Raw genomic sequence first — 41,669 nt, 5'->3', positions numbered from 1 at the left:
TGGTGGTACTGATTTGTATTCTAATCATGTACTTTCTGTTAGGGTTATTCATGGATGCCCTAGCGATGCTAGTGATTACGATTCCGGTCGTATTCCCAATCATTGTCGCTTTAGGCTACGATCCAGTCTGGTTCGGTATCATTGCAGTATTAACGGTAGAGCTTGGTTTAATCACGCCACCGATGGGGATGAATATCTTTGTCATTAAGGCGATGGCACCGCATATTAAGCTGTCCGATATGTTCAAGGGAGTGATGCCCTTTATTGTCTCTGACTTGGTTCGTTTGGTCCTTTTAGTAGCCTTTCCGGCGATATCTTTGGTGCTGTTAGGGTAGTGTCTGTCAGACAGTTAATAACGCGCTTTATTACAAGTCACATCGTTAAAATGTACCGTATTGTTCATGATGTTGCGTATTGTTATATGCAACATCAAGTAAAAGAAGTTTTATAAGAAAATAGCAGTACCCCTCAGGTAAATATTTTTTGACAAGGAATTGATATGTCTAATTACACAAATTTACATCATCACTACATAGCAGGCGAATGGCGTGATGGTAAATCGAGTCACAACATCGTAACAAGTAATCCCTTCACTGGTAAAGAGATTGCTACTTTCAAAGCTGCCAGCCTAGATGATATTAATGAGTCTTATGAGGCACTAGAGCTAGCACAACAAGACTGGTGTCAGACCAACCCTTATGCTGTGAGCCAGATTGTTGAGCAAGCGGCAAAAGTAATGAGTAATCGCCGAAACGAGTTGGTTGACTTACTGGTGCGTGAGTCTGGTTCTACCGTGATGAAAGCCAATATCGAGATTGATGCCTGTATTGGGGTTATTAAAGTGGCCGCCGAGTACCCGTTTTTATTAGAAACTACGGTTGCACGCTCAGCCATTCCTAATAAATTTAACCACATCATTCGTAAGCCAGTAGGTGTGGTAACGGTTATTGGCCCCTTTAATTTCCCAATGTTTTTAGCTATGCGATCGGTAGTTACGGCCTTGGCAAGTGGCAACACCGTGTTATTAAAGCCTGCCTCTACCACACCCATTACTGGCGGTATCTTGCTAGCCAAAATCTTCGAAGAGGCAGGCTTGCCCGCAGGTATATTGACAGTGGTTGTGCCCAAAACCTCTGAGATTGGCGATGCGCTATATACACACCCGATTCCTCGTGTGATTTCGTTCACTGGTTCTACTGAAGTTGGTCAGCGCATAGGAGAGATGACTGGTCGTGAGATCAAGCGTTCGATTTTAGAGCTTGGTGGCAATAATGCCTTTGTAGTGCTTGACGATGCCGATATTGATTATGCGGCACGTTCTGCAGTCTTTGGTCGGTTCTTACACAGTGGTCAGATTTGTATGTCAGTGAACCGTGTCATTGTTCATGAGTCTATCTTTGATGCGTTTGCCGCAAAGTTTGTAGAATATACAAAAGGCCTAAACGTTGGAGACCCATCAAGACCTGATGTTTTAGTGGGGCCTTTGATTGATGAGCGTGAAGCTGTGAGGGTAGAGCAGGCCGTACACCAAGCAGTGCAAGAAGGTGCTGAGATACTTCTTGAAGGCAAGCGTGACGGTGCGGTCGTTTATCCATACGTCCTAAAAGGCAGTAATGACGTTTATTCTGCACGTACAGAAATGTTTGGTCCTGTGGTTACATTGATTTCACACAAAGGTGATGCTGATGCCTTACGCTTAGCAAACGACACTGATGCTGGATTGAGCGGTGCTGTGCATTCTGCAGATATCTCCCGAGCACAAAGGTTTGCGGCAGGATGGCGGACAGGTATGGTTCATATTAATGACCAAAGTGTCAACGATGAGCCGCGCGTTGCCTTTGGTGGTGAAAAAGCATCAGGGGTAGGCCGCTTCGGTCGTCACATTACCTTCGATGAGTTCACGACTTATCAATGGGTATCGGTACAAATTGAACAGCGTCCATATCCTGTCTAGTGTGTTTAAATAAGTGATTATCAATATAAGAATGTAGGCATTAAGGTTCTTATTACCATTCATTCAGGCATATGAGAGTGGCATAGATTGGAAGCTATGCCCATTTATCTATCATAATAATTATCTATCATTAAAAAAGGAATTCAGGATGAGTAAAACCTTTTCAATCAGCTTAATGTTGGCCGCTCTAGTGGGTATGACAGCTTGTTCACAATCAGATGACAGCGCCATTCAAAGTACTCAAGAAGTCACGACTCTACGTTTTTCACATTTTTGGCCAGCCACCTCGACCACAAATACAGAAATATTTGAATACTGGGCAAAAAAAGTAGAGGAGGACTCTAAAGGCAGAATTAAAATTGAGATATTCCCTTCTGCAACACTCAGCAAACCAAATGCAACTTATGATGCGGTGGCTAATGGTATGGTCGATATTGGGTCTACGCTTCAAGGTTATACCAATGGCCGCTTCCCATTAACACAGATTTCTGAATTACCAGGGCTGTCAAACTCAGCAACTCAACTTAACTGTATGCTGCATACCTTATACGACGATGGGGTGATTTCGAGTGAATACGAGGATACCCATGTTTTATTTATGATGGGGACTGGTCCTGGTGGTTTCCACACGGTTAATAAGCCGATTCGTACACCGGACGATCTAAGAGGCATGCGTATTCGAGGTCCCTCAGCTATCACAGGAAATATTATTGAAGCTGCCGGTGGCACACCTGTTGGATTACCCGTGACTGACCTTTATACATCTCTTCAACGCGGTGTGTTGGACGGTACAAGCTTACCTTGGGATGCGATGGGTTCGTTTAAGCTGACAGAAATAACAAATACCCATACAAACATACCTTTCTATAGCTCGCCGATCATAGTAACTATGAATAAGGATAAATATGAAAGTCTGCCTGATGATTTGAAAAAAGTAATCGATGATAATTCAGGTAAAGCTATGGCTGAGGTTGCTGGCAAGGTATTTGATGAAGATGATGCAAGGTATATGGCAGAAGCAAAAGCCAAAGGCGATACAATCATAGATATCTCAAATCCATTAAAGAATCCTGATTGGAAAAAGCCTTTAGAAGAGGGTACACAAAAATACCTGCAAGATATCGCAAAGCTTGGATTGGACTCTCAAACCGCTTATCAAAAAACTAAAGAAGCCAGCGCAGCATGTCAATCCTAATAGCTATTTAACTTTTCTCATAGGTAGTGCGCTTAGTGAGATAGTAGCTTCAATAAAAAGCTCATTCTTTATATTTTTGATATGGAGAGTGAGTTATGTCATGCCAATTATTCAAATGTACTATGCAAACAAATAAAAAAGTCAGCTCGTTTCCAGTTCTTACTTTTAACATAAGCCGTTTTGTTGCTTTAACTTCTGCAAGAAATATTTACTGATAAGGATGTCGTCTATGTCTCATATTAATCGTACCAATACCGTACAACAAGTGACGTTTCGCCTGATGCGTGAACTTAATATGACTAAGGTATTTGGTAATCCCGGTTCTACTGAGCTTAATTTTTTAAATAATTTCCCTGAAGATTTTGAATATGTGTTAGCTCTACAAGAATCATCCGCTGTGGCTATGGCAGATGGCTATGCTCAAGCGTCTGGTAATGCTGCTTTCGTTAATTTGCATTCAGCAGTAGGTGTCGGTCATGCTTTAGGAAACATATTCACCGCATATCGAAATCATACCCCTTTAGTAATAACTGCAGGCCAACAATCTCGTAGTATATTACCATTCGCACCTTATCTTGGAGCAGATCAAGCAGCAGACTTTCCAAAACCTTATGTTAAATGGAGTATTGAGCCTGCGCGTCCTGAAGATGTGCCATTGGCAATAGCTCAAGCCTATCACATTGCCATGCAGCATCCACGTGGTCCAACTTTTGTGTCTATACCGTGTGATGATTGGGATAAGACAACAGAGATGCCTAACTATTCAAAGATAATTGAAGGTACTACGCCAACTGTAGAGGCTATTAATCAACTATTGGAAACATTACAAAGCAGCCAAAAATTAGCTGTAGTGTTAGGTGCAGATGTGGATAGGCAGGGCGCATTTGACACAGCAGTCAAATTGGCTGAGCGTCTGCAAGCACATGTTTGGGCAGCCCCATATTCTAGTCGAGCTAGCTTTCCGGAAACCCATCCTCAGTTTGCAGGGTTTTTGCCAGCTTTGCCCGAGCAACTTTCAAAAAAACTGTCTGATTATGACGTAATCCTTGTTGTTGGTGCACCTGTATTTACACTGCATATTGCAGGTGAAGTGGCTTTATTTAGTTCTGAAGTTAAAATATATCAAATTACTGATGATCCAAAATATGCGGCATTTTCTTCTGCCACCACAACTTTGTTTGGTTCAATAAATCATAGTCTCAATGCTATGCTTGATAAACTCGCTCCTTTATCCAACTATCAGAATGATGATTTTGCTATACCGCTGCGTTCTGCTGCTCCAAAAATAACCGGAATGACACCTATTCCAGTAGAATATGCTATTGACCTGCTAGCGCATGCAAGACCATTTGATTCAGTAATAGTAGAAGAGGCACCTTCTCATCGATCTGCCATCCAACGTTTTTTACCTATCACGAGACCTAATAGCTTTTTTACTATGTCAAGTGGGGGTCTTGGGTATGCTTTACCTGCATCAGTCGGAGTGGCTTTAGCTACTGATAAACGCGCTATATGTCTGATTGGTGATGGTTCGTCTATGTATTCAATCCAAGCAATTTGGACAGCAGCTCAGTTAAATTTGCCCGTGACTTTCATAATTTTAAATAATTTTGGGTATGGAGCAATGCATTCCTTTGGTAAGATTATGAAAAGTCAGTCTGTACCAGGTCTCGACTTGCCCAATATCGATTTTGTACAGTTAGCTGATAGTATGGGATGTAAAGGTGCTCGTATAAAGGAACATGAAAAATTACCTGAAGCGATCAACAAAGCGGTTAATACGACTGGCTGTTATCTATTAGAAATAATAGTTGACCCAAATACAGGAGGTGTTTAGCGACTATTTGTAATATTGTAAGTTCCATTTAAGAAGAAAATATAATTTTAGGTTTCATACATATATAGGTATGCATGTGAAGGTTTTTTCTGGAATATTTAAATCAGGTAAATAGATTTAAAATTATTAAGAAATAATAATTCATTAATAAGGGAATAGAAATGAAGAATACGATTCCAGTATTGGGTATCATGGCCTTAAGTTTGAGCGGTCTTGTACAAGCTAATACATATATAGTCAAACCCTGATATTAACAACATCACCTAAGAAAATTAAACTTCATGCCTCAGCACTACATGCTATGTAAATAATACCATGTAGTGCTTTTTGCACCTATCAAGGTAAAGTTAATTTATTAGATGTATAGATATTGTTGATACTTCGAACACCAGAATGTTGAGGTGTTTATTACCTAATAAGTTATATTTTAAATTGATATTTATGTGGTGTTCTAAAAAGTAGGTTGGCTATAAGAGTCAATAAGAAATTCATGCTAAGTTCTCTGATTCTACAAGGCTTTAATATTTATTCAAGTTTTTAATCAGCATGCTTTTTGATGCACCACCCTTTTTCGATGCCATGGTCGCGAGCAATGGGCAAAAACCCTTAGCCACTGATGACTTGGACGGCTGTCCATGTAGAGGGTAGTTGTTTGCTGCTTCAATCAGCATACGAATGGCTCGCTCTTTAATTTCAAGTTTGTAGTTTCGTGCTTTCATCGTCGTGTTCTCTGAGAAAGTTAAGTCTCCGATAATTCAGGGGGCGGTTCACTTTTTTAAGCTTTTTAGCGCACATAAGGTTGTCTAACCTTTATTTTTTCATTGAAGTGTCATATCTGCTAGATACACTGCTGACCTACGCAAGGATAAGCAAGTAAATGGATGATTATAAGCGATTAGGTGAGTGGATATGTTAGAGCTAAGACAGGTTACAAAGAGATATGATGACAAGGTGATTTTCGAGGATCTTTCACTCAAAATTAACAAGGGTGAAATAGTTTCAATCTTAGGGCCATCCGGCTGTGGTAAGACCACTTTATTGCACATGATTTTGGGGTTAACCGACATCAGCGGCGGCCGAATTGCCTATAGTGGCGAAGATATTACCCGCGTCTCTATGAGACAAAGAGACTTTAATATCGTTTTTCAGGATCATGCCTTATTCCCCAATCTTAATGTCAAACAAAACATCGAATACGGTCTGCGCAATAACCCCACTGTCAGTACACAACATGAAGTCGATGAACTGATCGATTTACTCGATATTAAGGAGCACCTAAATAAGCGTATTCATCAGCTATCAGGCGGTCAAAAGCAACGTGTCGCCTTGGCACGTACGCTAGTCATGAAACCCAAAATATTATTGTTAGATGAGCCTTTATCTGCATTAGATGGAGTAATTAAGTAAACCGTCAAAGAGCGCATCCGTGAGATTGCCGTGCGCTATCAGCTGACTACTCTAATTGTCACCCATGACCCAGAAGAGGCGATGACGCTATCTGATTGCACCTTACTGCTATCGGATGGCAAAGTGGCGCAATTCGCTGAACCCGCTGAAATCATACACAATCCTGCCAATGATTTCGTCACCAACTTCATTCTTAATCAGCTCAATATTAAACGTCGCAATATCTTAAGCTTATTTGCCAACGGTATATCTGAAGCTGATCCGCTAAGTAAATACACTCAAACCCTAAACTATGGACAGTATGAGGCTGATATTAGTCCTCGTCATACTGATTCTAAAGCTATCACTGTCCATGATAAGCAAAAGTCAAAAAATACTATGGTTGTATATTATTTAACAACATTGTAGAGGTGCTAGTAGGTAATGACAAGTATTTAATAAAGACTGATAACTAGGCATGATAGGTATTTAAAGGGGTTTAGGTAATGCGAGGTTATGTCTAAATACAATGATTGGTGCGCTTACAGGGACTCGAACCCCGATCGATCGCTTAGGAGGCAACTGCTCTATCCTGTTGAGCTATAAGCGCATAATGGATTGCTATTGTAGAAAAAAGGACTTATAAAAGCAATGAATAATAGTTAGGTAACAGGTTTATATTTACTTACCATTGCTAAGTGCGTCGCCCACATCTACTGAGTGTTCACCTGTTGCTTGTTTAGCGCGTGAAGTTGGTTTGAATAAATCAGCCATATCGTTCTTATAGCCGTCGATATTGTCATAATTATGCTGACTTAATATGTCTTGTCCTGTACTTGAGAGCAAAAAGTTTCTAAAGTTAATAGCGGCAGGGTTTTGCGTCAATACGACACCATCCACTGTTTGAGTATCCTGCAAAGCATAGCTAAATGAGATAAGGCTACGGGTACCAGTATTGTCGCTTTTAGCGTGGGCAGCAACTTCAGCATCAGTCTCATTATTTTCACTAAGACTGCCTTCTACCGTGCCATCTTGAGCGCTAATACTATTCACTTTGCTTTGGTTGCGCTTATCTTGAGCAGCCTTTAGTTGTTCTTGTAATGGTGATAGGCGCTCTTTTGACAGCTTGCTATTAGCAATAATCAAATCGGTATTAATGACATAAGACGCACGCTCATTGTCAGTGCGATGACTGTCTGAAAAATTGCTGTCAGATAGGCTTAGAAGAGCGGTAGAAGAGGTATAGTTTGTCTCTATATGTACATGTGGATAGCGTGATTGAAAGCTATTAATGACGTCACTCAAAGGCGCTTGTAGCTTTTCTTCTGCTTGTATATGCAAAGTGCTTTTGGCGATGGCGTTCTCGTCATCATCCGATGCTGCTGTCGACGAGGATGAGTCATTGTCGATTGCCATGATAGGCAGAGGGTCCATGTTTTTGCGGTTGCTGGTCCATAACCAAGTAAAGATGGCGATAAAAATAATCAACAGCAGTAAAATAAGCCCCGCTAATAGCAGCTTGTAATCTTTCATAGGTTATCGTTCTTTTCTTGGTTAATGTCATCAATGATTTATATAGAGGATGAATGGTAGCAGATTTACTCGTGTTGGTTTAACACTTCGTCCGCCAAATCTGCGAGCATATCAGCAAAAATATCGGTGTCTTTTGCTGTAGCGGCTGTCACGTTTTGCTCGCTACTTTTTTGCTTAATGACGCTATCGTTATTTCCTGGAGCAGCTTGATAGTTTGAAGCGGAAGCGTTCTGATTGTCAATTGCTTTTGACGCTGTCACTTTAGGCCCTGCTGTTTCATGCGCGGCTAATGGTGATTCACCTGTCGTAAGCTTATCTTTTAGCCATTTAAAACCATTTGTCTCCCACCATGCCTCAAAGCGCGGTAACTTGCTACCACGAACCGCCGTCGGTAAATTCAAGGTACGTAGTTTTTGTGCGAGTATAGGGTCACTAATGGCTTGATGGATGCTTAGATAAAGCGAACTGCTGTCATCGGTGTAGGGCTGTCTATTTTGCCATGACCTATCATCGATTTTCATGCGCGGCAATGCCCACAGCTCACCGCGATAGTATACAACATACAAACGTCGTTTAGGATGGACGAAGATGGCATCAATGGGACGCAAAGGCATAGTATTATAGTATCTCGTCAATATAGAAAATGATTAAATAGTTCAGTGTCAACAACGCCAAATAACCAAGTAAAATAACAATACCTGATGTTATAGGTAAATAATATTCTAACCAATACTAACGGTATAACAGCACGACACTGGCTGTCGTAAGGTAATTATGCCACGATGAATAGACTGGCAAATAGCCATTATCAATGGCACACTAATATCCCCTTATTTTATCAATGCTCGAGCTTATGATTGATAAGTCGCCCGCGGTTAGGGGTTGCTGTTATTTCTATAAAGGCTATTTGTTGAGTTACTGCCAGTATGCTAGCAGAAATACAATGCAGTAACGACCTAGAAATATGGATTGGTGAGTACTGTGTGCTGCATTCCTTAATAGCCACCAATATGCACTGTGTATGGAAAAGTTAATGCAAAGACGACGCTATGCTCGTCAGTCATAACTCTCAACGTCACTTTATCATTCACTTTATCATTCACTCTATCAACCCAATCAGACTACTTCTTATGTTTACTATTATTCAATCGCACCGTACCGAACACTTAGTTGAGCAGCTATTGACTGCTTATCAGTCTAAAAATCTGCCTATCTTTGAAGAATTTATTGTTATTGTGCCATCGATGGTATTGGGCGATTGGCTGGACAAATCGATTGCCAGTCAAGCGGGTATTAGCACCTTGGTGACCACCAAGTTTTGGGGGCAATATCAGTGGACCTTGATGCAAAAGGTCTTGGCTGAGCACAATGTCTGGCTTGAGGCCAATCAGCGCGCGCAAGAGATTGTAACGGTGCCTGAGGTTGCGGTATTGACAGGGGCTGTGATGCAATGGCGGCTGTTTGGTTACTTTACCTACTATCAAGCGCAGATTATGGCCGATGATAAGCATCCTTTGTATCCGCTGCTATCGGCGTTACTCGATGAAGAGGCCGATCGTAGTCAGCAAGATGTGCGATTGTGGTCATTAGCGACAGATTTTTCGCGGGTATTTAGCCGTTATTTGACCCATCGTGAGGATTGGCTGACCTTATGGTCTGACAATAAAGCGGTTGATGTCGAGCTGTTGGTTGCTGAAAAAGACAAACTAACCATGGAGTTTGACAAGTATGCTGGTAGCACGCCTGACTGGTTGGTTGCGCATTATACCGAGCTTGAAGTCGCTCAGCGGCACTTATGGCGGTTATTGTTTGCTTCGGTGTATGAGCACCGCGCCTCTATTGAGACGCGCTTTTGGCAAATCATGGCGCAAGATAAGGCTGATAGTGGGGTAGATATACAAACGATACTGCCAACCCAGCTGCATATTTTTACCATTCAACAATTGCCACAGAACGAGCTTAATTTCTTACAGCGCTTATCCACTTACATGGATATCACTTTATTACATTACAATCCGTCGCAACTGTTTTGGGCAGATATCGTTGATAAGCAGTGGCTACAGCGTCAGCAAGTGATTAACCCTGAAAGCGTGTTTCTACGAGATTATGGGCACACGCTATTGTCGCGTTTGGGCAAGCAGTCGCGTGAGACTTTTGCCATGCTGGCAAGCTTATCGGGTAATGAAGACAAAAACGGTTTTAAGCTTGATTGGCAAGATAAGTTTGATGTCGGCTATCAGCCTACAACTGATGCACAAGCCGAGCGTCCGCTCAGTCTACTCGCACACCTGCAACAAGATGTCCTTATGCTAGATGAAAAAGCAACGCAGCAAACGACTGCTGGACGTCTAAGTGCTGCGCTGAGCACGCAAATGCAGAATGATTCAAATGCCGCTTCAAACAATGAAGGCACTATTAATAAGAATAGTCTAAGCAATAGTAATGATTCTAACTCATGGTATAGCGATGATAGCTTAAAAGGCAAGCGCTATGAGCAGCCGCGCCAATGGCAATTATCGCAATATGATAATAGCCTAAGCATTCATTCTTGCCATAATTTGCAGCGTCAGCTTGAAGTGTTACGCGGTATGATTGGACGTTGGTTAAATGAGACAAACGAAGATGGTAGCACGCGTCATCTGTCTGATGTCGTGGTATTACTCCCTGATGTCGATCGTCATCATGAATTGATTAATTCGGTATTTGTTAATGGCGAAGGGCAAGATGGTCTGACGCTACCGGCTAAAGTCACCGGTGTCGTCGATAAGTCGATTCGCCAGTTATGGGAGGCGATACGAGGTTTTTATGGCCTATTAGGGAGCGAGAGCGCTCGCTTTGAAGCGGCTGCAGTTTTTGATTGGTTGATGCTGCCGCCGCTATATGAAAGTCTTGGCTTAACGCATGAGCAGATGAGCCGCGCCTGTGATTTATTAGAGCAAGCAGGATTCGTACGCGGTTTTGATGAGGCGCATTTGCAGCAAACGCTTGACGTGGACGATTATGATTATCGGTTTAGCTTTGCTCATGCGTTAGATAAAGTGGCACTAGGTTTGGTCATGCCCGAGGCGCAGATTAGTGATTGCCTCTATCCTGATAACTGGCAAGACAATGCTTTAGCGGAAAAAACCGTACCTATGTCAGCGATTAGCTTGGCAGATGCCGCGATTATTGAAGCCTTATGCCGCGTCTATAATGGCTTACATCATTGCCGTTACGAGTTTGAAGCCCGTTATAATGCCGAAAAATGGCTCAATAATATTGAGAACCATATCATCCATCCGTATTTTGGCGCCCTTGATCAAACGCGTCCGATGCGCGCCATCTTTAATGCAATGAATGGCTTTAAGAGCAGTTTACGTGCCAATCGTCATTATCAGCGCTACCATAGCGAAAACAACAATCAGCCGCATACGACAGTCGACAACGAAACGCCAGAGAATCTATCAAGCTTATTACAACTTGAAGCCAGCCAAGTAGAATCAAAATTATCGCAAGTCAGCAATCTGCCATTAAAGCTTAGTTTTATGCTCGATAGTATCGAAGACGAGCTAGAGAGCCAACAGGTCAGTGCCGAGCCGACAGGGGTGATTACCTTTGGACGCTTTGGTGCATTGCGTAACGTACCGTTTGGCTTGGTTGTGATGCTCAATATGGATTTGGCTGAGTTCCCCAACCGTGACCGCGACAATCGTTATGATTTGATGAAGTCTGGGCTGGCACGTCGCGGCGATAGGTTTAGCGAAGATGATGATAATGGGGCGTTTTTGGATGCATTATTGTGTGCGCGCAATGCTTGTTGGATCTTTTATAATGGTCAGCGCTTGACCGATGCTCATGAGCACTTGCCTGCTAATCCGGTGAGTGAGTTATTGCAGTTTTTACAAGGTGAAGTGCAATGGCAGTGGGATCCGCTAAAAACTGAGCAGCTTAAGAGCAAATCTTTAACGACTGTTAATGGTGATGAGCAATCGGCGTTGGCAGCGCAAGTGCAGCGTTATCTGCCTAAGCTGATTGAACAGTGGTTAGTGACCCGTCATCCCGCGTTGCCTTTTGCCGAAGAGGTATTTGTGCAATCAGCGGCTGATGCCGTTGGCTCAGATAACCTAACAGCTAGCGAAGAGGATGGGCAAGCATTGATGGACTTGCTTGCCCGCGCTATGCAAAAGGAAAAGCTGTACCAACAAAGTACCAACGCCCCAGCCAAAGTATGGCATGAGGTGTTTGAGCGCTTGCATACTTACGATGACGCCAGCTTGCCAGCCATCAAGGTTAATCTACCTAGTAGCGAGGATTATAGAAATATTGCTCAACGTATTGTTTTAAATAGCGCTTCGTCCCATGCCGCGGTAGCGGGTATAGAAGAGCAGTTTGAGATTAACCAAGTCGATATGCAGTCGCTCTACTACCAAGTTCGTCATCCTGCCAAGCAGTTTTTACGCGAGCAGCAAGTGCATGTGGTTTTACCAGAAGATGAAATGGCACATCAAGAACCTTTGTCATTATCAGGTCTAAGCGCTTATGCCGTGAATACGCAGCTGCTTGATGAATTAAATAAAGAGAGTGATATCGTTACTGATGAGGTAAATGATAAAGCAAGTATCAGTAGCCAGACTAAGAAACCTCTCAGCAAACTACTATACGACCCAGTCATGCCAGCTGGCGTGGCGCGGCAATCAACGCTGCAGTATCAGCAGCTTAAACTGCAACAGCAATGCCAAGAGTTTGCCGACCAGCTATCGTCATTAGGGATAGATGCTCATGGTAGTGCTAGTAATAGTAGAGTCTTACTAACCCCTTGTGCTGAGACCATGACCACGGTTGTGACCCCAGATATAAATCCACAAGGCAAATTACAGATCAAAGGTATGGTGCCCGTTGCTAATCACAATCATAATCCTAGCCTTGATCCTAACCCTGATAAATCACAAAACCAGTCATCTTTAACTGAGCTGTGGTTAAATATTCGGCCCAATAGCGCGCGTACGCAATATTTACTGCATTTTTGGTTGGCGCATGTTTATTGGCAGGTTGCACGCCATACCACTGACGCGCAAGTTGCTGCTAGCGACGGTAGAAGTATTTGGCGCTTCAATAAAGGCAGCGATGAGTATAAAAAGTTTAAAGGTAAAACCACCTTTGAGCTTGCACCTATTGCTTATGATACAGCTTTGGCAGAATTGCTTAAATGGGTAAGGTTTGCACATATGGCTGGCAAGATACCGATGACGGTGCTGCCAGTTCATGCGCTTTCTTACCTTGATAAGCTCAATGAAGCCAAAGCAAAAGATACCGATTATCAGCCGAAGCGTAGTGACTTTGAAAGTTGGTTATGGCCGAGCTTTAACAGCGATGTTATCTATGACACTTGCTCACAGCATGAGCTATGGCAATATATTCTTTATAAACAAGATGTTTTTGCCAAGTTAAAAGACGCCCTGCCAACCTTATCAGCGCCTTTATTTTCGGCAATGGACGAAGCGCTAATAGCCTTATAAAGGCGTTTGGTGCTAAGCATTTCATGACTAATGAATAATAATGATGTTAATCGTACGACTTTGAACAAGTGATTTTTATGGATCAATATAACAACGCTATCAATACTGCTAATGGCTTAGATAATGTCGGTCATGACTATAGGTATAGCCATATTTCACCTGAAGATATCGTTAATAACGTAGCTGATAAGCCAGAAGAGCCACCTGCGATTCGTATCAAGTTAAACGGCAAGTATTTGATAGAAGCCTCAGCGGGTACGGGTAAGACGTGGACTTTGACGGGTATTGTTTTGCGGCTGCTTATCGAAGCAAAACGTGCGCCTGAGCATATTATTGCCACCACTTTTACTCGCGCCGCTGCTGCGGAGATGCGCCAACGTATCCATGACCGCTTGGTTGATTTTTATCAATTATTACAATGGCTTAATAACGTCCAAGCAAACCCAAGCACGCATTCTATTCTTTACCCGCAGCTTGTAGCTAACAACGACAGGACTAATAATAGAAATACTGATAAAGGCAGCCCTAACGATAAACAATCAAATAATAAATCGCTTACATCAGATAACAGGGTAAGTGCAGAGCAACGTCAGGCACGTAAAGAATGGTTAGAAGAAAAGGCTAAGCTATCTGGTAACGCCGACTTGATGGCAGATTCTATCAATAGCCACCTGCTGACATATTTATTAGATCATACCGAAGATTATCCATTAGCAGATGCTATGAGGCGCTGTGCATTGGTACTAACGACATTAGATAAACTGTTTGTTGGTACCTTGGATAGCTTGTCACAAAAATGGCTATCTGAATATAGTGCCGAAACTGGGTATCAACAAGGCGTACAGATAAGCGACCAAGAGCAAATAGTGATAGAAAGCATCATTCATGATGCCGTACGCGCACATCACAGCTATCTGTTTAACCAAAAGCACGAGATTTATCAGTTATTGCAGCATACCAATCGTTTGACTGCGCCTGCTGATCATATTGGCGTCGCGCAAAAATCCATGCAATTTATCTCAACGCCTATCGAGAATGTTGAGATGGGAGCAGAGATAGACTTTAGCGCTTATCAGCAAGCGTTAGATGCGTTTAAAAATTGTGATTTAAAGGATGTCGAGCCGTATTTCAGCAAAGGCTATCGCAAGGCACAAGGGTTTCATGGTACCGCGGGTCTTGGTGCTAAAATTGATAGAATTTATCATATTCAGTCTGTTATCGAAAAAAGCGGTACCTTGTTTTTTGCGCATTTAGATGAGGAAACACAGAAGTTTTATGATGCGTTGCCCCTCGCTTTTTTAACCAAAGAAGAAGGTGGTAAAGGCTTTAATGCTAATAAAGAACAAGAGCGGGCAACTTTTATCAGTTTACCTAGTATTCAAGCCTTAAAAACAGTCTGTGATTACGCCAATCAGATAGAGATGTATCTTGACGCGCTTGTCGAAAACCTTAACCGCGACATCGCCCTCAAAGTGCGCCAAAAGTTACCATCGATATTAGAAGCGCGTCGTGAGACTACTTTTGCTCTGCAAATGGTACGCTTAAACCAAGCATTGTCAGGTAAGCAAGGCGAGCGTCTGGCACGTTATATTCGGCATCATTATCCGGTGGCGCTGATTGATGAGTCACAAGATATCAATGGTGAGCAAGCGCGCATGATTGAGCGCATTTATCTTTCTAAGAGTAATGATAGTGTGAACCAGAGCAACAATCGCGGCTTCCTATTGCTCGTTGGTGACCCAAAACAAGCGATTTACGGGTTTCGCGGTGGTGATGTGGCCAACTATAATGCGATGAAGTCCATGTTTGCCAAAGACAGGATTATGACGCTTGATGTCAATCGCCGCTCTAATGAGCGCTTGATTAATGCCCTGAACCACTGGTTTGGCAGACCGACTTCAGAATTGCCAGATGCAAGCTTTGATAAAGCCAGTCAATTGGCGCAGTTGGGTAAGAGTATCTACTACCAGCATATAACCGCCGCTAACACGAACTCCCGACTTTCATGGCAAATGCCTATAGAAGGGCAGGTAAAGGCGCAAGCGGAAAATACTGATATCTTATCTAATAGCCCTGTTAGTGTGATTCATCTGTCTTATGACAAACAAGCCAAGCATAATGCATTTGAGCTTACCGCGCTGCATATCGCGGCGTTGCTGGCAAGTGAGCAAACGATAGAAGGACGACTTATTAAGCCAAGTGATATTGGTGTTTTGGGTCGCCGTAAACATGAGCTAAAACAGGTTGAAGATATGCTCAGCAAGCTTGGTGTCCCAACGCTAGAAACCGCTGAAAAAAATGTCTTTGATACGGCTATCGCTGCTGACTTAGCCGCTTTGTTAGAAGCCATGCTGCGACCACATCGCCGTGACATCATTAATCGCGTATTGACCAGTAGTTTTTATCAGATGAGTCTCAATGACGTACAAGCTTTGATGCTCGATGACGATGAAAGCGATGCTCATACTAATATTGACCAAACGGACAGAAAAACAGATACCGAGCAAGTAGAATTAAAACAACGCTATCAAGACTTCCAGTTATATTTAAAGACTGCGGCTTCGCATTGGCAGCACAATGGGATTTTATCGGCATTGCATTATTTATTTGCTCGTAACCCTATGGTTAGCGCAAAGAGCCTGTCATCCGATAGACAAACAAAGAGCCAAAACGTGTGGGTGGGGCTTGCTGACCTAGAAGATGGTGATCGCTACTTGATGGACTTGCGTCATTTGCTCGACATCTTAGCACAGCATGGTATGCATATCGGTGAGCATGAGCTGCTCGCTTGGTATAAGAAAAATATGAATAGTAGCCGTACGCCAGAATGGGCACAGCAGCAGCCACTACCGACAGAGTCAGGTGTGCAGCTTATGACCATTCATAAATCTAAAGGCCTTGAGTTCCCGATTGTCTATGTCGTCGGCATGGACGTTGCTAGTAAAAAAGCTGGTGAGCGTAGCAAAAATAATCTATTTTTATATGACCATGAAGCAGAAGAAAATAAGACAGAACGCCGTCTGTCTGCCAGTAAAGGCAAGCGCTATAGTAAATCTGCTAAAGGTGAAAAGCCAACCGATTATTACGCCCAGTTTGAAACCACAGAAAACTATGAAGAGCTCAGACGACTGGCTTACGTTGCTTTTACACGTGCCAGTGAGCAATTATATATGGTGTTTAGTGATTCTGGCAAAAATCAGGACGATCATCTAAAACCAATTGCCCAGTGGCTAAACGGTAAAGGTAAGAATCTTGAATTACCAGACTATCTAAAAGATTATGTGGACTGGCTAGAATATACAACGATTGAGCCCATCGCTGAAACTATGCTTAAGACCAGTAAAACGCCTCAACATACTAACCATATTAATGCCTCCTCTGAGTTACAGACGCTAAGGCGCATTAATTACCAAAGCGCTTATGCCCAGATACAACTAAACTCGTTTAAAGGCTGGGCTAAGACCAGCTTTACTGCATTATCGCGTCAGCTTGGTGAAAAAAGTCAAGCATTAGCGGTGTTTGATGATGCGATAGAAGATGATTTAGACCTAAGCTATATTATCAATCTGGCTTCTGATTCTCAGGTGCCTCAAATTGATGGTGAGCGTAAAACGGTCTCATTAAACGGTGATGAGGGCACTCTAATATCCAGTGACGACATTCGCTTCCGTTTTGTGAGGGGTGCAAATGCCGGTACATTTTTACATGAGATTTTTGAAAAGATAGATTTTACGGATAATAGCAAATGGTCCGCTATTATTGATCAAAGTATTCGTCAGTATCAGCTACCAATCAGTTATGCCAGCGCTAGCTCCCAGCAGCGATTACAACAAGGCAAGACATTACCTGTAGAGCCTGATACCGACAATATGGATTTGATTGAGACGAGTCAGCTAGGTGTTGCTCATGAAGAGCTAATGGCTTGGGTAGCTGATGTATTGGCCGCTCCATTATTGTCCTCCGGACAGCCTTTACAAGCAATAGCGCCTAAAAACCGTATCGCTGAGCTTGGTTTTAACATGGGATTATCAGAAAATTTTACTCCTGAGCGTATCAACCATATCTTTACGCAGTATTTACCTGATGAGCCAGAGAAGCATATTGAGCTCACTCCGCAGTATGCCAATCATATTTATCGATATTTGCGCGGTGAGATTGATCTCGTCTATGAGTGCGCTGGCAAGTACTATGTGGTGGACTATAAGAGTAACTATTTGGGAAATAGCCTAAGCAATTACAATAATGAGAACCTAAACGCCGCTATGAATAAAGCAGGCTACTGGTTACAAGCCGCCATCTACCAAGTGGCTTTGCATCGGTTTTTGCGCTTGCGCTTAAAGGGTTACGTCGGTAATGAAACACAGTATTTAGGCGCAGTAGAGTATGTGTTCTTGCGCGGTATTGACTCACAAGGTACACAGGATTATGGGCGGATCGAGTGGCAAATACCGTTTGAGTTGGTCAAAGCATTGGATGAGATGTTTGGTAGTCCTAGCACTTTGTAATTTTTAAACTAATAATCTTAAAATAATGATAAAAATGGATAAATATGAGCGATGTTAAAAGTATAAACAGCGTTAGCAAGCCAGCAAAAGCAACCAATAGGGCTCAAAATACTGTCGGTGATGACGCTGGCAATAGTTGGGCGACGGCGATTAGCCAGTATTTATTGCAGCGCCGCGCACAAACGCAGACTGCCTATCAAAGTCAGCTACTACCCAATAGCTCAGACAAGTCGGGTGACATGCAAGACTGGTTGTTTGAGACGCTATTTGAAGTGCTGGTGCAGCGTTTAGAGGAAGGGCATACCGTCCTAGTGCTTGATGCTTTTGATAACGTCGCAAGCGGTGAGGCTATGAATGCCGATAATGGGCTATTTGCTTGGCAGCAACAGCTATTACAACATTTAGTACAGCCACTGTGGTCGGCATTCGCCAACACAAATATGGCAGAAATATTGGCTGCAGAGTTGCTAGAAGACGAGTCATTATGGGAGACAGCGATGCGTCAATCCACACTGTCAGCCTATGAAAAACGCATATTAGAGCAGCGTCGAAAAGCCTGCGTGAGACTTTATCATTCGCTAAAAGGTATAGCTAATAGTACTGACTCGAAAGAAAATAGCCTAAGCAATTTCAGTGAGTTATTAAATAAACATGCACTCTTTAGTAACAACACAAAAGATAAAAACGATATTACAAGTCCCATTGTCTTTCAGATAAACGAAGAATTAGACAATCAATCTATAAAAATAACCTTATGGCTGCATCGTACTTGGCAAGCAGAATTCGCTCTGGCGCAACATGTGCTGCGTATTGAAAATCAAAGCCTTGTTGAGCTACCGATTAAACTAAGTTCGTCGCTAATTGATGAGCAGCAAGATGCTATCCATATGGCCAATCGCTCAGCATTTAGTATTATCACTGGTGGGCCAGGGACCGGCAAGACCTTTACCGTTGCCCAGTTAGTCATGGCACTACAGCAAGAACAAGCGGCAGATGAGAGGGGTGGTGAGTCAAAAGCCAATTTAGCACTAGCGGCTCCGACAGGGAAGGCGGCGCAACGTATGCAAGAGTCGTTACAAAATGCCATACAGCAAGCAGGTGTTTATATGCAGCTGCCAGAGGCGAAGACTATACATCGCTTGCTAGGTATCGGGCAGGGCGGTCGCCCACGCTACCATGAGGATAATCCACTCAGTGAAGACATCGTCATCGTTGATGAAGCCTCAATGCTTGGTGTAGAGCTCGCCAATCATCTAGTTAGCGCCATAAAGCCCAATGCGCGACTGATACTACTTGGTGACGCCAATCAGCTAGCAGCGGTCGATGCAGGGGCTGTATTGGCAGATTTGTGCCGTATAGAGGCACTACAAGACGTGCACCAACGTTTAATATCCAGTCGCCGGTTTAAAGAGGACTCAGGCATTGGTAAGCTAGCTAAACTGATTAATCAAACAGATAAGGGTCAGAGCCACACAAAAAATATGGACGCTGTTTGGCAGCTTCTTCAAAAGGATGAGGCATTAAGTTTTTATCATCTAACAGCGGGCAATAATGAAGGTACTAACAGCAGTATAATTAATAACAAGATAGAAAATAGCCTAAGCAATTATAATTTTCTAAAAATACTTTCCAATAACTACCTTAAATACTTCAACCAAACAAATAAAATACTAACCAAAATTAAGACAGCGAAATTCATACCAACTAAAGAATATCTTACTGAATTTGGTGAGCTTATAAAACTACTTAATCGTTTTCGGGTTTTAACGGCTGGACATCATGGCCGCTGCGGCGACCATTACATCAATAACTATCTAAGCGAGCAGCATAAAACTCAGTTAAAGCTGCCGCTTTCTAAATCACCTTGGTATCACGGTCGTCCAGTCATGGTATTACAAAATAATTATGAGCTAGGACTATTTAACGGTGATATCGGTATTTGCCTGCAAGTAGAAAAGGGGCGGCTACAAGTATTTTTTGAGAACAAAAAGCATGGCGTTAATATCAATATGCTAAGTGATGAGATGATTGCGACTGCGTATGCGATGACCATTCATAAATCACAAGGGTCGGAATTTGACCATGTAGCAATTAGCTTCGATGATAATAATGCACGCTTATTAAGCCAAGAGTTAATTTATACCGCTGTCACACGCGCTAAAAAACAAGTTTCTATTTTTAGCACTGCCTCGGCATTGACCTCTGCATTATCAACACCAACGATGCGCCAAACCGGACTGAGCTTACAGTTTGAAAAACTGCTAGAGTAGGTGGTTGATTATGCAGTTTAAGGTTAGAAAAAGGTAAAAAATAGCACAAAAAAAGCATCCGATATCGGATACTTTTTTAAACTTGGATTTTTAGGTTTATATTTTGTCTTCCTTGATCGCATAGATACCAGGCAAATGACGCAGATAACCATGGAAATCCATACCGCAGCCATAAACATAGCGGTCTGCGACATTAATGCCAACGAAATCTACGTCGAAGTCTGCAACCTTGCGATCGTGCTCTTTATTCAGCAACACACAAGACTCAATAGATAGTGGATTTTCTTTACCCAATTCTTCAACAATGGCTTTTAGGGTGATACCTTCGTCAAAAATATCATCAATCAATAAGACGTGTTCGCCTTCGATGCTAACATCAGGTTTGAATTTCCAATCAAGCTCATTAGTGCCTTCATTATCACGATAGCGTGACGCATGGATATAATGCATGCGATGGTAGAACGTCAAATGAGTCAATAGTTGACCGGCTGGAATAAGTCCGCCGTTCATAACGACCATGACGATTGGGTTTAAACCGGCATAATGCAAGTTGAGTTGGGCGGCAAGGCGCTCATAAGCAGCGGCTACTTCGATACTGCTGATTAGGCACTCTGAGTTGCGCAGGGTTTTTTCGATTTCTTGATTACTAATTTGGGTCATGAGTTGCGCCTTTGATAAAAGTGCCGCCTATTTTAGCAAATTTTAGCAAATTTGCCCAACACTACAGTCTTAATAAAAACATAATAGTCGTTATTCAGGCTTTTTTACGATAAAAGGACGATAATAATTCGCCAAACGGTTTAGTGATACATCAGGTAGGTCAGGTAGCAGTTTATTTAATGCCATGCTCATACCTTTATCGATAGCTGCCTTTGCCATTGGCACAGACTTACGCTTAATCATGCCAAGTTTCAACGTTTCAGAGTAACGACTGATAAAATGCGTTAATGTATCTTCATTTACGGTCTCAAGTGCTTTTTTAAATGCCACTCTGTCAACGTGTTCGGGTGTAATCGCTGCAAAACCGTCATCAATGATTTTAGCGTCTGCATCTGACAATTTAAAACCGATACGCTTCACACCTTCATTATCAATAAAGGTCGCTTGATCTCTCAAAAAATGAAAGCTTGGCATCACTTCTTCGTTGTTTTCTTTACCCAATAGAATATTGAGTAGGGTATCCGTCGCCCGTTCAATCGTAACAACGATTTTACGCATAGAGGCTTGGCGCTCAGGATTTGGAATAATATCTACCAGTCCAACCAATAATTTATCCGTAAGGTCGCGCGCCGTTTGATGGGTAAGTGCATCACGATATGGGTAATAATCTGTTTTTTCGTTTGATTCAACGACTTGCTCCGCCTCAATAATCAAAGCTTTTAATTTATCTGAAGGTACGAATCCAAAATAATGTGTCATGCATTTTCCTTGGTCTTGGTGGTGGTTTGCTGCATCCAGCAGTCGGGGTGGTATTGCTTATTACTAAAACATTTGATGACAAATATAAAAAAATTAGCTTTAAATTTTTTATGAGATTTAGCTTTTAGAGTTTACTTCTCACGTAATTGCAGTTTACCTGCCAGCGACCACGCCATGTCCGCCCTCAATAGTTGCGCCTGTTCAGATTTACCGCTACTAAGTGATGACCATTGCGGTTTGCCACGGGCTTTTTTTAGCTCACTTGGTAATTTATGTGTAGGCCATGGGGTTATTGTATGGCTCTCTTCTTTTTTATCATCCAATGAGTGTTCAAGACTGCTTTTTTCACCCTTATAAAGTAATTGCGTCGCATCAGTTGCAGCATGACCACGATGACGCAATGCTGTCAGCAAATCAATTGCTCGAGTAGCTAACAGCGTTAAGGTAGCTGGGTCAATATACAAACGTTTTACCCCAGTGATTCTATCGGCGATACTACTGGTATTCGATAATAGCCCACCTGCGATACCACCTATCGCAGCCCCCAGACCTAAAGTCGTACCTAATGCCGCAGCATCAATGCCTAAACCCAATAATGCGCCAGCTGCTGCACCAGAGGTGGTACGAATGCCGTAGCTCTTGAGTAGTTCAGGGTCAAAAGGGTCCTGCTGATATGCTTGTAACTCAAACGGTGTTGCTGCTACCGCATTATCATAAAATTTATATAAGTTGAGTAAGTTATGCTGCATCGCTCGCTCACTCTGTCTCACCGCTTCTTGCATTTGCTCGAGCACTGGCATTGGGTCATCATCTTCAGTAATTTCACGAACGAAAGCCGCAACATTTAATAAAAAATCAGCGATGATAATATTGGCCTCATCATATAGCTGTGCCCAGTTTTCAGTGCGGCGCACCATCAACTGCTCAAGCATCTCAGAGTGGGTAAGCATGGTGGCTAAATTTTGCCATAGACGCATTTCATCTTCGAACTCAAAAGCCACTGAGTCAAAACGTGTTGAAATATGCAAATTGCGTCTTGCTAGCATCGTTTGCCATTCGTCGATATTGGCATCCTGACTATCCGTGAAATTAAATACTGGCATCACAGGTATCGCTGCCCAAGAGAGTATCGTCAGTTCGTCTTTATACTTACCCAATACTGGCTCACGCGCATCAACAACATATATAGCCATATCACTTGCCAGCAGCTGACGGATTACCTTGGCTTCTTGGCTATAGTCATAATCGTTCGACACATTACTTTCACTACCTCGTGCGATATCTGCCGCCAAAAACTGCTGCAAACGCTCAATCCCATCACGGCGACTGGCAGTATTGTCTTCAAGCCAATCCATTAGCCCTGATGCATCTTCTAAACCAGGGGTGTCATACAATGCCACCAACACTTCGCCCGTCTGGCTGTCGGTCAATTTTGCTTGCTCTACATGGCGCGTGGTTGCTGCTTCGTTTTTGACTTCACCAAAATACACATCACGCAATAGCGTTCGTAGTAGCGACGTTTTGCCCGTATTAGTATGACCAACGACCGCTAGCTTCAGTGCTTCGCCACTGGCAATGGTTTTCTTGACCATGGTTTTTTGAGACGTCGTATTGGTAGATGTAAGCTGTGCGTCTAATAGTTGTTTATCCAATGTCTGTTTGCTTAAAGAGGGCGCTTCATTGGATTCAGGCATTGCTACATAAGCTTTATCCGCAAAGAGACCGACAGGTTTATCTTTGTCTCCGATGCTCTCATTATTATTGTCATTATTCATAATAGGCTCTTATATTAATTATTGAGATCCAAAGGCTGAGATCAGATGACATATGGGAAGTAGCCAGCCATTCTCATTTATATCTAGCTATTTATAATATTTATTTATTAGCTGTTAGTATAGTCATAATGATAAGTTTCATCTTAAGGTAATGAATCATAAAGTCCATTATCTTAAGAGTCAACATTAACTAAGCCAATTTTTCGAGCGGAGAGTGCGGTTTGCCACTGCTGATAGCGAATGGCTTGGTTCTCTGAGCGTTGTAATATCAGCGGGTTAGAATCCGTTTTATCATCAGCCAGATTGGTATCACTCAAAAGTTGTACGATAAGCCCATCTGCCGCATGCTCAGCGATACGATCAAGTTTACGCAGCGTACCACGGTCAGGCAATGCTTTGCTATGAATGCCTAGCAGTACTTGAACGGGATGGCTGTCTAAGTAAGTCGTTAGTCTATCCATGTCATCGCGGTCATCAAGAATGCCGAAATCTTCTACTGCACTATGACTATCATTAATACCCAATTGCCACCAGTTATCCTGCTCTGATGGATATTCCAGCAAAGCAACCAGTTTTTTGCCAGCACTTATCGTGGCTTTTGGAGCGATAGGAGCAGGCGCTTCATTAAAATCATCGGCATCAACCACATGACGCTGCCAAAAGTTCAAAATCTTTTGATAATAGGGCTGCTTAATATCAAAACGCATTTTCTTACGACGGAACATCAATGCGCAAAACGCCCAAGCGATCGCTCTTGGTACAATACCGTACATCAGTAAACTACCAACCAACAAGCCTGCCCATTGCCGCGCGACAGATAACGGCATGGCATCAGTCACCAAGCGGCTTTGCACAATCGCTGTACTGTCTGGCACACCAAATCCAACCATACTTGGCAGCCAGCCAAGTACCTGAGTCAAAGTAATCAGTGCCTGATCAGAGAGTAGGGTGGACTCCCAGCTAAAACTATACTGACGCACAATCAACAAAAATATAATCGCTAGCAGCATGCCAGTCAGGGTGGCAAGCCATAGTTGATGGCTAAAGCGACCCAAATACCAGCGCATTCCGCTATGCTGTAACTGCCGCTCGTACAAATCAACCGCTGCTTTGGTAACATCATCTTTACCACGGATGAGATAACTGGGACTGACAAAACTGGCGAACCAATTTGACGACTGCTTCCCTTGATTAATCAGGGTCATTACCAGCCAGCCCAACAGCATAATAGTATGAAAGCCCAGCAAACAGACCAGCACATAAAAGAAGTTAACTACATTGGTTTGGAGTAGGGTAAATAAGCCTAAAAAACCTGAAATGCACCATACCACGCTCATAACGATCATGATGCCTTTGATTCGACCATCAATTTTACCCAATACACGTGCCAGCGCGCCGTTACTATCAATACGTGAGGCGCGGCGATGCAGTTTTTGGATGGGTTTTCCATCCTCACCTTGCAGCTTTTCGGTGATAAGTAGCGGGTCAGTGGCAAAGACATGTTGCTGCGTCTCAAGCGTACGTACCAGCTCAGTCAGTTGATCTTGGGGTGATAGCATGATGCGATGATATCCATATAAGACTTAGGTTTAGAGGGTGTAGGTTAAATTTTATTTAAATATGTTGAGTATTTGAACAATCATTGATTATTGTAGCGTATATAGAATAGTGATGACTTTTACTATATTTAGGGTTTTATCATAGCAAATGTAAAGAAAGTCAGACAAAATGAATGCAGGTTAGCATCAGATAATATAATAAGGAAAACCTTGTGAACCAGAAAAACTATTTCATTATTGGCGGTACAGGTGGTATTGGCCAGGCTATCGTTAAACAGCTGGTACAGCTTACTAATCATAAACAACAAGGCGGTGCTCGCACTGTTATCTTTGCCACTTATCATACAAGCCAGCCTGACTTTACAGCGGATAATTTGCATTGGTTACCCATGGATGTCAGCGATGAAAGTAGCATCGAACAAGCTACTACTCATATTAAGCAGCAAACAGCTCATATCGACTGGGTGATTAATTGTGTGGGGTTATTACATACGCCAAATAACCAACCAGAAAAAGCGCTACGACAACTAGAGACTGATTTCTTTTTGCAGAATATGCAAATAAACGCCTTAGCAAGCTTACTCATTGCCAAGCATATCAAACCGCTATTGGCTACATCTGAGCGTAGTGCAGACAAGCCTGCGGTATTTGCAACCATATCCGCCCGTGTTGGCAGCATTAGTGACAACCAGCTGGGTGGCTGGTATAGCTATCGTATGAGTAAAGCGGCATTGAATATGGGTATGAAAAATTTGAGCATCGAATGGAGTCGATCGCTAAAAGACGTTTGCGTGGTGGTTATGCAACCTGGCACCGTTAATACCCGGTTATCATCACCTTTTCAAGGAAATGTGGCTGACGAAAATCTGTTCTCGCCAGCCTATAGCGCGGAACGCTTGTTACAGGTACTTCATAGTATGACAGTCGCCCAGTCCGGTAGTTTTGTCGATTGGGCAGGTGAGTCCATACCTTGGTAAAGGTGCTGGTTTTTCTATACCATTACCTCGCTAATTAGCCACGAATAAGTCCATAAACTCATTGACCGGTGTTTGCTCTAAGCGTGCTTGATCATCACAAAGGGCGAAGATATCTACACAGCGACTATCAATAAAGCGCGTTGCTAAACTCGCTCGGAACTTCGCCTCTAACACAGGGATACCTTCTTCACGGCGGCGTTTATGGCCAATAGGGTATTCCACAGCAACCTTATCGGTACTGCTACCGTCTTTAAAGAATACCTGTATAGCATTGGCAATCGAGCGCTTGCTTGGGTCATGATAATCTTTTGAATAATCCGCATCTTCTTCTACGATCATCTTACGACGTAGCCCATCAATCATAATATGATACTGCTCGTGGTAATCGTCTTCATAGTTTTCTGCCATTAAGTCACCAGTCAGTAAAGGCACAGCCACCATATACTGCAAACAATGATCACGATCGGCAGGATTATCAAGCGCACCTTCTTTCGAGATGATTCGAATGGCTGAATCATGGGTAGTCAGGACTATTTTTTCGATCTCATCAATTCTGTCATCGATACGCGGGTGTAAGATAACAGCAGCTTCGCAGGCGGTCTGGGCATGAAACTCGGCAGGGAAGCTTATCTTAAACAAGATATTTTCCATCACATAGCTGCCAAACTCACGCTGGAAGGTAAAGCGGCGCTGGTTTTCAGGTTTAAGGGCCAGATCCTTATTGGTATGGCTAAACAATACATCATAAAATCCCCATTGCGGTGCGGTTAATGCCCCAGGAATACCCATTTCACCGCGACGGGTGATATCGACCAAGCGTACCGCACGACTGGTGGCGTCGCCAGCGGCCCAAGATTTACGACTACCGGCATTAGGTGCATGGCGATAGGTACGTAGTGCTTGACCATCGACAATCGCTTGTGAGATAGCAGCCATGATACGTTCACGGGGCAATTCATATAATTTAGCAACCACAGCCGTTGAGGCCAATTTCACCAAAAACACGTGGTCAAGTCCCACACGGTTGAATGAATTGTCTAAGGCAAGCACCCCTTGAATCTCATGCGCCATAATCATGGCTTCTAGTACATCTCTCATCACCAGTGCTGGTCGACCTTGGCTGACATTTTGCTGACTGATATAGTCCGCCACTGCCAGAATTCCGCCTAAATTGTCTGAGGGATGACCCCATTCAGCCGCAAGCCACGTATCGTTATAGTCAAGCCAGCGCACCATACAGCCAATATCAAACGCGGCTTTGATAGGGTCAAGTCTGTGAGGCGTACCGGGGACGCGCGCGCCGTTAGGGGTTATCTGATCGGCGCAATCAGGTCCCAAGTGTTTGGTACATTCAGGAAAGCGTAATGCTAATAATCCACAGCCAATCGTATCCATCAGACAGTAGCGTGCAGTATTCCAAGCATCAGCACTATTGGGTGAGTCATTATCAATAGAGTAGTTGAGCACATAATCGGCAATTTTTTGAATCTCATTGTCATACTCTGGGCGAATATTACTCTCTACCGTGGCATTTTGAGTGTTAGACATAGTCGTTACCTCTTCCTTGAGTCAGATATTTGAACGATTAATAAAGTCGTCTTAGACATTTATTAATCAGCCATCCATCAAAAATAGCACACTCAATATCGAACAACAGTGAAGTCGTGTAAGACTGTCTTATGGTTTAATGATTTGCCTATGAGCGTATTCAAGGTAAAGATAAAAACGCGCGCCATCAAATCATGAGATAAACCAACCCAACAATGAATAACAATGCCAGTATTAAGAGTAAAAAACTGAGGATATTACTCATCGTCCCTGAACTTTCTGTTTTAACTTTCACTTTTTTGAGCACGGGCAAAACCATCGTGACATGCTCGATGCCATCTACAAGATACGGCTCACCCTCAGGAATAAATCCGAGTGACTCGTAGAAGTTTAGTAAGTAAGTTTGGGCAGAAATGATAATGGTTTTTTTACCATATTTTTTGCGGCAGTACTTGATGGCTTCGGTCATTATTTGACGGGCAACGCCATTGCCTCGGTGCTCGGCTAGCACCAACACTCTGCCAATTGCTGGTATGGGGCCTGAAGGGTTGACCGAGGATTTTTTATGATTAAATTGAGGCGGGATAATCCGGCAATAACCAATCAAGGCTTGGTTTTGATGAGCGACCAGATGTAAGCAATCAAAATCTACTTCGTCCATATCCTGATACGGACAGTTTTGCTCCACCACAAATACTTGCGAGCGGGCTTTTAAAATATGATAAAGATCAACTGTGGTCAGCTCATCAAAGGTTTTTATAGAAAATTCACAGGTCATAGTCAAATAGCTTCTAACGATTTAAAGGGCTTTCATAGGGTAATGGTATAAATATAGCAATAATGCATCAAAGACTGAGCATTATAACGATTTCGCCCTGCATTAACTATTTAAGGTTTGACTGATTTTATCCAAATTTAAACTATCCGACATCGCACTGAATATCTCAAAGTATTTACCACGCTGCTCATATAGCGCTTCGTGAGTCCCTGTTTCGACCACCCGGCCATTTTCTATCACCACTAAATCATCAGCATCGATAATTTGGGCAATATTGTGCGATACCATAATCACGGTACGATCTTTTTTAATCAAATCTAGGCTTTTCTTAACCTGTTGACTGGCAATCGCATCTAGGCTCGCCGTTGGTTCATCCAAAAACACAATCGGCGGATCCTTTAAAAACATTCTTGCCAATGCAATACGTTGCTGCTGTCCGCCTGATAGGGACTTTGCACTACTTTCATAGCCTTTTGTTAGTGACATGACTTGCTCATGAATCGAAGCTTTCTTAGCTGCAACCACAATATCATCCTCACTTGCATTCATATCGCCATAACGGATATTTTCGCTAATCGTCCCCGAGAAAATATGGTTGCTTTGTAATACCAAACCGATATTTTGCCTCAGCTCATGGGTATCGTAGTCGGCTAGATTCTGACCATCTAAGCATATCGTGCCGGCGTCAGGCTCATAAAACCTTACCAACAGATTGATAATCGTACTCTTGCCAGCACCACTTAAGCCCACCAGCGCCGTAATGCGATTGGGCTTGATGGTAAAACTGACATCCTTTAGCGCTTGGGTGCCATTAGGATAGGTAAAGTTGACATGTTTAAGCTCAATATGACCTTTTAAGTTTTTGCTACTCAAACCAGAGACTTTTTCAACTTGATCATCGTCCTCTAAAATTTCAAAAAAGCCTTCGGCATAGGTAAGCGCATTGTTAATTTGATCATATATGCGATGTAATTGACGGATAGGGGCCGCGACGTTTTGAAACAGCATGACGTGAAATAAAATCATCCCAATGGTCATCTGACCGTTTAGCACGAAATAAGAAGTCAGTAGTATGATAGCCACTACACCGATTTGTTCGATAAAGGTTTTTATCGCATCATAAATAAAACCAATACTACGGATACGTAGCTGATTATCAGTCATGTCTTTTTGAATGGTTAAATGCTTCTCCGCCTCGATAGACTCGCGCACAAAGGACTTTACGACACTGATTGAGTTAATCAGCGAGATAACAAGACCACTTTTGGCTTCTCTAAAGCCGCGCATCTGCCGGCGGAAACCTTGCAAACGCTTTGCTTGTTTTTGACTGATAAAAAAGTAAATCGGGATAATAATCAGACCAACCAAGCCGATCCAAAAGTTGGTCGAAAACATAATGATTAGCGATACAATGGCACTTGCAAACAGCGGTAGCATATCGATAAAGAAGTTCTGTACTAGGCTTGTAAGACTGCTAACGCCATAATCGATACGGGTTTGCAGCTTGCCACTATCGTTTTCACTACTGGTATAAAACGCCATACGGTAAGTTAAGATACGCTCAATGATTTTTTGCGATAAATCACGCGAGAGATTGATACGAATCTTTTCACCATAAAAGCGCTGTCCAAACGAGATGAATATCGACAATATCTCTTTAGTCAGCAATACCACACTGATAATAGTGAGCATGCGCACGCCAGCTTTCCAAGGCTCGGTAAGGGTGGCGATTTCGGTCAAGGTATCAACAGCATAGCGCAGCACAAAGGCATTAACCTGAGCCGTAAAGGAGCCTAGCACCGTCAATATCAAGGTAGCAATGATTATTAAGCGATAAGGCTGAGCAAAGACGGCAAGCTTTTTTAGGATATCCCACAGCAAAGCCCGTCGCTCCGTTTTTTTGAGCGGCGGCTTTTTGTCTAGTGGTGATTTATTAAGAGTAGGAGAAGTTGGCATTTTATTAGAGTAAAACAAACGCAAGCAAAAAGCTATTCAGAGTATAAGTATTAAAGAAATCGAACAAATAATAAACGTTTAAAACGCATCTGCTGGTACAAACACTTCTCCAACCATGATACGACGAGCAGAGCGGCTCATCGACACCTTTTTGGCTTGCCAGCGTCCATCAACTTGTTCTGTTTTACCGCCAACCAATAACGTCCCTGATGGATGCCCAAAACGCACCTCACTAAGCTCGCCTGCACCTGCTGCCTCATTAACTAACGTTCCCTGAGTAGTCGCTGCTGCTGCAATCGCTACTGCTGCTGTGCCCATCATTGCATGATGCAGTTGTCCCATACTCATCGCACGTACAACGAGATCAATATCATCAGCATTAACTGCTTTACCACTTGATGCGCTATAACTTTGTGCAGGAGCAACCCAAGCAATTTTTGGAATATGCTGACTGGTTTGTGCCTCGGAGACATCTTTAAACAAGCCCATCGCAACACCGCCTTTGGCACGGATTTTTTCAAGCTTAGCCAAGGTTTCGCTATCGCTGTTGATATCACCTTGCAGCTCAGTACCGGTAAAGCCCAAATCTTCTGCTTTCATAAAGATGGTTGGGATACCCGCACTGATAAAGGTCGCCTTTACGTTATCAGTATTTAGGCCACAACCAGACACATCAAAATCATCGACTAGATTGTTTGTCGGGAACATATCACTAGATGAATCTACTGGATCAATAAATTCAATCTTTACTTCGGCAGCAGGAAAGGTCACACCATCTAGCTCAAAATCGCCCGTTTCTTGGACTTGTACCTTGCCTTGTTCATCTAAGTAAACAGGCACATGGGCAATAATGGTTTTACTGATATTCTCTTGCCAGATGCGTACTTCACAAATGCCGTCGTCCGTACTGCTAGCAACTTTATCCGCATCAACCAAGCCCATATTAATCGCGCAAGCACCAACGGCAGCGGTTAAATTACCACAGTTACCCGCCCAATCAATCATCGGCTTGGCAATATTTACCTGTCCAAACAGATAGTTAACATCGTGGTCTTCTTTTTCAGACTTGGATAAGATTACTGTCTTTGAGGTGCTAGAGCTACCATTTCCTAAGCCGTCAATTTGCTTACCATAAGGGTCAGGGCTACCGATGACACGTAATAGGAAATTATCGCGCGACTCGCCAGCAACTTGGCAACGTTCTGGTAGGTCGGAGAGTTTAAAGAAAGTGCCTTTTGAAGTACCGCCACGCATATAGGTGGCTGGGACAGAGATTTGTGGGGCAAGTTTTGGTTTATTTTCTGAAGTTGATTGAGTCATTTTTTATTCCTTTTTATAATTTTATGCATAAACTGTTTAAGTTCGCGTCTTGGATAAGGGGTGGTAGCAGATATAAAAAAACCGATGCCGTATAATTTATACAACATCGGCTCTTGGATTATTCAAAACTCATGATGATTACGCGATATCTAACGTGCCATCGATAAACTCTTTGGCAAAGCGCTGGAGCATACCACCAGCGTTATACATTTTAACCTCATCAGCGGTATCTAAACGGCAGATAACGGGTGCTTTATCAACGGTGCCGTCTTTACGGTTAATGACCAATGTCATCTCACCGCCAGCAGACACTTCGCCTTCGATATGGAATATTTCAGTACCATCGATATTTAGGGTATTACGATTGACACCTTCTTTAAACTGCAAAGGTAGTGCGCCCATACCGACCAAGTTTTGACGATGGATACGCTCAAAATCTTCAGCGACAACCACTTCTACGCCAGCCAAACGCACACCTTTAGCCGCCCAGTCACGGCTTGAGCCTTGACCATAGCCATCACCTGCGATAATGATAAGCGGCTGTTCACGGTTCATATAGGTTTCAATGGCTTCCCACATACGCATGACTTGACCTTCAGGCTCTACTCTAGCAAGCGAACCTTGGATAACCTCACCTTTCTCGTCACGTACCATCTCATTCAATAGCTTAGGATTAGCAAAGGTCGCACGCTGCGCCGTTAAGTGGTCACCGCGATGGGTTGCATACGAGTTATAGTCTTCCGCGGGTAAACCCATAGTATCAAGATACTCGCCAGCCGCTGAGTCACCCAAGATAGCATTAGACGGTGATAAATGGTCAGTGGTGATGTTATCACCAAGCACCGCTAACGGACGCATACCTTTTAGCTTATTCATTGCTGCCATTTTACCTTCCCAATACGGCGGACGGCGGATATAAGTAGTCTGATCACGCCAGTTATAGAGTGGACTTAGTGCTTTTCCGGTGTCTTTTCTGGCTTCATCAAACATCGGGATATAAACAGCGTTAAATTGCTCAGGCTTCACCGCTTTGGCAACGATAGCATCAACTTCGTCATCATCAAACCAGATGTCTTTTAGATAAACGTCATTACCGTTTTGGTCTTTGCCTAACGAGTCTTTTTCGATATCAAAACGAATGTTACCAGCGATAGCATAGGCAATCACCAATGGCGGTGATGCTAAAAATGCTTGCTTGGCATACGGATGAATACGGCCATCAAAGTTACGGTTACCAGATAGCACGGCTGTGGTGAACAAATCATTGTCGATGATTTCTTTTTCGATATCTGGGTCTAATGCGCCACTCATACCATTACAGGTGGTACAAGCAAAGCCAACCACGTCAAAGCCGATTTCTTGGAGCTCAGGCATCAAGCCGGCTTCTTCTAGGTACATTTTTACCGTTTTTGAGCCTGGTGCTAAAGACGATTTTACCCAAGGCTTGCGTAACAAACCTTTCTTATTAGCATTACGCGCAACTAAGCCTGCTGCAACCATATTGCGTGGATTAGAAGTATTAGTACAGCTGGTAATCGCGGCAATAATCACCGCACCATCTGGCATCAGACCATCTTTTGGTTCTGGTAATTTATCTTCAGGAGCGTGGGCGATGCCCTTAGCGACTAAATCCGTGGTGGATACGCGAGCATGCGGACGTGAAGGGCCTGCCATATTACGGACGACTGCAGACAAGTCAAACTCAAGCACACGGTCATAAACCGCATTTTCCATGCCATCAGCCCATAGACCAGTTTGCTTGGCATACTGCTCAACCAATTTGATTTGAGCCTCAGAACGGCCAGTGAGACGTAAATAGTCGATGGTTTGTTCATCGATATAGAACATTGCCGCCGTCGCGCCATATTCAGGCGTCATATTGGAGATAGAAGCACGGTCACCAACGCTCAGTTGGCGCGCACCTTCACCGAAGAATTCAATATAGGTAGAGACTACGCCGGCATCACGTAAGAACTCAGTCATCGCGAGCACTAAATCGGTGCCAGTAATGCCTTTTTGCAGTTTACCCGTTAGCTTAACACCAACGTAATCCGGTAGGCGCATGTATGATGGGTTACCCAACATCACGCTTTCAGCTTCTAAGCCACCAACACCGATTGAGATAACACCCAAAGCATCAACCATAGGCGTATGGCTGTCTGTACCGACCAAGGTATCAGCAAAGGCAACTTCTTCACCGGCTTTGTTTTTAACCACTTGCACAACCGGCGACATTTTTTCTAAGTTAATTTGGTGCATGATGCCGTTACCAGGCGGTACGACGTTGACGTTATCAAAGGCATACTGACACCAGTTAATAAAGTGGAAGCGGTCATCGTTACGACGCTCTTCAATGGCGCGGTTTTTCTCAAAGGCATTTTCTTCAAAGCCGGCATGTTCAACGGCCAATGAATGGTCAACAATTAATTGCGTTGGCACGATTGGATTGACTTTTGATGGGTCACCGCCTTGCTCAGCGATGGCATCACGTAGACCTGCTAAATCAACAAACGCCGTCTGACCTAAAATATCATGACAAACGACACGGGCAGGGTACCAAGGAAAATCTAAATCTTGTTTACCATAGATATGCTGTTCTAACGCCGCCGTTAAGTCTTCTGGAGGGCAACGGCGTACCAAGTTTTCACACAATACTTTTGAGCAGAACGGTAGTTTGTCATAGGCACCCGCTTCAATGCTTTCAATCGCTTCGCGGGTATCAAAGTAATACAAATCTGTGCCAGGTAATGGCTTTTTGAATTGTTCATTCATCGGTTGTACGAGGGCGTTGTCCATAAGTCACCTTTGGCTATTGGCTGGTTGCAATGAGGGCTATTTATAAAAGGATTGTTGATAATTTTTTATAAAAGGGCGGTTCTTTTAGCAAAGCATTATCTATGCGCTACCTAGCACTTATTATTAAACGCGAAAAACTTAGCTTTACTAAAAAAACAGGGTTTTACTAGAGTAAAAGTCAGTCTAAACTCATAAGAAGGTTTAGCGGTTAAGCCAGTCAACATAGCTGACTTAACCGCTAAATTCTCTATACTAACGTACGGTTTATCTGGCATAAGGACTTATGCCAGATAGTTAATCTATATAGCCTATATAGATTAACGCGCACTTATCTCTGGTACTGGGCGCAATTCTTCACCGGTGTATTCCGCACTTGGGCGAATGATACGGTTGTTAGCGCGTTGCTCAAACACATGTGCTGCCCAACCAGTTAGACGCGAGCAAACAAAGATTGGCGTGAACAGTTTGGTTGGGATACCCATAAAGTGATAGGCTGAAGCATGGAAAAAATCAGCATTACAGAACAGTTTTTTCTCGCGCCACATCACTTCTTCACAGCGTACTGATACTGGGTATAACACCTCATCACCAACGTCAGCAGCGAGCTTTTCAGCCCAGCCTTTAATGACGACGTTGCGTGGGTCTGATTCACTATAGATAGCATGACCAAAGCCCATGATTTTGTCTTTACGCGCCAGCATCGCCATCATCTCTTTTTCGGCTTCGTCAGGTGAGCTAAAGCCTTCAATCATATCCATCGCCGCTTCATTTGCGCCGCCATGCAAGTGACCGCGCAATGAGCCAATCGCACCAGTAATACAAGAATGGATATCAGATAGGGTAGAGGCACAAACGCGCGCGGTAAAGGTTGAGGCGTTAAACTCATGCTCAGCGTAGAGGATAAGAGAAACGTTCATGACCTTGGTATGGAGCTCGTTTGGCTTTTCACCTTTAAGCAGATGCAAGAAGTGACCACCAATCGTGTCGTCATCCGTTTCTGTTTCAATACGCACATTGTCGTGGCTAAAGCGATACCAATAGTTAATGATTGATGGGAATGCCGCCAGCATACGATCTGCTTGGTCGTTTTCCTCATCAAAGCTCATTTCAGTTTCTAAGTTACCGAGCATTGAGCAACCGGTACGTAACACGTCCATTGGGTGCGCTGCAGCAGGTATACGTTCAAGCACTTCTTTTAATGGCTGTGGCAAACCACGTAAGCTTTTTAATTTGGTCTGATAAGCATCAAGCTCGCTTTGGGTTGGCAAGTTGCCATATAACAATAAGTAAGCCACTTCTTCAAAAATACATTTTTCAGCAAGTTCTGATACGTCATAACCGCGATAAGTCAGACCAGAGCCTGATTTGCCAACGGTAGATAAAGCCGTCTTGCCTGCGACTTGACCGCGTAGACCTGCACCTGAAAGTTCTTTTTGTGCTGCCATGATAAATTCCTTTTGTTGGTAGCTTTTGGGGTGAAATACTAGTAATGGTTAAACGATAATTAAACAGTCATCAGTAAAATTAAATATCGATGATTTTGCTGATGACTTACTTGCATGATTATTGATTGTCCGTCCTTACTTACTATCGGCAAATAGTTTATCTAGCGTTTGCTCAAACTCATGATAGTTTAAGAAGTCATAAAGCTCCATACGCGTTTGCATGGTATCGACGACTTTTTCTTGTGTGCCATCATCAAGCAGATGCTGATAAACGTTTAATGCCGCTTTGTTCATCGCACGGAAGGCGGATAATGGATAAAGTACCATATTAACCCCAACCGCATATAACTGCTCGGTGGTGTATAAATCAGTTTGACCAAACTCAGTCATATTTGCGAGGACTGGAATATCCAATACATCGGTAAACTTACGGTACATCTCGATATCGGTCAATGCTTCGGCAAAAATCATATCGGCGCCTGCTTCTTGAAAGGCAACGGCACGTTCAACAGCCGCATCAAGACCTTCTACAGATAGGGCGTCCGTACGCGCCATCACCACAAAGTCTTTATGCGTCTTGGCATCAAGCGCTGCTTTTAAGCGATCAACCATCTCTGAGATGCTAACGATTTCTTTATTTGGGCGATGGCCACAGCGTTTTTGCGCCACTTGGTCTTCGATATGCACAGCTGCAACGCCGGCTTTTTCCATTTTCTTAATCGTTTGAGCGATATTAAATGCACCACCAAAACCGGTGTCGATATCGACCAATAACGGCGTATCCACCGCATCGGTAATACGGCGCGCATCTTCTAAGACGTTATCAAGGCTTGTCATACCCAAATCAGGCAGACCAAATGAAGCGTTTGCTACGCCCGCACCAGAGAGGTACAAAGCTTGATGACCGACTTGGGTTGCCATCATAGCCGTATAAGCATTAATCGCACCGGCAATCTGTAGTGGTTGGTTATTATCGTTTTTTTGTTTCATTGCACTGCGAAAGCGAGCGCCAGCTGATGAGGTCATGTCGTAGTCCTTACGTGGAGGGATAATCTTATCGATATGATGAAGAAGGATGAGATTGTTGTGCTTGATTATACCCAATTATCCATGACTGCAAAGCGGTGTTTTACTGTTATTAATTAATAAAAATTAATAAATCTATTAATTTTTATTAATTAATTCATATTATGAATAGTGATATCCATTTTATAGAGATTTGCTGAGATTACTATTCATATAGTTCAAGTTATAAAATCTTCGCCATATTATTATTTACATTTAGTTACAAATCACTCTGTTTTAGTCTATTTTGGCTTTGTTAAGGCTGACCATAGCACTCAGCAATAAAAAGCCCTGATAGCTGAGCTAAAAGGGCTTTTATGATAAAAGGTTTTATAACGAGATTTTAATCAAAATTAACCCGCACTAACCAAGGATACCAGCAAGATTGGCTAGGAATAACAAGGTAAAACCACCTAAAAATACAAGACTTGCGATTGAATAGGCATTCATACCGGCTGATAGTTTTTTATGGTTTTTCACGAGCGAGTAGTTTAACCAACCAAAGATAGGTGCGGATATAAATGCTGATATCATGGCGAACTTCAGCATAGCGCCTAACTGTCCGGCAAAGAAACTAATAATCACCAGTCCGCCACCGATAGCATAAGTGGTCCAAAAGGCGATTTGTTTCTTATTAATCTCGTCTTCACCTTTAATCAAACGCCAGCATTCAGCATTGGCACGCCCGTAACCATCCGCACAGGTAATGGTGGTGCCAAACATGCACATAAAGGCGACGAAGGCGACGAGTAGTCTTGACCATTCACCGATAGTGGCGGTATACATATTGATAAGCTGATCGATATAAGCGACACCTGCAGTCTGAATCTCTTGACCAGAGCCGTATTGTACGAAAACACCTAACGCTAAGAAAAACAGCGCTAAAATAGCAGAGACTAAGAAACCAACATTAAAATCCAACAAACCCTGACGATGCGTTGTGTTGTCAGCCTTTCTCTTGGCTGATGTCCACATCGAGGTGATGGCAGCGAACTCAAGTGGTGCTGGCATCCAACCCATCAATGCCACAATGAAACCCAAAGTCGCTAAATTCCAAGGAGATGCTGGGACAAAATCAGCAACCATCACCGTCGGCTTGCCAGCAGCAATCATCACGGCTAACACGGTTGCGGATACGAGCGCAATCATAATCCACTTAGTCACACCATCAAGCAACTTATAATGGCCAGCAATCAGAAAAAACCAACATACAGCAACGATGATGATAGCTAAGGTAATGCTTGATAATCCTACAGAAGCTGGCAGCATAAAGCCCAATATTACGGCAGCAAGTAATGTCACGGCCCCAGTACTAATCACCGCCGATAAAATGGATAGAATAAAATAAACCCATAGATAGGCTTTTGAGCGTTTGGCATAGCCTGCAATTAGACTCTCGCCAGTATCATAGACGTAATCAGTACCAAAGCGGAAGAAAGGGTATTTGAAGACGTTGGCTAGAATAATCATAATCGCTAGCTGCCAGCCGTATAGTGCACCTGCCTGCGTAGACGAGATTAGATGTGAGCCGCCAATAGCAGCAGTCGCCATTAAAATACCGGGACCGAAAATTCGCCAGCTAAATCCTTCTTGCTGCGGAATAACGGCAACGGCGTCGTCATCGTCAGTGATACTCGGGTTATTGAGTGGTTGTGTGGTCATGAATACCTCGAAATGGTTAAAACGGCAAATTATCACTTACCTGTGTCAGCTTGCCAATGAGCGTGAGAAAAACGTTTTATAAGAACCTAAATATAAAACGATTCATCTTGAATCGACTTTAGCATAATGCTGCTGGACAGGATAAGGATTATTCTAATTATTATTACTAATAGTTTGCATGCCTATTCTTGATAGTTAGCATAATAAGTGATGAATATCAAGGGTTAGCACTGCGTATTTTTTGCCGGTTCTTTATAACACAATACGCCACCGATATCTGCCCATTTGACGCAGTTTAGCGTTGTGATATAAAACTTTGCTGCCGATAAGTAATACCACGGCGCTCATAGACCTGATAAATCGCGCTCAGCAAGTCGGGGATTTTAGGATGGACAAAGTCTTTGAGACTATGTAAGTAGATAGGAGAAGTGGCATTTTCATGCAGCAGGCGTCGATAGACTATTTGCTCGGTACGCACTGTTTTTAGGCTGGCAGGTACCAACGTAATGCCTTCGCCAGCGGCAACCAAGCCGAGCGCCACTTGTAAATCACTCACGGTGGTGGTCATAAATGGAGAGATGCCATATTGGGCAAACAGATGCAGTAAAGGTTCGGTCACCGGCTCAAAAGATGGCTGCTCGTTAGACGACTCATTATGTCGGCTGCCGCTTTGATTATTAGCAGTAGCCATATTATTAATAGTGTTCTTAATAGGTTGGGCTGTCGTCGATATAGGCAGGTGGGTTTGATGATATAAAATCAAGCGATTATTTGCCAAGTCAATCAAGCGTTGTTCAGTGATATGGGCGAGCGCATGCGCTTTAGGAAGCGCTACCAAATAACGCTCATGACGCAACAATATTTGCTGAATCCATGGGTCTTGATGAGCAAAGCGACCAAAGCCAACGTCAATTTCGCCCGTTTTTAAGGCTTCAATTTGCTGATAGGAGCTGATGTCCTTTAAATTGACCTCAATATCAGGGTTAGACTGTTTTAGCTTAGCGATGACCTCAGGTAGTAAGCCATACAGCACTGATGGCACAAAACCAATATTTAAGGCGGCACTGGGCGCTGACAAGCGTTGGGTCATACTGGTGACGGTGTCAATCTCTGTCAGTATCGTACTGATTTTATCGTAAAAGAATACACCCGCTTCTGTCAGATGTAGCGGTCTATGATAACGATCAACCAACTCCACTCCCATATCGGTTTCAAGCTGCTTTAATAAACGGCTAAGCGTAGGCTGTGACAAGCCTGTTTTGGTGGCAGCCGCGCTAAAGCTTTTGCAATCAGCGATAGCAATAAAAGCATTGAGCTGTTTTAAATCCATATTTTCATGCTCATCTGTCTATGACGCTTATTTAACCTAATATTGTGGGTGCTAAAGACGATTTTACCCAAGGCTTGCGTAACAAACCTTTCTTATTAGCATTACGCGCAACTAAGCCTGCTGCAACCATATTGCGTGGATTAGAAGTATTAGTACAGCTGGTAATCGCGGCAATAATCACCGCACCATCTGGCATCAGACCATCTTTTGGTTCTGGTAATTTATCTTCAGGAGCGTGGGCGATGCCCTTAGCGACTAAATCCGTGGTGGATACGCGAGCATGCGGACGTGAAGGGCCTGCCATATTACGGACGACTGCAGACAAGTCAAACTCAAGCACACGGTCATAAACCGCATTTTCCATGCCATCAGCCCATAGACCAGTTTGCTTGGCATACTGCTCAACCAATTTGATTTGAGCCTCAGAACGGCCAGTGAGACGTAAATAGTCGATGGTTTGTTCATCGATATAGAACATTGCCGCCGTCGCGCCATATTCAGGCGTCATATTGGAGATAGAAGCACGGTCACCAACGCTCAGTTGGCGCGCACCTTCACCGAAGAATTCAATATAGGTAGAGACTACGCCGGCATCACGTAAGAACTCAGTCATCGCGAGCACTAAATCGGTGCCAGTAATGCCTTTTTGCAGTTTACCCGTTAGCTTAACACCAACGTAATCCGGTAGGCGCATGTATGATGGGTTACCCAACATCACGCTTTCAGCTTCTAAGCCACCAACACCGATTGAGATAACACCCAAAGCATCAACCATAGGCGTATGGCTGTCTGTACCGACCAAGGTATCAGCAAAGGCAACTTCTTCACCGGCTTTGTTTTTAACCACTTGCACAACCGGCGACATTTTTTCTAAGTTAATTTGGTGCATGATGCCGTTACCAGGCGGTACGACGTTGACGTTATCAAAGGCATACTGACACCAGTTAATAAAGTGGAAGCGGTCATCGTTACGACGCTCTTCAATGGCGCGGTTTTTCTCAAAGGCATTTTCTTCAAAGCCGGCATGTTCAACGGCCAATGAATGGTCAACAATTAATTGCGTTGGCACGATTGGATTGACTTTTGATGGGTCACCGCCTTGCTCAGCGATGGCATCACGTAGACCTGCTAAATCAACAAACGCCGTCTGACCTAAAATATCATGACAAACGACACGGGCAGGGTACCAAGGAAAATCTAAATCTTGTTTACCATAGATATGCTGTTCTAACGCCGCCGTTAAGTCTTCTGGAGGGCAACGGCGTACCAAGTTTTCACACAATACTTTTGAGCAGAACGGTAGTTTGTCATAGGCACCCGCTTCAATGCTTTCAATCGCTTCGCGGGTATCAAAGTAATACAAATCTGTGCCAGGTAATGGCTTTTTGAATTGTTCATTCATCGGTTGTACGAGGGCGTTGTCCATAAGTCACCTTTGGCTATTGGCTGGTTGCAATGAGGGCTATTTATAAAAGGATTGTTGATAATTTTTTATAAAAGGGCGGTTCTTTTAGCAAAGCATTATCTATGCGCTACCTAGCACTTATTATTAAACGCGAAAAACTTAGCTTTACTAAAAAAACAGGGTTTTACTAGAGTAAAAGTCAGTCTAAACTCATAAGAAGGTTTAGCGGTTAAGCCAGTCAACATAGCTGACTTAACCGCTAAATTCTCTATACTAACGTACGGTTTATCTGGCATAAGGACTTATGCCAGATAGTTAATCTATATAGCCTATATAGATTAACGCGCACTTATCTCTGGTACTGGGCGCAATTCTTCACCGGTGTATTCCGCACTTGGGCGAATGATACGGTTGTTAGCGCGTTGCTCAAACACATGTGCTGCCCAACCAGTTAGACGC

Annotated in this window: 27 protein-coding genes, 1 tRNA gene and 1 pseudogene (1 of these 29 running past the window's edge); 10 read left to right on the top strand and 19 right to left on the bottom strand. The window is 43.2% G+C overall.

The window, feature by feature from the left end:
• The 4 genes from FQ084_RS05225 to mdlC all read left to right on the top strand — a co-directional run.
• Positions 1 to 335: TRAP transporter large permease subunit (locus FQ084_RS05225; protein WP_149489534.1), on the top strand; the 335-nt coding region annotated here is incomplete at its 5' end.
• Between the two features lie 164 nt (positions 336 to 499).
• Positions 500 to 1,954: an aldehyde dehydrogenase family protein gene (locus FQ084_RS05220; protein WP_149489533.1), complete on the top strand. Its 1,455-nt coding sequence runs from the start codon at positions 500 to 502 to the stop codon at positions 1,952 to 1,954.
• 148 nt (positions 1,955 to 2,102) lie between these two features.
• Positions 2,103 to 3,149, top strand: coding sequence for a TRAP transporter substrate-binding protein (locus tag FQ084_RS05215; protein WP_149489532.1), 1,047 nt, complete (start codon positions 2,103 to 2,105; stop codon positions 3,147 to 3,149).
• A gap of 229 nt (positions 3,150 to 3,378) precedes the next feature.
• Positions 3,379 to 4,986 carry a benzoylformate decarboxylase gene (gene mdlC / locus FQ084_RS05210; protein ID WP_262880658.1) on the top strand — a complete coding sequence of 536 codons (1,608 nt, stop codon included), beginning with the start codon at positions 3,379 to 3,381 and terminating at the stop codon, positions 4,984 to 4,986.
• 518 nt (positions 4,987 to 5,504) lie between these two features.
• On the opposite strand, the gene FQ084_RS05205 is transcribed toward mdlC, so the two are convergent.
• Entirely contained in the window at positions 5,505 to 5,705 is a 201-nt protein-coding gene (locus FQ084_RS05205) for a hypothetical protein (RefSeq protein WP_149489530.1), read from the bottom strand.
• Between the two features lie 190 nt (positions 5,706 to 5,895).
• Between FQ084_RS05205 and FQ084_RS13310 the strand changes: the two genes are divergently transcribed.
• Together FQ084_RS13310 and FQ084_RS13305 are read left to right on the top strand one after the other, a co-directional pair.
• Complete coding sequence (locus FQ084_RS13310; protein ID WP_223144847.1) at positions 5,896 to 6,393, top strand: ABC transporter ATP-binding protein; 498 nt, start codon at positions 5,896 to 5,898, stop codon at positions 6,391 to 6,393.
• Positions 6,394 to 6,423: 30 nt separating this feature from the next.
• Positions 6,424 to 6,801, top strand: a complete 378-nt coding sequence (locus FQ084_RS13305; protein ID WP_223144846.1) for a hypothetical protein — start codon at positions 6,424 to 6,426, stop codon at positions 6,799 to 6,801.
• Between the two features lie 105 nt (positions 6,802 to 6,906).
• On the opposite strand, the gene FQ084_RS05195 is transcribed toward FQ084_RS13305, so the two are convergent.
• The 3 genes from FQ084_RS05195 to FQ084_RS05185 form a co-directional block, all read right to left on the bottom strand.
• Positions 6,907 to 6,982: transfer RNA gene (locus FQ084_RS05195), tRNA-Arg, on the bottom strand.
• Positions 6,983 to 7,053: 71 nt separating this feature from the next.
• Positions 7,054 to 7,905: a hypothetical protein gene (locus FQ084_RS05190; protein ID WP_149489529.1), complete on the bottom strand. Its 852-nt coding sequence runs from the start codon at positions 7,903 to 7,905 to the stop codon at positions 7,054 to 7,056.
• Between the two features lie 65 nt (positions 7,906 to 7,970).
• Positions 7,971 to 8,519, bottom strand: coding sequence for a hypothetical protein (locus tag FQ084_RS05185; RefSeq protein WP_149489528.1), 549 nt, complete (start codon positions 8,517 to 8,519; stop codon positions 7,971 to 7,973).
• A 435-nt stretch (positions 8,520 to 8,954) separates the two neighbouring features.
• On the opposite strand from FQ084_RS05185, the gene FQ084_RS05180 reads away from it, so the two are divergent.
• The 3 genes from FQ084_RS05180 (at position 8,955) to recD (ending at position 20,175) form a co-directional block, all read left to right on the top strand.
• Positions 8,955 to 13,400 (top strand): exodeoxyribonuclease V subunit gamma, encoded by a 4,446-nt coding sequence (locus tag FQ084_RS05180; RefSeq protein WP_316619923.1) that lies wholly within the window; start codon positions 8,955 to 8,957, stop codon positions 13,398 to 13,400.
• 77 nt (positions 13,401 to 13,477) lie between these two features.
• Positions 13,478 to 17,905 (top strand): UvrD-helicase domain-containing protein, encoded by a 4,428-nt coding sequence (locus FQ084_RS05175; protein ID WP_149489527.1) that lies wholly within the window; start codon positions 13,478 to 13,480, stop codon positions 17,903 to 17,905.
• Positions 17,906 to 17,949: 44 nt separating this feature from the next.
• The gene (recD, locus tag FQ084_RS05170) at positions 17,950 to 20,175 is read left to right on the top strand and encodes an exodeoxyribonuclease V subunit alpha (protein ID WP_149489526.1); all 2,226 of its coding nucleotides are present in this window, start codon (positions 17,950 to 17,952) and stop codon (positions 20,173 to 20,175) included.
• 96 nt (positions 20,176 to 20,271) lie between these two features.
• On the opposite strand, the gene FQ084_RS05165 is transcribed toward recD, so the two are convergent.
• The 4 genes from FQ084_RS05165 to FQ084_RS05150 all read right to left on the bottom strand — a co-directional run bounded on the left by FQ084_RS05165 (position 20,272) and on the right by FQ084_RS05150 (position 24,928).
• Positions 20,272 to 20,835: a hypoxanthine-guanine phosphoribosyltransferase gene (locus FQ084_RS05165; RefSeq protein WP_149489525.1), complete on the bottom strand. Its 564-nt coding sequence runs from the start codon at positions 20,833 to 20,835 to the stop codon at positions 20,272 to 20,274.
• 90 nt (positions 20,836 to 20,925) lie between these two features.
• A complete protein-coding gene (locus FQ084_RS05160) occupies positions 20,926 to 21,594 on the bottom strand; it encodes a hypothetical protein (RefSeq protein ID WP_149489524.1) in 669 nt (222 codons plus the stop codon).
• A 131-nt stretch (positions 21,595 to 21,725) separates the two neighbouring features.
• On the bottom strand, positions 21,726 to 23,369 hold the full coding sequence (locus FQ084_RS05155; protein WP_149489523.1) for a DUF3482 domain-containing protein: 1,644 nt from the start codon (positions 23,367 to 23,369) through the stop codon (positions 21,726 to 21,728).
• A gap of 173 nt (positions 23,370 to 23,542) precedes the next feature.
• A complete protein-coding gene (locus FQ084_RS05150) occupies positions 23,543 to 24,928 on the bottom strand; it encodes a DUF2868 domain-containing protein (protein ID WP_149489522.1) in 1,386 nt (461 codons plus the stop codon).
• Positions 24,929 to 25,140: 212 nt separating this feature from the next.
• Between FQ084_RS05150 and FQ084_RS05145 the strand changes: the two genes are divergently transcribed.
• Positions 25,141 to 25,905: an SDR family oxidoreductase gene (locus FQ084_RS05145; RefSeq protein WP_149489521.1), complete on the top strand. Its 765-nt coding sequence runs from the start codon at positions 25,141 to 25,143 to the stop codon at positions 25,903 to 25,905.
• Positions 25,906 to 25,935: 30 nt separating this feature from the next.
• Here FQ084_RS05145 and FQ084_RS05140 read toward each other — a convergent pair whose 3' ends face one another.
• From FQ084_RS05140 to prpC (FQ084_RS05090), 11 genes and pseudogenes are all read right to left on the bottom strand, one after another.
• Positions 25,936 to 27,453 carry a bifunctional 2-methylcitrate dehydratase/aconitate hydratase gene (locus FQ084_RS05140; protein ID WP_149489520.1) on the bottom strand — a complete coding sequence of 506 codons (1,518 nt, stop codon included), beginning with the start codon at positions 27,451 to 27,453 and terminating at the stop codon, positions 25,936 to 25,938.
• A gap of 187 nt (positions 27,454 to 27,640) precedes the next feature.
• On the bottom strand, positions 27,641 to 28,231 hold the full coding sequence (locus tag FQ084_RS05135) for a GNAT family N-acetyltransferase (protein WP_149489519.1): 591 nt from the start codon (positions 28,229 to 28,231) through the stop codon (positions 27,641 to 27,643).
• A 102-nt stretch (positions 28,232 to 28,333) separates the two neighbouring features.
• On the bottom strand, positions 28,334 to 30,187 hold the full coding sequence (locus FQ084_RS05130; RefSeq protein ID WP_149489518.1) for an ABC transporter ATP-binding protein: 1,854 nt from the start codon (positions 30,185 to 30,187) through the stop codon (positions 28,334 to 28,336).
• Between the two features lie 78 nt (positions 30,188 to 30,265).
• Positions 30,266 to 31,507, bottom strand: coding sequence for a 2-methylaconitate cis-trans isomerase PrpF (gene prpF, locus FQ084_RS05125; protein ID WP_149489517.1), 1,242 nt, complete (start codon positions 31,505 to 31,507; stop codon positions 30,266 to 30,268).
• Between the two features lie 138 nt (positions 31,508 to 31,645).
• Positions 31,646 to 34,279 (bottom strand): Fe/S-dependent 2-methylisocitrate dehydratase AcnD, encoded by a 2,634-nt coding sequence (gene acnD / locus FQ084_RS05120; RefSeq protein ID WP_223144858.1) that lies wholly within the window; start codon positions 34,277 to 34,279, stop codon positions 31,646 to 31,648.
• Between the two features lie 341 nt (positions 34,280 to 34,620).
• Positions 34,621 to 35,748, bottom strand: a complete 1,128-nt coding sequence (gene prpC, locus FQ084_RS05115) for a 2-methylcitrate synthase (RefSeq protein WP_149489515.1) — start codon at positions 35,746 to 35,748, stop codon at positions 34,621 to 34,623.
• A 135-nt stretch (positions 35,749 to 35,883) separates the two neighbouring features.
• On the bottom strand, positions 35,884 to 36,774 hold the full coding sequence (prpB, locus tag FQ084_RS05110) for a methylisocitrate lyase (RefSeq protein ID WP_149489514.1): 891 nt from the start codon (positions 36,772 to 36,774) through the stop codon (positions 35,884 to 35,886).
• Positions 36,775 to 37,176: 402 nt separating this feature from the next.
• Positions 37,177 to 38,475 carry an NRAMP family divalent metal transporter gene (locus FQ084_RS05105; protein WP_149489513.1) on the bottom strand — a complete coding sequence of 433 codons (1,299 nt, stop codon included), beginning with the start codon at positions 38,473 to 38,475 and terminating at the stop codon, positions 37,177 to 37,179.
• Positions 38,476 to 38,770: 295 nt separating this feature from the next.
• Complete coding sequence (locus tag FQ084_RS05100; protein WP_149489512.1) at positions 38,771 to 39,805, bottom strand: LysR family transcriptional regulator; 1,035 nt, start codon at positions 39,803 to 39,805, stop codon at positions 38,771 to 38,773.
• Positions 39,806 to 39,851: 46 nt separating this feature from the next.
• Positions 39,852 to 41,207: pseudogene (locus tag FQ084_RS05095) on the bottom strand (aconitase family protein); the annotation flags it as partial.
• A 341-nt stretch (positions 41,208 to 41,548) separates the two neighbouring features.
• Positions 41,549 to 41,669, bottom strand: partial view of a 2-methylcitrate synthase gene (prpC, locus tag FQ084_RS05090; protein WP_149489515.1) — the end only. 1,007 nt of this gene lie beyond the right edge of the window; only the last 121 of its 1,128 coding nucleotides appear in the window; its start codon lies off the right edge, out of view; its stop codon occupies positions 41,549 to 41,551.

The organism is Psychrobacter sp. ANT_WB68 (assembly GCF_008369115.1).
Taxonomy (GTDB): Bacteria; Pseudomonadota; Gammaproteobacteria; order Pseudomonadales; family Moraxellaceae; genus Psychrobacter.
This window is presented reverse-complemented; position numbering and strand designations above follow the sequence as displayed.

Bases quoted from the DNA above. Each gene is read 5' to 3' on its own strand.
- FQ084_RS05220 (WP_149489533.1), top strand. From the start codon at position 500: ATGTCTAATTACACAAATTTACATCATCACTACATAGCAGGCGAATGG.
- FQ084_RS05215 (WP_149489532.1), top strand. From the start codon at position 2,103: ATGAGTAAAACCTTTTCAATCAGCTTAATGTTGGCCGCTCTAGTGGGT.
- mdlC (WP_262880658.1), top strand. From the start codon at position 3,379: ATGTCTCATATTAATCGTACCAATACCGTACAACAAGTGACGTTTCGC.
- FQ084_RS05205 (WP_149489530.1), bottom strand. From the start codon at position 5,705: ATGAAAGCACGAAACTACAAACTTGAAATTAAAGAGCGAGCCATTCGT.
- FQ084_RS13310 (WP_223144847.1), top strand. From the start codon at position 5,896: ATGTTAGAGCTAAGACAGGTTACAAAGAGATATGATGACAAGGTGATT.
- FQ084_RS05190 (WP_149489529.1), bottom strand. From the start codon at position 7,905: ATGAAAGATTACAAGCTGCTATTAGCGGGGCTTATTTTACTGCTGTTG.
- FQ084_RS05185 (WP_149489528.1), bottom strand. From the start codon at position 8,519: ATGCCTTTGCGTCCCATTGATGCCATCTTCGTCCATCCTAAACGACGT.
- FQ084_RS05180 (WP_316619923.1), top strand. From the start codon at position 8,955: ATGCTCGTCAGTCATAACTCTCAACGTCACTTTATCATTCACTTTATC.
- FQ084_RS05175 (WP_149489527.1), top strand. From the start codon at position 13,478: ATGGATCAATATAACAACGCTATCAATACTGCTAATGGCTTAGATAAT.
- recD (WP_149489526.1), top strand. From the start codon at position 17,950: ATGAGCGATGTTAAAAGTATAAACAGCGTTAGCAAGCCAGCAAAAGCA.
- FQ084_RS05165 (WP_149489525.1), bottom strand. From the start codon at position 20,835: ATGACCCAAATTAGTAATCAAGAAATCGAAAAAACCCTGCGCAACTCA.
- FQ084_RS05160 (WP_149489524.1), bottom strand. From the start codon at position 21,594: ATGACACATTATTTTGGATTCGTACCTTCAGATAAATTAAAAGCTTTG.
- FQ084_RS05155 (WP_149489523.1), bottom strand. From the start codon at position 23,369: ATGAATAATGACAATAATAATGAGAGCATCGGAGACAAAGATAAACCT.
- FQ084_RS05150 (WP_149489522.1), bottom strand. From the start codon at position 24,928: ATGCTATCACCCCAAGATCAACTGACTGAGCTGGTACGTACGCTTGAG.
- FQ084_RS05140 (WP_149489520.1), bottom strand. From the start codon at position 27,453: ATGTCTAACACTCAAAATGCCACGGTAGAGAGTAATATTCGCCCAGAG.
- FQ084_RS05135 (WP_149489519.1), bottom strand. From the start codon at position 28,231: ATGACCTGTGAATTTTCTATAAAAACCTTTGATGAGCTGACCACAGTT.
- FQ084_RS05130 (WP_149489518.1), bottom strand. From the start codon at position 30,187: ATGCCAACTTCTCCTACTCTTAATAAATCACCACTAGACAAAAAGCCG.
- prpF (WP_149489517.1), bottom strand. From the start codon at position 31,507: ATGACTCAATCAACTTCAGAAAATAAACCAAAACTTGCCCCACAAATC.
- acnD (WP_223144858.1), bottom strand. From the start codon at position 34,279: ATGAATGAACAATTCAAAAAGCCATTACCTGGCACAGATTTGTATTAC.
- prpC (WP_149489515.1), bottom strand. From the start codon at position 35,748: ATGGCAGCACAAAAAGAACTTTCAGGTGCAGGTCTACGCGGTCAAGTC.
- prpB (WP_149489514.1), bottom strand. From the start codon at position 36,774: ATGACCTCATCAGCTGGCGCTCGCTTTCGCAGTGCAATGAAACAAAAA.
- FQ084_RS05105 (WP_149489513.1), bottom strand. From the start codon at position 38,475: ATGACCACACAACCACTCAATAACCCGAGTATCACTGACGATGACGAC.
- FQ084_RS05100 (WP_149489512.1), bottom strand. From the start codon at position 39,805: ATGGATTTAAAACAGCTCAATGCTTTTATTGCTATCGCTGATTGCAAA.